This is a genomic window from Flavobacterium sp. SM15 (assembly GCF_022012335.1).
Classification (GTDB): Bacteria; Bacteroidota; Bacteroidia; order Flavobacteriales; family Flavobacteriaceae; genus Flavobacterium.
This window is the reverse complement of record NZ_JAKLTO010000005.1, coordinates 57672-115342: the sequence shown is the minus strand read 5'-3', so window position 1 is coordinate 115342 and position 57671 is coordinate 57672. Positions and strand designations below refer to the sequence as shown.

46 protein-coding genes (2 of these 46 cut by a window edge) are annotated in these 57671 nt (G+C 31.2%); 20 read left to right on the top strand and 26 right to left on the bottom strand.

Translation table 11 applies throughout. The features are described from left to right. Positions 1-112, bottom strand: partial view of a SusC/RagA family TonB-linked outer membrane protein gene (locus LZZ90_RS09960; RefSeq protein WP_237790546.1) — the beginning only. The gene continues 2846 nt to the left of window position 1, outside the view; only the first 112 of its 2958 coding nucleotides appear in the window; the start codon lies at positions 110-112; its stop codon lies beyond the left edge, outside the window. Between the two features lie 551 nt (positions 113-663). Here LZZ90_RS09960 and LZZ90_RS09955 point away from each other — a divergent pair. The 15 genes from LZZ90_RS09955 (at position 664) to LZZ90_RS09885 (ending at position 16632) form a co-directional block, all read left to right on the top strand. Then, positions 664-885: a helix-turn-helix transcriptional regulator gene (locus LZZ90_RS09955; protein WP_237790545.1), complete on the top strand. Its 222-nt coding sequence runs from the start codon at positions 664-666 to the stop codon at positions 883-885. 151 nt (positions 886-1036) lie between these two features. Beyond that, the gene (locus LZZ90_RS09950) at positions 1037-1813 is read left to right on the top strand and encodes a hypothetical protein (RefSeq protein WP_237790544.1); all 777 of its coding nucleotides are present in this window, start codon (positions 1037-1039) and stop codon (positions 1811-1813) included. 208 nt (positions 1814-2021) lie between these two features. After that, a complete protein-coding gene (locus LZZ90_RS09945; RefSeq protein ID WP_237790543.1) occupies positions 2022-2927 on the top strand; it encodes a hypothetical protein in 906 nt (301 codons plus the stop codon). A gap of 119 nt (positions 2928-3046) precedes the next feature. Next, complete coding sequence (locus LZZ90_RS09940; protein WP_237790542.1) at positions 3047-3406, top strand: hypothetical protein; 360 nt, start codon at positions 3047-3049, stop codon at positions 3404-3406. Between the two features lie 443 nt (positions 3407-3849). Further along, complete coding sequence (locus tag LZZ90_RS09935) at positions 3850-4566, top strand: CPBP family intramembrane glutamic endopeptidase (RefSeq protein ID WP_237790541.1); 717 nt, start codon at positions 3850-3852, stop codon at positions 4564-4566. 181 nt (positions 4567-4747) lie between these two features. Then, positions 4748-5512 (top strand): hypothetical protein, encoded by a 765-nt coding sequence (locus tag LZZ90_RS09930; protein WP_237790540.1) that lies wholly within the window; start codon positions 4748-4750, stop codon positions 5510-5512. A gap of 467 nt (positions 5513-5979) precedes the next feature. Further along, entirely contained in the window at positions 5980-8193 is a 2214-nt protein-coding gene (locus tag LZZ90_RS09925) for a VCBS repeat-containing protein (RefSeq protein WP_237790539.1), read from the top strand. Between the two features lie 419 nt (positions 8194-8612). Next, the gene (locus LZZ90_RS09920) at positions 8613-9860 is read left to right on the top strand and encodes a hypothetical protein (RefSeq protein ID WP_237790538.1); all 1248 of its coding nucleotides are present in this window, start codon (positions 8613-8615) and stop codon (positions 9858-9860) included. 414 nt (positions 9861-10274) lie between these two features. Next, the gene (locus LZZ90_RS09915) at positions 10275-10568 is read left to right on the top strand and encodes a hypothetical protein (protein ID WP_237790537.1); all 294 of its coding nucleotides are present in this window, start codon (positions 10275-10277) and stop codon (positions 10566-10568) included. A gap of 91 nt (positions 10569-10659) precedes the next feature. Beyond that, complete coding sequence (locus LZZ90_RS09910; RefSeq protein WP_237790536.1) at positions 10660-11286, top strand: hypothetical protein; 627 nt, start codon at positions 10660-10662, stop codon at positions 11284-11286. 158 nt (positions 11287-11444) lie between these two features. Further along, on the top strand, positions 11445-12203 hold the full coding sequence (locus tag LZZ90_RS09905) for a hypothetical protein (protein WP_237790535.1): 759 nt from the start codon (positions 11445-11447) through the stop codon (positions 12201-12203). A 188-nt stretch (positions 12204-12391) separates the two neighbouring features. Then, positions 12392-12763, top strand: a complete 372-nt coding sequence (locus LZZ90_RS09900; RefSeq protein WP_237790534.1) for a hypothetical protein — start codon at positions 12392-12394, stop codon at positions 12761-12763. Between the two features lie 200 nt (positions 12764-12963). Next, complete coding sequence (locus LZZ90_RS09895; protein ID WP_237790533.1) at positions 12964-14088, top strand: DUF4236 domain-containing protein; 1125 nt, start codon at positions 12964-12966, stop codon at positions 14086-14088. A 211-nt stretch (positions 14089-14299) separates the two neighbouring features. Continuing rightward, positions 14300-16075 (top strand): DUF6119 family protein, encoded by a 1776-nt coding sequence (locus LZZ90_RS09890; RefSeq protein WP_237790532.1) that lies wholly within the window; start codon positions 14300-14302, stop codon positions 16073-16075. A gap of 74 nt (positions 16076-16149) precedes the next feature. Then, positions 16150-16632 carry a dual specificity protein phosphatase gene (locus tag LZZ90_RS09885; RefSeq protein WP_237790531.1) on the top strand — a complete coding sequence of 161 codons (483 nt, stop codon included), beginning with the start codon at positions 16150-16152 and terminating at the stop codon, positions 16630-16632. A gap of 27 nt (positions 16633-16659) precedes the next feature. Here LZZ90_RS09885 and LZZ90_RS09880 read toward each other — a convergent pair whose 3' ends face one another. The 13 genes from LZZ90_RS09880 to LZZ90_RS09820 all read right to left on the bottom strand — a co-directional run bounded on the left by LZZ90_RS09880 (position 16660) and on the right by LZZ90_RS09820 (position 25567). Beyond that, on the bottom strand, positions 16660-17622 hold the full coding sequence (locus LZZ90_RS09880; protein WP_237790530.1) for a hypothetical protein: 963 nt from the start codon (positions 17620-17622) through the stop codon (positions 16660-16662). A 241-nt stretch (positions 17623-17863) separates the two neighbouring features. After that, positions 17864-18280: a hypothetical protein gene (locus tag LZZ90_RS09875; RefSeq protein WP_237790529.1), complete on the bottom strand. Its 417-nt coding sequence runs from the start codon at positions 18278-18280 to the stop codon at positions 17864-17866. Positions 18281-18283: 3 nt separating this feature from the next. Next, complete coding sequence (locus LZZ90_RS09870; RefSeq protein WP_237790528.1) at positions 18284-19087, bottom strand: endonuclease/exonuclease/phosphatase family protein; 804 nt, start codon at positions 19085-19087, stop codon at positions 18284-18286. Positions 19088-19126: 39 nt separating this feature from the next. Beyond that, positions 19127-19702 carry a hypothetical protein gene (locus tag LZZ90_RS09865; RefSeq protein ID WP_237790527.1) on the bottom strand — a complete coding sequence of 192 codons (576 nt, stop codon included), beginning with the start codon at positions 19700-19702 and terminating at the stop codon, positions 19127-19129. Between the two features lie 37 nt (positions 19703-19739). Further along, a complete protein-coding gene (locus LZZ90_RS09860) occupies positions 19740-19949 on the bottom strand; it encodes a hypothetical protein (protein WP_237790526.1) in 210 nt (69 codons plus the stop codon). Between the two features lie 61 nt (positions 19950-20010). Further along, positions 20011-20373, bottom strand: coding sequence for a DUF4359 domain-containing protein (locus tag LZZ90_RS09855; RefSeq protein WP_237790525.1), 363 nt, complete (start codon positions 20371-20373; stop codon positions 20011-20013). Positions 20374-20380: 7 nt separating this feature from the next. Then, entirely contained in the window at positions 20381-21436 is a 1056-nt protein-coding gene (locus LZZ90_RS09850) for a type I restriction endonuclease (RefSeq protein WP_237790524.1), read from the bottom strand. A gap of 6 nt (positions 21437-21442) precedes the next feature. Beyond that, entirely contained in the window at positions 21443-21766 is a 324-nt protein-coding gene (locus LZZ90_RS09845) for an HNH endonuclease (RefSeq protein ID WP_237790523.1), read from the bottom strand. Positions 21767-21782: 16 nt separating this feature from the next. After that, a complete protein-coding gene (locus tag LZZ90_RS09840) occupies positions 21783-22355 on the bottom strand; it encodes a hypothetical protein (protein ID WP_237790522.1) in 573 nt (190 codons plus the stop codon). 8 nt (positions 22356-22363) lie between these two features. Further along, the gene (locus LZZ90_RS09835) at positions 22364-22795 is read right to left on the bottom strand and encodes a hypothetical protein (protein ID WP_237790521.1); all 432 of its coding nucleotides are present in this window, start codon (positions 22793-22795) and stop codon (positions 22364-22366) included. Positions 22796-22933: 138 nt separating this feature from the next. Continuing rightward, complete coding sequence (locus LZZ90_RS09830) at positions 22934-23599, bottom strand: response regulator transcription factor (RefSeq protein ID WP_237790520.1); 666 nt, start codon at positions 23597-23599, stop codon at positions 22934-22936. A gap of 6 nt (positions 23600-23605) precedes the next feature. Next, positions 23606-25309, bottom strand: coding sequence for a tetratricopeptide repeat protein (locus LZZ90_RS09825; RefSeq protein ID WP_237790519.1), 1704 nt, complete (start codon positions 25307-25309; stop codon positions 23606-23608). A gap of 51 nt (positions 25310-25360) precedes the next feature. Next, on the bottom strand, positions 25361-25567 hold the full coding sequence (locus LZZ90_RS09820; RefSeq protein WP_237790518.1) for a hypothetical protein: 207 nt from the start codon (positions 25565-25567) through the stop codon (positions 25361-25363). A gap of 333 nt (positions 25568-25900) precedes the next feature. Here LZZ90_RS09820 and LZZ90_RS09815 point away from each other — a divergent pair, with 333 nt between their 5' ends. After that, positions 25901-26737 carry a hypothetical protein gene (locus LZZ90_RS09815; RefSeq protein WP_237790517.1) on the top strand — a complete coding sequence of 279 codons (837 nt, stop codon included), beginning with the start codon at positions 25901-25903 and terminating at the stop codon, positions 26735-26737. 65 nt (positions 26738-26802) lie between these two features. Here the strand turns inward: LZZ90_RS09815 and LZZ90_RS09810 are convergent, their stop codons facing one another. After that, on the bottom strand, positions 26803-27501 hold the full coding sequence (locus LZZ90_RS09810; protein WP_237790516.1) for an IS1 family transposase: 699 nt from the start codon (positions 27499-27501) through the stop codon (positions 26803-26805). A gap of 373 nt (positions 27502-27874) precedes the next feature. Here LZZ90_RS09810 and LZZ90_RS09805 point away from each other — a divergent pair, with 373 nt between their 5' ends. Continuing rightward, a complete protein-coding gene (locus LZZ90_RS09805) occupies positions 27875-28693 on the top strand; it encodes a hypothetical protein (RefSeq protein ID WP_237790515.1) in 819 nt (272 codons plus the stop codon). A 70-nt stretch (positions 28694-28763) separates the two neighbouring features. Here LZZ90_RS09805 and LZZ90_RS09800 read toward each other — a convergent pair whose 3' ends face one another. Together LZZ90_RS09800 and LZZ90_RS09795 are read right to left on the bottom strand one after the other, a co-directional pair. After that, positions 28764-29609, bottom strand: a complete 846-nt coding sequence (locus LZZ90_RS09800; protein WP_237790514.1) for a reverse transcriptase family protein — start codon at positions 29607-29609, stop codon at positions 28764-28766. Further along, entirely contained in the window at positions 29590-29880 is a 291-nt protein-coding gene (locus LZZ90_RS09795; RefSeq protein WP_237790513.1) for a helix-turn-helix domain-containing protein, read from the bottom strand. Before LZZ90_RS09795 ends, LZZ90_RS09800 begins: the two co-directional genes overlap by 20 nt. 937 nt (positions 29881-30817) lie before the next feature. Between LZZ90_RS09795 and LZZ90_RS09790 the strand changes: the two genes are divergently transcribed. Further along, entirely contained in the window at positions 30818-31564 is a 747-nt protein-coding gene (locus LZZ90_RS09790) for a DUF4184 family protein (RefSeq protein ID WP_237790512.1), read from the top strand. Positions 31565-31618: 54 nt separating this feature from the next. Here the strand turns inward: LZZ90_RS09790 and LZZ90_RS09785 are convergent, their stop codons facing one another. From LZZ90_RS09785 to LZZ90_RS14090, 9 genes are all read right to left on the bottom strand, one after another. Then, the gene (locus LZZ90_RS09785; protein ID WP_237790511.1) at positions 31619-32077 is read right to left on the bottom strand and encodes a hypothetical protein; all 459 of its coding nucleotides are present in this window, start codon (positions 32075-32077) and stop codon (positions 31619-31621) included. Positions 32078-32080: 3 nt separating this feature from the next. Continuing rightward, on the bottom strand, positions 32081-35602 hold the full coding sequence (locus tag LZZ90_RS09780) for a DUF6443 domain-containing protein (protein ID WP_237790510.1): 3522 nt from the start codon (positions 35600-35602) through the stop codon (positions 32081-32083). 12 nt (positions 35603-35614) lie between these two features. Beyond that, complete coding sequence (locus LZZ90_RS09775) at positions 35615-39148, bottom strand: RHS repeat domain-containing protein (RefSeq protein WP_237790509.1); 3534 nt, start codon at positions 39146-39148, stop codon at positions 35615-35617. Positions 39149-39156: 8 nt separating this feature from the next. Continuing rightward, positions 39157-40794: a T9SS type A sorting domain-containing protein gene (locus LZZ90_RS09770; protein ID WP_237790508.1), complete on the bottom strand. Its 1638-nt coding sequence runs from the start codon at positions 40792-40794 to the stop codon at positions 39157-39159. Positions 40795-41305: 511 nt separating this feature from the next. Further along, a complete protein-coding gene (locus tag LZZ90_RS09765; RefSeq protein WP_237790507.1) occupies positions 41306-41872 on the bottom strand; it encodes a hypothetical protein in 567 nt (188 codons plus the stop codon). Next, positions 41841-52481: a SpvB/TcaC N-terminal domain-containing protein gene (locus LZZ90_RS14080; protein ID WP_305039221.1), complete on the bottom strand. Its 10641-nt coding sequence runs from the start codon at positions 52479-52481 to the stop codon at positions 41841-41843. Before LZZ90_RS14080 ends, LZZ90_RS09765 begins: the two co-directional genes overlap by 32 nt. 14 nt (positions 52482-52495) lie before the next feature. Further along, positions 52496-54445, bottom strand: coding sequence for a T9SS type A sorting domain-containing protein (locus LZZ90_RS09750; RefSeq protein WP_237790506.1), 1950 nt, complete (start codon positions 54443-54445; stop codon positions 52496-52498). A gap of 367 nt (positions 54446-54812) precedes the next feature. Then, positions 54813-55130 (bottom strand): IS1 family transposase, encoded by a 318-nt coding sequence (locus tag LZZ90_RS14095; RefSeq protein WP_370640675.1) that lies wholly within the window; start codon positions 55128-55130, stop codon positions 54813-54815. A gap of 16 nt (positions 55131-55146) precedes the next feature. Beyond that, positions 55147-55512, bottom strand: coding sequence for a hypothetical protein (locus tag LZZ90_RS14090; protein ID WP_370640666.1), 366 nt, complete (start codon positions 55510-55512; stop codon positions 55147-55149). A 244-nt stretch (positions 55513-55756) separates the two neighbouring features. On the opposite strand from LZZ90_RS14090, the gene LZZ90_RS09740 reads away from it, so the two are divergent. Continuing rightward, positions 55757-56335, top strand: a complete 579-nt coding sequence (locus LZZ90_RS09740) for a non-canonical purine NTP diphosphatase (RefSeq protein WP_237790505.1) — start codon at positions 55757-55759, stop codon at positions 56333-56335. A 176-nt stretch (positions 56336-56511) separates the two neighbouring features. Continuing rightward, a protein-coding gene (locus LZZ90_RS09735) for a DEAD/DEAH box helicase (RefSeq protein ID WP_237790504.1) crosses the window boundary here: on the top strand, positions 56512-57671 show its 5' portion. 724 nt of this gene lie beyond the right edge of the window; the window shows 1160 of its 1884 coding nt (coding positions 1-1160); the start codon lies at positions 56512-56514; its stop codon lies beyond the right edge, outside the window.

Genomic DNA, 57671 nt, shown 5'->3' with positions numbered 1-57671 from the left:
CCGTGCCGGTTACTTTATGCGGCTGGGATTGTGCGTGAATTGTGAGTGGCAAGGCAGAAAAAATAAGGCAAAATAGTTCCAGCCTATGCCTACTGAATGAAAAATTTTTCATAGTATTGGATTGGTTAAATGAAACGAATGTTTTATTGGCTAAGACCTTCTGCCTGATGCGCCAACACTGGGACAGGAGGTTTTTTATTCTGAAGAAAGTTTACACCATAGGCACAACCATTTAGTTTAACATTGTAAAACAATGCCACTATTCGCTTAATGCAGCTAAGCCATAGTGGCATATAACGGCAAGGAAAACCAAGCCAGTTTTATTGTGATTTTGCGAGCCTGTGAAAAAGAAGTTTTGCTTTGAAAAAAAGAGAGTTTAGTGCATAAAAAAAGCGTGGAACTCAGCTTATCCGCTATCAAGGCACTGGTATACCCTACGCACGAATAAGTGAGCCCACGCCAAGGACGTGAGCATCTTAACTTATCATCTCGTGCGTTAAAAATTACCAGTTTTTGATAACGAGATTCAAAGCGAATGCTTCAAATGTTTTCTATATGAAGAATCGCAAAAATATGTATTTCATTACAAATATAAGAAAATATTTTGAAATGCGGATTTCGCTCCGAATTATTTTTCCTATTTAAGAGTTCATTTGCAATACAATGATAGAGGTTAATCGTAAAATAGTTGATTATATAGCAAATGAATGGATTAGCCACGCTAAGTCCCAAAGGTCTTTTGCTTTAGATCACGGGATTGACGAAAAGACTGTTCGAAGCATTAAGAATGATGAGAACTATAAAATTAGTCTAGAGACAATTATAAAAATTTGTGAAGCGAGGAATATTAAACTTTCGGAGTTTTTTAAAATTGTTGAATTATAAAAAAAGGATGCTGATTAGTATCCTTTTTTTATTTACGGGAAACCGTAATTGTTTATTTAAGATTATTCTTATTTTTGATATCAACTTTGTACCTTTTTCAAGTTATATTAATTCTTAAAAAATAATAGTAAAACTAATATAGATATTCAAAATGCTTCATAATTACGAACCTTCATTAAAACGATTTATAATTGCAACTATACTATGTATAGGAATAACAATTTTAGGAGTAGTTGCAATCACTTTTCAATTAGTTGCAATAGATAAACTTCCCTCTAATTTTGGCGTGTTTGGTGATGCTATGGGAGGTATACTTAATCCAATTATTGCAATCGGTGCCGCTCTATTAACTTTCCTTGCTTTTTATATGCAAATCATTGCAAATGAAGAAATAAAAAAGCAATTCAATAAAACTCAAGAAGACCAGCACATAGATTTTATCTTTGGAAATTACAGAACACGTCTTAATCTGTTTATCAATGAATTCAACAACTTTAATATTTCTTATCATAATAACAAATTGATAACTAATATCAATGAGTTAGATGATAAAAATGCAAAAAAATACAACTTTGTTGGATTACAAGCTATTCAACTTTTTTTGATAGAATTTTTCAGAGATAAAAAGGAAAAAGAAAAAAATGGAACAAAAAACCCAAGATTACAAGATAGTTATATGGGAATCTACTTAACATTAACCAGCATGATAATTGACTATCACTACATTTTTATATCAATTAATAATAATAGTAAGCTTAAAGATGAATACAAAAAAGATTTGGAAAGTTTGATGACTTATATATACTACTCAAAACTCATTTATATTTTTGAAATACTACTTAACGAATCTATAACAAAACCATTGCAAGACAGGATTCAAAACCTTAAAAATTATTATGAAAGTTTGAATACCGCAGAGAATAGTTAATTTGAATGCAATATTATGGAAAAGAGTTTCAAATGATTAAAAACTATTTATAACAGTGGTTTTATGAAACAGCGAGGTTAATGCATAATCGGATGAGCATTTTGTAATTTACCTAAGTGCTAAAATAAATTAAAGGAATAAAATCCTTACCAAACACCAAGGAACGTTAGTACCAAGTACATAAAAAAACACTTTCAAATATTAATGTATGAAAATTAGTTATATAGTAGAACAGGCTGAATTTTATGAGACTTATGAAATTCAAACTTCAATATTAAACTATACAACTCCCGAAAAAGAATTTCGTGTTTGTCGTTATTGTAATTCACCAAATTCAACTTTTAAATCAAGAGCACATTTAATACCTGAATTTACGGGGAACAAAGACTCTTTTTGCTTCAATGAATGCGATGCATGTAATAATAAATTTGGTATTTATGAAACACATCTTAGTGCTTTTAGTGGTATCAAAAACACCTTCATTCCTATAAAAGGCAAAAAAAACTTTCCAAAGTTTAAAGACAAAAATATTACAACACAGTTTGTCGGTGAGAATAGAGTTGTTGCGAAAGTTGAAACTGATGCAAATAATATGAGCCTTGAAAATGGTGTTCTAACTGTAAAAGCTAGTACTCAGTCATTTATCCCATTGTATGTTTATAAAGCACTAACAAAATTTGGTTTATCAATGTTGAGCTCCGATGACATTTGGAAGTTTGAAAAAGCAATTGATTGGTTAAGTGTCCCTGATAAAAAATTTGATGATAATAACCTACCATTGTTATTAATTCACAATGAAGGTAGACCACCAATTTTAAAACCGTTAGCTTTTCTTGCCAAAAGAAAACAGGATGTAAACTCCCCTGAATTTACATTTATATTGGCTTATGGGTTTCATAGACTTCAAATATTCTTACCTTTTAATTCAAACGATCAAAATTTGAATTCAGAAGTATTTCTACCTTTAAACTTTGATTTTGTTACCCAAAAAATGAAGAATAAACCTCAATGGGGTTTTGGTCATTTTGAAATGAACTGGTTAGAAAAAGTTAGACTAGATGATAATTTTAAAATAAACTTTAAACCATCAGAAAACAATGCTTTGTTCAAATAGTACCAGTTGCTAATAGCCGTTTTGTGCAATTTGATTATTAAGTGGTTTACTTTTAACACTAATTAAAAAAAGTATAATCTTCTCAATAAAACTATAAGAAATTCTATTAAAAAATAAATATGAAAGAAAGAATACAAAATGTCAAAGTTCTTTTTGATTTAGGAATCGATAGAGAATTGTTTTTAGCAATGGTTTTACACTGCACAGATCACTACGAAGAAAAGCCTCCCGCGTATTCAAACTACTTAAAGATTGAAAAATGGAAAGATTTGTATGCAAAAAAACCACATCCTGCCTTAGAGTTAAACTTTGAACAATTAAATTGTTTTTTTAATTATATGTCCAAATATCATTCCTTATATGTAGGTAAAAATCATGACATATTTTATGTAAACAAAAATTTCACTAACGATTTACGTCATGAAATCAATTTTGAATTTGAATCTATTGTATATTATACTTTGGAATTAGAAAAATAACTTTATATGAAATAGTATTGAGAATATAGAACTAATTACAAGATGCAAAACTCAATTATATATACTTTATTGAAGACCTCTTTTTAAAGTTGTCAATTCGGGATAAATAGTTATCCAAAACGGAGCATTTACTTTTAGCATAACCACCACTGTCCTACTTACTGTATTTTTGGGTTATGGAATGGTATGAAATTTTAGGGTTAATTGTATTTGTACTTGCCGGGGTTTGGTTGCGGGGAAAGGTTTATGATGGCAGGAAGTATCGTGGGTATAATGGTAGTTGGAGGAAAAGGAAATGAAAGGCGCTTTTGAAGCGTCTTTTTTTGTAGGTAAAAGTTTAAACACTTATATTCGTGTTTGGATATATTTAGTCAATTGAATATACTTATAAATTAACTATCATTGTAAGAAAACCAATATCACAAATATTAGTAACTAAAAAAATGAAACTATCAGAACAAATTAGAGTAATAAATTGGTTAAGAATTTTGTTGTTTTATGGAATTATACTTTTAGGAACTTACTTTGCTCGAAAGCTACCCAATTTATTAAAATTACTTTTAGAACAAATTTCAGATGTTTCATTTTCATTCAATTATAATCATGGATTTGTAACTTTAATAGTTTCTCTATTATTCTATCACTTTAGCAAAGTTGAACAGAAAATCACATTGTTTGGAAATAACAAAATGAAAAGTATTTTATTTCCTGTTATTTTGTTTTCCTGTTATTCGATTTATGGGATGAACAATGGAGAAGACATAAATAAACACTCTTGGGCTTTCATTATTTGTTCTTTCGCTTTAGTATATAATATAATGGAGGAATATGCTTGGAGAGGCTATTTGATTGAGAGTTTAGGAAAAACAAATTACGTAATTAAAAGTTTAGTTTCTGGTGTTTTCTGGTGTGCTTGGCATCTTTTAGTTTTTAGCAATTTTGATCAATATGGAGGTTTTTGGATTTTCTTTGCATTCTGCATAATCTTCGCTTTCATTCTTACGTTTGCAGTTTCACAAACAAGATCTATATTAGTTACCGCAACAATTCATGCGTTTATTATCCAAATAAACATTATCGCTTTGATTTGTTTTATAGTATTCATTTTGTTATTACTAACATGGAATAAACAGCTGTTTAAAAGTAACAACGGCAGCTAACAACGGTTTTGGGCAATTGTGGGTTTTAGTATTTATTGGTAAGCTTTTGCAAATTTTCTTCTTTTGAATAACATTTTTTCTTTCACCTTTTTTAGGTATATCTATAAACGTCAGTAATAAAAAACTGACGGAAAACTGGCAGGACGTTAGCTAAAACCCCATTACAACAAAACAGCAAAATATGACAACTAACAAAACAATTGAACAACTGAACAAGGTCGCTAAAATCAATCTAATTTTTTGGCTCATGAAAATTGTCGCTACCACTCTTGGTGAAACATTAGGCGATTTCATTTCCATGACACTTAATTTAGGTTACACTGTTGGCATTGCAGTGACCTTAGCTTTTTTCCTTGTTGTATTACTCGCGCAACTTGCAGTCAAAAAATATACCCCAGTCATTTATTGGCTTGTTATCATTGGTACGACAACTTTGGGAACGGAAATATCAGATTACATTGACAGAACTTTGCATTTGGGATACACAGTAGGAAGTACTTTGCTTATGAACTGCTTACTGTTAACATTGTTTCTCTGGTTTGAAAAATACAAAAACCTTGAAGTTTATCCAATTAAAAACAAGCAAAAGGAAATTTATTACTGGACAGCTATTCTTTTCTCTAATAGTTTGGGAACAGCCTTCGGAGATTTTCTTAGCGACTATTTCGGATTAAGTTATCTGCAAGGTGCTTTAGTAACTGGCGGAGTAATCCTTATTGTTGTGCTTCTTCACAACCTTACTAAAATAAATCATATCCTTCTGTTTTGGGTTGCATTTGTTTTCACCCGACCATTTGGCGCAACGTTTGGTGATTTTTTAACTAAACCGCTTGACAAAGGTGGGTTGTATCTTGGAACTTTAAATTCTTCTCTTGTTTCAGCAAGTATTATGACTGTTCTGCTTTTCATTGCACACAAGCAACATAAATTGAAGGCTAATAGTTAATAAAAGGAGAAGGCAGCAGCTAACAGTGGTTTTGTAAAAACGGAGCTTTAAAGCAAAATTAAAACTTGTTTACTGTCTATGCAATATATGATTTAGGGCATCTTTTTGTTTTTTTAGCGATATAAAATGGTTATCAATTTGGGATAAATAGTTATCTAAAACAGAGTATTTTGCCTTCATCATAACCACTACCCTACTCGCTGTATTTTTGGGGTATGTAATGGTATGAAATTTTAGGGTTAATTGTGTTTGTACTTGCCGGGGTTTGGTTGCGTGGGAAGGTTTATGATGGTAGGAAGTATCGTGGGTATAATGGTAGTTGGAGGGATAGGAAATGAAAGACGTTTTTGAGGCGTCTTTTTTGATTTCTAAAGATTAAAACTATAAGAATCATAAAACAGACATAGAACCAAATTGTTATATTTGATTTCAGTTATAAATAGAATTATAATAAAAACTAAATAAAAATGAAAAATTTGAATAGAATAATTTATCATTTATACACTTTTCTTTTTTTCTTAATATATGGAGTTTGTTCTGCCCAAGATTTAGGGCAAATAGAAACAATCAACGGCTCTGGCTTAAGCTACAAAGGCATCAAAACTTTTGACGCTGATGGTGATGGTGATTTAGATATAATATCTTTTCCTTATTTATATCTTAACGATGGAGCCGGTAGAAAACAAAAAACGATAATAATTGGTAATTCTAAGAAAGAATATGAAGACTACAATATAGAGGATATGGATGGTGATAAAGACATTGATATTGTAGTTCTTTACAAAAATGGTGATATTGATATTTTGATAAATGAGAAGAATGGTTTTAATAAAAAACCACAAAAAAACAAAATAACCTATTTACCTGCTGAATATGCCAAATTGTATTTATATGATGCCAATTCTGACGGAATACGCGATATTATCATTTCCGGTCTTAAAGGAGTTCCAGTTGCTTATATAGGAGATAAAAAAACTCAATACACCTATTTTAATGCATTTAACAATTCCTTCAATGATTTTAATACAATTTTCGGACTAGATCTTAATAAAGATCGGATACAAGAATTATTGGTCTATCAAAATTCCTATGACCAAAATAACAAGGCTATTTTAAATGCATATTCATTCAAAGAAAATAAATATGTAAAAATTAATTCGTTTGTTCTTCCCAGCAAAAGTATATCAAACATCCGATTAATTGATATGGACAAAGATGGCGACCATGATTTAGTGTACTCCTCTGGATACTCAGATGTTGGAATCTATTGGATAGAACGTACAAACAACGGAGGGTTAGGAAAAGTTAATACTTTGATTACTCAACTAGAAATGGAAGATTACCAGATTGGAGATTTTGATTATGATGGAGATTTTGATATTGCATATTTCTCTCTAAGAAGTAATAATCCCTTTATTAATTGGGCAAAAAACAATGGAAATAATACTTTTATTAAGAACCACAAAAGTTTAATTCCAAACATCAAGGAATCGAAGTCATTTATTTTTGAAGATTTTGACGGTGATAAAATTAAAGATGCAATATATTTTTACGATAATCAAGGAACAATTAGGCCTAGATATAATATGGCTTTACAAACTAAAGATGGACAATTAAAAGAATTAAGCACTTGGATAATGAGTGCCCAATGTGCAGGTTTTATAATGGCTGATATAGACACCAATGGTACTAAGGATATTGTCGGACACTTAAACAATGAATTGTTCTATATTCTTGTAGACACCAAAGGAAATTACTCTGAAGCAAAAGAATTAGCTATTAGCCCATTTATAATTAACACATTAAAATATTCGGATATTAACAATGATGGAAAAAATGATCTAATAGTAAGTACTGACGATAGGGACAATGGTAAATTAGGCTGGTTTAAAAATGAAGGTAATTTAAAATTTAATTCCTTTACAAGTATACATGATGATAAAGATAGACTAATAAGTTTTGAGGTTATTGATTATGACAATAACGGAACTAAAGATATAGCAGTCAATTACTGGGATAATGCTACAAGAGGCTTTTACTTTTATAATAATTTGGGGAATGGAATATTTAGCAAAGATCGGATAGAAGTAATGGTGGATAAAAAATCATTCCCAAAATTAGCAATTTGGGATGTTAATGAAGATGGCATCTTGGATATTATCGATAACAAATCTTCAATCTGGTTTAAGTATCTTGGTCTTGAAAAATGGGAAAAACAAACAAGTCCATTTTATGGAAATTTCATTAAGAGTATTTTCAATGCTAAATTAGACCATGATAATAAAACCGATTGTATACAATTATCCACTAATAATCTTAAATGGTTAGAAAATGACAATAATCAATGGACAGGTATTGATATTCCAACTGAAAATTTTGAAATTGAAGATTTAAGAGTTGGTGATATGAATAAGGATGGCTATGACGATATTGTATGCTATGTTTCAAGATATGGTTTATCCGAAGGATTTCAAGAAGAAATTACATTTAGTTATAAATATTCTATTATTATATTAGAAAACGATAAATCAGGAAAATTTAGACCTAAACCTCTTTTCCCGATTTCAAACATATCTGGAATCGAATTACATGACATTGACAATGATGGTGATTTAGATATAATCTATTCTGTTCGACATTTCCCAACAGCAGGAATCAATGTGTGGAAGAATTTAAATTAAAACAATAAGATTATAATGTTAAAATTAACCACAAAGAAATATATAAAAATTTATTGATCCCATATTTACATTAAAACAAAAATTGATTTTGTTTTGAATAAGTAGTTTTCAAAACGGAGCATTTACCTTTACCATAACTACCACTACCCTGCTTATTGTATTTTTGGGTTATGGAATGGTATGAAATTTTAGGGTTGATTGTATTTGTACTTGCCGGGGTTTGGTTGCAGGGGAAGGTTTATGATGGTAGGAAGTATCGTGGGTATAATGATAGTTGGAAGAACAGAAATAAAAGATAGAGAAACGCCAGAAGGCGTTTTTTTTTTAAAATAATGCAGAATATTATCTCGAAACAATTACCAGAAAAATTGTATATATTTGAGAGTTGACAGAAATATTAAGACAACCATTGAATTATTATGTACTCTTCAAGAAATAGAATTTTTAGTGGAAAAGGATCTATTCGAGAATATCTTGTTCCAATCGTAAAAAGTATTGATTCAGAAATAGAATCTACATCTGAAAATTATATCTTGACAGTCAGTGAAGAACAGTATTCTGAATATTTGATTGATAAATATTCTGTTGAACTTCCAGAAATTCATTTTTCAGAAGTTTATGCTGATAGTTACGAAAAAGAAATATCTTCAGAAGACTACCCAAGTCGATTTGATGCTTATCGTGGAGAGAAATACAAAAGACCTGTCATTCAATTTTTTGTTCCCGTTTCAGGAAATTCTGAAGTCTTAAAATATTTTCCTGGAATAAATAGCATAACTATTGGCGGAAGAAGTACGGATTTTGAAGTTGAAAATAGCAACTTAAAACTTGAAGTAATTGATTTTTATAATGACCCTATTAAAGTGAAACAAATTTTCGATGAAAATGTTAACAATAGCCATAGAAAGTTTAATGACTTACTTTCAGATATAAAAATGTTTAATAGTTCTTTAAATAGCCATATAACTGAAAAAATCCGTGAAAGAAAAGCTAAGTTTCTACAGAAAAATGAGTTCATGTCTTCTTTGGGTGTACCTCTAAAAAAGAAATTCGACACATCACAAACATTTTCTGTTCCAAAACCAAACCTAAGAACTAAAATTAGCATTGTTAAACCTTCTGTCTCTAACGAAGCTTTTAAACCTGAACCAACTTTAAATAATGAAATATACAATCAGATTCTTAAGTTAATCAATGATATAGGTAAAAACTTTGAACGATTACCAAGCATATATAAAGATAAAGGAGAAGAAGACTTGAGAGATCATATTATTATGACCTTAGATCCTAACTTTGAATATGGTAGTGTTACTGGAGAAACCTTCAATAAAACTGGAAAAACTGATATTCAGTTACGATATGATAGTTCTGTTATATTTATTGCAGAATGCAAATTTTGGACTGGAGAAAAAGGATATTTAAAAACTATTTCTCAACTCTTAAATTATTTAACTTGGAGAGACACAAAAGCATCGGTAATTATTTTTGTTAGGCAAAAAGAGTTCTCCTCAATTCTTGAAAAAGTAAAAGAAGTTACTAGTTTACATGATAATTATTTAGGATTTGTATCAAAAAGTGATGAAAACTGGTTTAACTACAGATTCCATTTGAATGGTGATAAAAACAGAGAAGTGAAATTGGCAATTCAATTATTTCATCTTCCATAAAAATGCTTCTGCCAATGGCGGCTTTGTGTAAGTTAGGTTTTAAGGCTAAAGTGAAACTTGTACCCCTTATACAAAAGATGCTTAATGCATCTTTTTTCTTTTATAGTAACACGATGTGGTTGTTAATTTAGGATAAACTGCTATCCAAAAAGGAGTATTTACTTTTACCATACCCCCCTACTTATTATATTTTTGAGATATGGAATGGTATGAAATTTTATGGATGGTTGTATTTGTGCTTGCCGGTGTTTGGTTGCGGGGAAAACTTATGATGACAGGAAGTATCGTAGTTATAATGATAGTTGGAGGAATTAGAAATGAGAGACGCTTTTTTAGCGTCTTTTTGTATACGGGAAACCGTAAAACCCTGCTCGATATTTAATTTATTTTTGATAAACTTTAAAACAATTTATCATGGTAAACTTTGGCGAAAATGACTTAATTAATAATGACTATGTAGATACTACTACAGGAGGAGACAATCCTAATTATACGGCTATTCGTGATCAAGAAAGGGTTAACAAAAAGGAACTTTATGAAGTTGTATGGTTTTGCGATGCTTTCGTTAAAAACTACACAGTACCCAAAACCAAAGAAAGCTTTCAAAAGGTTGAAAAACTAATAAGACTCCCACAAGTAAGCGGTGTTGTAATGAGAAAGGAACTTAACGATTTTGTTGCCAAAAATTGGAATTCAAAATTAGTTTAATAAAATTTTTAGACATTAAAAAGTAGAAGCATTCATTTGATGTATGCTTCTACTTTTTACTACTACAATGTCTAATATAATAGTATAATTTATGAGAAATTTGCTTTACATTCTAATAGGAATCTCAATTCTAAGTTGTAAAAACTCATCAATTCCTGAAAATATTGAGTGGACAATAGTTAAAGAGGAACCAAATAAAAACTTAAGTAAGAATAATATCGAAATTCAACTAAATAAAAAAGTAGATGAAAAAATACTTAAGGAAATTGCTCAAGAAATCCGGGAAGAAAGGAAAGATTTTAATAACCTTTGGATATTTTACCATATTCCAGAAATGGAACCTAATGCAACTTGGGCTACAACACATTTTACCCCAGAACTCGAAGTAAAAATTTTGGGTTCAACAGAACATCAAGATAAAACAACTTCTAAAGTCAACAACATTGAAGGCACAATTTTAGGAAAATGGAGAAGTGAAAAAAGTCTTATGGGTGCTTCCTTAATCCTTTTCAAGAACAAAGAAAGTAAATTAATAATGAGGATTAATTTTAAAGATGGAGGAAATATGGATAGTGAAATTAATGAAACTAAAAAAAATGACAAATTACGTCTATATGATAACAATGGGAATAATGAATATTATATTTTAGAAGATAATGGTAATCTAGGAATGTATAGCCGAGACGGCAAATTTGATGAGGCTATTAAAATAGAATAATTAATAATCACTAAAACAAAGACACCTTTAAAGGTGTCTTTGTTGTGTTTACGGAAAACCGTAATTACTAATCTATGGTTATACATATTTTTGATATAGCCTACACATATTTGGTCCTTGAGCATAATTTACATGAACATCAAATAAATCAAACTTCAATGAAAAAAATAATACTCATTTTAATTTTTGCCTATTTAAATTCATTCGCTCAAGATTGCCCAACTAGAATTGGGGATTTTGAAATCAATTCAACAAACTTAGACGACTTGAAATTGATATTGCCTCTATATACAATTTCCAGCATGAGCAATATAAAAAATGCTGATGATTATCAAGTTTATAAAGTTGAACATGAAGAATTAGATGATGAATATTCTGGAGGATATTTCGCATATGAAGTAAAACCTGATTTAGAAAATATTAAAAGTTGGTACAATGTTGAAATTGCGAACCCAAATGATTCAACAAGAGTTTTTTTTATCCCAAGTTATAAAGTAGATGATGTAGTAATCAAAAATGTACTCTTGAAATTTTATAATAATCAATTATATTTTATAAGAGCTAGTCTAACAAAAAGCTATGCAGATATAATTTTGGAAAAATACAAAGGAAAAGGTCACAAATCAGAAGAAAAGAAAACGCCAAACGCATGTAAAAATGTTAAATTCAAAAGGTATCCAAATATTTTTTCACAATACTTTTTTTCTTCAACTGAAAATAAAATTCGAGCAATGCTAACTTTTGATTTCAAAATAAATAAATATTGCGAAACGGTGATTAATGATAGAATAGAAATATTTGATTTCGATATTTATATAAGAGAAGGTGATAAAATTATTGCGAACCTAGAAAAATTGAAAAAAGAACAAGAAGAGAAAAAGAAATTCGAAAAAGAAGAGAAACTAAAAAAATTCTAAACAACAGCTAACGGTAGTTTTGAGCAATCGAGGGTTCTGTATATAATGGAAAAAGTTAAATCCAAAAGCCATTCTTTTTTTAAAATTTTCTTCCAACCTTTTCTGTATATTTATAAACATCAGTAATAAATCAAATACCACAACATAAAACCGGCGTGACTCTATAAACAATTTTAAACAAACTCAGAATGAAGAAAAAAATTCAATTTGTAATCCTATTCCTTTTAATTACTCTAAACACTTTTGCTAAATATACTCAAACTTGTACAGTAAAGTATATGACACAAGATGGCTGGTCAAAAAAATATGTTGTTGATGTAAACTTTTTAACTGGTTCTGAATTGAATGACGCAACAAACAGCTATAAGTATTCATCTTATTCAACTTATGCAGTAATATTTTGGGGAGAAGGTCAAGCCAGTGTAATTAAATTAACGTCTTATACTGGATGTGGTTACGAAGTCGACAAAAGTTGTATTACGAACACTTATACTGACTTAAAAGGAAAAGATCAAGAAGATACAGAATGGAAAATATGTGTTAGTGATTATTGCTACTGATATTAAAAAGCTGCTTATAATAATGAAATTAAATAAGTTTAGACCATGTAAAACCTATTATCAATTTACAAAAAAACACCAAAAATATCTTTATTTATTAACAGAAAACTATAATCATATATTTAAGATTAATCTTTATAAATATTAAGTATTTTAAAATTGTCTATTATACTTCAACAAAACAACCTAAAAGAGAAAATATGGCTTGGAATTATCGTCGTAGAATTAAAGTAATCCCTGGAGTTTACATGAATTTAAGTAAAAGTGGTGTAAGTACATCAATCGGAGTTCGTGGAGCCAGTTTAACCTTTGGAAAATCAGGTACGTATGCTAACACATCTATTCCCGGAATTGGTCTTTATAACAGACAAAAAATATCTAATAATCTAAACTCGAATAACTATAACCCACAAAATATTGAAACTGACATTTTGGAGGACAATATTTTTAGCGCAGATGTTCAAGAGATTACAAGTCAAAACATGCAAGGTGTTAAGGAAGCAATAATTACTGCTCACGAACAAAGAAGAGATTTAAAAAATGACTTACTAAAAGTAAAAGCAACACTTGGAAGTTCAAAATTAAAGTTAACAGCAAGTTATGTATTACTATACGGCTTAATAAAAAAAGAAATATCTAATAATATTAAAACTGACATTGCCTCTAAAAAAGAGGCAATTAAACAAATTGAAGAACAAATTGATAATTGCTATGTTGGGTTAGAAATCGAATTTGACAATGAAATTAAAGTTCAATATGACAAAATTGTTGCTACTTTTAGAAATCTTATAACTTCACACAAAATATGGGATGTTACAAGTGCTCATGCTCATGACAGAAAAACAACTCGTTCAGCTGCTTCGACTGTTGTAAATAAACGAGATGTGAAATTTGGAATGAAATCAATTCCGGATATTAGAAGTCGCTTTGAAGCGTTATATTTCAACAATGCTAATGGAGCTGATTTGTATATATATCCAAATTTTATTGTAATGTATTCATCAAGATCTAAATTTGCGGTGATTGGGTTTGACGAGATTGATTTTAGTCATAGTTATTGTAGATTTATTGAAAGTGGACCCATCCCAAGAGATACCAAAGTAATAGACAAAACTTGGTTCAAGGTTAATAAGAATGGTTCGCCAGATAAGAGATTTAAAGGCAATTATCAAATTCCCGTTGTAAAGTATGGTGTAATAACTTTAAGAACCAAAACTGGACTTAATGAAGAATACCAATTCAGCAATTATGAATTTACGGAAGAGTTTGGAAGAGCTTTTAATGAATATCAAGAGACAATTAAAGGACTATCTTCATTGAACTAATAAATTACTAACATCATTAGCTAGAAGTAAATTTTGCTTTAGTTAAGACATCAAACATATTTTCTATTGATACAAAAGATGCTTAAAAGCATCTTTTTTGTTTACGGGAAACCGTAATGACGCATCTAAGATTATTCTTATTTTTGACAGAACTTCATCTATTAGAAATTAACGAACATTTTTAGAGAAGACATCATTAAAAACAACAGTTATGTCAGATAAAATTCAAAGCAACTTTTACCTTTTGAAAGACACCATAAAAGTTTTAAGAAAATCAAAAGTATTAGTCGAAACAATTGACTTTAAATTTCTTCATACTCATCTAAAAAAACATGATTTCAAAGAACAAAAAGTTATTCCAAACCTAAGTTCAACTTACGAAATCAAAGTCTATTTCAAAAAGACTATCAATCCAATAAAGTGGAAAGGTTTTATGAATACAATTGTTCAGAAAGATGAGGAAATTTTAAAAAACAACAAATCAATTTCCGAAAGCTATGTTATACTTTTTCATAACACAAAATCTAAAAAATATTTTGCTTCAACTGGAGGCTTTGCCCATGTTGCAATTCAAGATGTTGCAACAAACGATTTTGGGCTTGAAATTCTATCTCGAGTTTTAAAGGCTGAAGACAAAAATCTTCGATCCAGTAAAGAAAGGAACTTAACTGGCGGCATACAAGGTGCTATAAAGTTTTTTAGAAACGATTACAACCTTTATGAAAATGAATCTTTTGGGAATATTTATAATGAACTTAATGCTTCAATAAATAAAGACCAATTGAACAAAATATTTGGCTTTTCGAAAGCAGATCTTAAATCTGACAGTCTTTGTATTGCTAAAAATTCATTTTCAATTAAAAAATCGATTTCTTTCATTGAACTTTTAAATTTGATTGAAAAATGTGAAAAATTAATAAACCTTCCACCTGTCGTCGAAATTAATAGTGTTGAAAAAGTTAACAAGTCAAACTCAATATTAATAAATGACTTATGGGAAGAACTACTAAAAAAAACATACTCTAATTATCAAGACCCTACCAACTTCTTTAGCGTAGAAATAGCACATAAAGATTTTGAAAAATATTATTATGCTAATTCAGCTTCACTAACATTTAGTATAAAGCAAAAAAAGAGAATATCTCCTTTTGAAGAAGCTATTAAACAAATTCAAACTATTCTTGATGAAATCAGAAACATAGATTCCTCATTACCATATGATAAATTTAAAACGGTTTTAACAAACGGTTTAATTGAAACATTTGATGCTAACGGAGATACATTAACACGTGACACATTGACAAACCATTTTTGCTCCGAAATTACATACGACGGTAAAAGCTACTTTTTAATTGAACGCGATTGGTACGTAATAGGTAAAACATTTATTGATAATATTAATGAACAGTCAGAACATTTTATTACTATTAACAAATATACTGGGCCTACAATGGATAAATGGACTTCTGGCAGTGAGAATGATTATAATAAATCTTATTTCACTAAGCCTGAATCACTTGTATTTGACAAATTCACCCCATTAAACATTGAAGCTTGTGATATTTTTAGATGGGACCAAACAAATGCATATTTTTTTCATATAAAAAAAGGTTTTGACAATTCAATGAGGGATTTGTGTAGTCAAGTTTTAATTGCTGCTAGAAAAGTAAAAGAAGATTCTAAAAATAATTTTATTTATCTAGAAAATTTATATGATACCGTTATTAACAATAATGGAACATCAGCTTATTCAATAGATGCCAAAAAACACTTAAAAAAGATTTCTAAAAAAGATTTTATAAATATTGTAAGAAATAGAAATATCGTTTTTGTGTTGGCTGTACTAGATACAGCTTCAAATGCTAGAAAACTAGAAACTGACATCGTAAATTTTGATTCTAATATTGCTAAATTTTCATTAAATGAGCTCTCTAAAAACTTGAGAAATTTAGAAGTAGATTTTAAAATACTACAATTAGAAAAATAAAAACTATCAAAATCAATTTTGAGCAAGTAGATTTATTTGTTAAAAAAAACTTTTTTAAAAATTTACAAAAAAAAATGAAAGAAATTGATGAAAATTTATTCGTTGGTAATTTGACTGATTATGAAAATAACCAATTTAATAATGATTATTATTTCGTACAAGCCTGTAAAGAACCTTGCCATAGAAAAGCACTTGGATATACAGGGAGAACAGCAGATGTAAATCACCCTGAATATTTAATTGCACATAGGGAAAGAAAAATCATTTTGAATATGATTGACCCTCCAACAGGAAAATATTTTGAAAATATAATGTTTGAGAGTTCGTTAGCTTTTATAAACGAAAACTTAGAAAAGGGAAATAAAGTTTTAATTCATTGCAATCAAGGAATTTCACGTTCCCCGAGTATTGGGTTATTATATCTCGCTACTAAAGGAAAAATTAGAAATGAAAATTTTATTGTTGCAGAAGAAGATTTCAAAAAAATATACCCGGATTACTCGCCTAGTGGGATTAAGGAGTTTTTGTCTTTAAACTGGCATAATTATTTTAAATAAAAAATTATCCCGTTACAATAAATGTGGTTATCTCAACTCCATTTCCATTAATTCCTTAATACTTTTTGCACTTGAAAAATTGGGGTTTTTCATGATTTCTCTATCCAAATCTTTAATTAATTCAGTAAAAATGTATTTAGGGTTTTGTTGCTTTTTTATAAAAGTTATTGCAATAACATAGGTTTCCATGGCTTCATCTTCATTATTAAGCATAAGTTGTGCTAGCCCCTTGTTTGCATATACCCAGCCCAATTCATAATAGCTATTTGCCTTATCTGAATACTCTACACATTTTTGATAATTACCATTTTCGAATTGTTTCCAACCTAAGTTCGCATACAATTCTGCTTTTTTTATTTTCTCAGAATTATCAACTATTTCTTCTTTCTTTACCAATGCTACAACTTCAATAGTAATATTAATACCATCAATACCACTTGGGTTTCTTAAACCTAAAAAAACTGTACCTTTAGTTACATCATTAATCTGAACTACAGCTTGTTTAGTATTTTGAACGGTTCCTTCCATTGAATATCTAAAAGATCCCCCTAAAAGACTTTGATCTTCTTTGGCTAAAAATTTATCAATATTCGTTCTATCACATAAAAAAATATCTGCTGAATTTGACCCTTGAGGAATTTCAACTGTCTTCAAAACCTCTTTTGTTAAACCTGACGCCATCAAAGAAACTCCAGTCGGATTCGCGTTTAGTGCCAAAGCAGCAGAAATTTGAGTTATTAAATTGAGATTTTTTGTACCACTTTGTCCAGGAGTTGTCGTAAAACTGTAATACCATTCCACTGTATTAGGAGGCAAATCAACTTTAATATACTCTCTAGACTTGCCGCCAAAAGCAGCTCTCGTTCCTCCATTTAAATAAATTTGCCTTTCCTTGATTATTTGAACGGCCTCTATTTTATTAATAACCTCTTGAGACATGGCAATAGCAGAAATCACTAAAGCAATAAATAAAAGTAATTGTTTCTTCATTGTTAAAATTTTGAATTATTTAAACCTTTAAAATATTAATGAAAGATGAAAATTTTTTATTCCTTTAACAATCACCATTTCTAATGATTTTTCTCTAACTATATTTAGTGAGTAAGTCTTCATTTATTGACAAATTAAATTGAATGTATTTAAATTTCATTATGGAAAACCGTAACTCAAAATTTATTACATAAAAAAAGATGAGTTAAACCTCATCTTCATAATTAACCAAATATTTTACTTACTCCGCCTCCAACTCATACTCATTCCCATTTTCATCTGTAGCCTTTAGTTTCCCATAATCAACCCATTCCGCATCAACATCAACCTCATCGCCATCTGGTGTTGTAATGGTTCCAGTACCGTATTTACCATTCATTGAGACATTTCCTGAAACGTCATCGCCATTACTATCATGGCCGACTACATCGTAATTGTATTCGTAATCTCCTGATGTACCCGTACGGTATTCGTATTTATGCTCTTCATCTACATGATACGTTGGGTCGTCCTGTGGTTCTTCGTATTCTACTTGCTTAGTTGATACGAAACCTTGAACCTTAGAATCATTATTATCGTTATAATTCGTTTTGTTTTCTTTACAACTGACTAAGCCAGTTAAAACAAATAAAAATGCTAAAAGTATAGTTTTATTCATAAGCTATTTTATTTCAATTGTTGCCCAAATTGGGATATGATCTGAAATTTCTCTTGTGCTTTGTAAGCTCTCAAAATCTTCATAAAAGTGAATGACACCTGAGTTTACTACCTCAACTTTTGAAGTATCTATAAAGATATTATCGTATTCTGATGCTAAACAATCTGAGCCATTGCATTGCTTTTTCAAAGATGTTTTTTGGTTTTGTAATACTGGTTTATATCCCATACTTTTTAAGGGGCCGAAAACAGAATGGGATTGCGGGCAATTGAAATCGCCCAGGAAAATAAGGTTATGCCCAGGATATTGTTTTGGTAGAAACTTAAAATACTTGATTTCAGTTTCCGGCTGCAGCTTTTTGGTAATGGCGTGAAAATTGGAAAGGGTGAAGTTCTTGCCTTTATACTGGAAAGTACAATAGTAAGGTTCCCGGTCTATTTCAAGTTGATACTTTTCTTCAAGCCAGGCCTCTCCTATTTTCTTGAGCTGTGAGGTTTTCCAGAGATAGGCATAACGCTCGGTTTTGTATTTGCTACCTGTAGTAGGATTACTCACTATATAATCCCACTTTGCTCCTTTACGGTTTAGAATCTCTGCGAGTTTGGCTATGGTTTGCGCGCCACCATAGTTAGGAACGACTTCTTGTATAGCTACGACATCAAATTTTTTGATTGTATTAGCAATGTATTCTAAGTTCTCATCAGATTTTGAGGAGCCAATGTTTTCAATATTCCATGTACATAATTTGATTTGTGCATAAAACAAATTCGAACAAAGAAGGAGAAGGATTATTAAACTCTTTTTCAAAATACTTTCAATATTTCACTTAAACGCTGCTAACAATTGTTACTTTATTTGTTTCAATACTGCTAATAGTTCCGGAATTTTATTTACTTGTGATTCTGTCCAGAAATAATGTTCATTATCTGTAATTCCACTATCCTTCAAATAAATTGAAATTCGGCGAGAATTTCTCTCTATATGAAAACTAAAAGTTATCTCTTTAGAATTAAATATATAAGTAATAGATTGTTTTTTTTCTGTCTTGTCTTTAAGATTTGGAATTACATATTGCTCTATAAAATAGATAAATTCTTCAACTTCATTTAAATCAATCCATGATGACTTAAAATAATTGTAACTTTTTCCTGCAAATTGGTATTGAACATTCATATCCATTTGCAATGATTTTACTTTCTGATTTGATTTCAAATTAGTAGCCTCTACAGGAAAAAAAGAAACCACTTCCCCAAGTCCGGATTTAAATTCAGCAGTTAGACTCCAATCTTTATTTATCTGAGTGATTTCTGCATTCTCTATAAATTTTCTTGTTTCTGAATTCGTTTTATCATTTTGAGCATTTGTTATGAAGACAATGAAAATAAATAAAACTGTGAATGTTTTTTTTATAAGAGATTTCATTTTTTAAATTTTGATTTGTAATTATTCTTAAACATGTTTAATCTTCCCAACCACAAAGGGTTAAACCATATCCTTGTGCTTCTTTAAGAGTTACTTTTTTAACACCGTGATTACAAGAACTTAGCCCTCGACAATTTTCTTTGTAATGGTATTTTTTTGCTCCTGTTGGACCACAGATATAAACGTCTGAACCAGTTGTATAGGATGATGTAACAACAAAAATTAATGATAATGCAAGTAGTTTCATATTTTTGGTTTTTGGTTTTTAAAGATAGTTTTTTTCTTAAAAAATATATTATCAGAAATAGTTATTCTTTTTCATTTTGAAAAGCTTCTTCAACCCTATCAGATAAAAAAACGTTACCAAAAGCACCAAAACCAATGGAATTTTCTTCTCCTTTATATGCGACTTTTGTTATTGAAAAGACTAAATAGTTATCTCTACTTACACCGTTTTCGACTAAAGTGTTAATTAACGAAGTTCCTAATAAACTTCCTAATGCTGAGAAACCATTTTTAGGGATTGTTTCATCTTCTTCAATTGACTTTTGATAATATGCCGTTATTTTAGATTTCACAATTTCTTTGTGCATCTCTTGACTAGGGTTTGTAAAAATTGCAATTACTAAAATTACTCCTAAACCTATTAAAGCTATTTGTTTTGTTTTCATACACTAATTAATTTTCGATTTCATACAAACTAACTGTGTCTAACAATTCATTTTCAAAATTGTAGATATCATCAATGGTTTCAATCAATTGGCGATTTTCATTCTTATTTTCATTGAAGAGACCAATGTATTTTTTACCGCCGTTAAGATGTAATCTGCAAAGTGGTTTACGATTGTTATCGTCAAGAAGAACTCCAAAATAAGATTGTGTATCACGATGTACTATGCGATGTGTTGGTATTTTTCTTCTAAGAATCGCAACAACAATACGGTAAGCTTCAAGCTCCTCATCAGTAGTAGTAACTCTTGATATTTCAGACTCTTCAATTTGATCCTTCTCCTGAATTATTACTTCTTTGTTTAAAGCCAAATGTAATCGTTCGTTAATTTTTTCACCAACAAGTTGACCAAAGGCTTTTTGAACAAGTTCTGAGAATTCATCCATAACTTTTTCAGTCAATCTGCCGTTATATACTTTATTAGCAAACAATCGAACAAATTCCGGTGAAGGCTTTTCTATTTCAGCATCAATTTGCTTACGTATCTCTTTGATGAATTTAAGAGAACTTGCATTATCCAGAATCTTATTAATATCAAAATTTGATTTATGGAACTTCGCAACTTCATTTATGGCACTGTCCTTCAAATTGGTAATATCAAATTCAAAGAAGGGTTTTTCATCCATCTTATTTTTCTCATCCAAATCTGTAAAAAACTGATACTGAATTCCGTTTGTTAACAATGCAAAACGCGTTTTACTTACATGAAAATATCGGAATAATTGCGAACCGTGAATGGTTAAGTTTTCTTTCCAGTTTTTACATTCGATAATCATGATTGGTTCACCGTTTTGAACAATAGCATAATCTACTTTTTCACCTTTCTTGATACCGATATCAGCCACATATTCCGGCACTACCTCCAATGGATTAAATGTGTCGTAGCCAAGTGAATTGATGAATGGCAATACAAACGCGTGTTTTGTAGATTCTTCAGTTTCAATTTTATCTTTTAGCTGATAAATTTTATCGGCTAAGGATTTGAGTTGAGTTTGTAATTCCATATCTTTCTATTTACCTGCAGCTACAATACAGAAATTATTAGCGGGGTAATTATCTCCTTTTTCCCTGTTATTTTGCCATTGTAAAGGTTGTAGGTTTGATATGTCATCACTCCCTCCTTTTGAAACAGGCTTAATATGATCGATTTCCCAACCTGTCCCATTTTCAGTTGTATTACCATAATTTCCCCAATCGATCCATGCTCCGCAAAGATCTTTTCGTCTAATATTTTGATTTACATCTGGAACAATAATTGATTTATTCCAAACTGCTCTTTTGATCTCTTCTGACCAATTCCCTCCATTTCTGTCAGTATTATGCTTTCTTACCATCTTTTTTGTTTTTAAATTATTTATTCCATTTTAATCCTTCAGTCTCAAATTCCAAAACTTTTCTCCCTGCATCAAAAAAACCTACTTCTAACATTACTTTCTTGGCTTTTTTTAATTTTGAAATGAACTTCGCAGCATTGTTTATAAAAATTACATCGCTACTTCCGTCTGCTGATGAGCTATAAGTAAAACTCATGGGTTTTTCGTCATCAAATTTTGCTTTAAGACTTTCGCTATCTCCAATACTTGTCATAAACTGACCTTTAGAAACGGTTATCAGCGCTTCGTTTCCGTGTCCTAAATTTCGAATATGAATATCTAAGGTTGAACCTCCATCATATGGAAATTCAAAGTCTGCAGTGTTAATTGAGGTGCAGGTAGCAAAAAATTGTTTTGTCCCTTCCATCTTATCTTGATCTTCATTATATACCCAATTAGGCTTGTTTTCTAATTCAGTCTCCTGTCCTACTGAAGGTATTTCTTCTTGAACCGTTTCTGCTTTAGCAGCATCCTCACCGCTCCCATAAGCCATAAATAAAAACCCTGTAATCACTATTACAGAAAATAAATGCCGTACTGTTTTTTTCATATTTATATTTAATTATTGGTTTTATTTTTTCTACAAATCATTAATGGAAATACTGTTCCCAACAAATACATTACTACATCCATCCAATCGAATGTTCCTGGGAATATTTTGAAAAATTGTCCAACTTCTGACAAAACTGCCATTATCGGCATGCTGAATATCCACACTGCATTCTCCTTATTGATTATGTTTTTCCAAATCATTAACATTAAACAGACATAAGATGACAACCAAAGCCCATCAGGTAGTGCGTATAACATCCAATTTGGCATTACATTAGTAATTTTCAATGTGCGGTCTCGTGTACTTTTTATGATTTCTAAACAGTTGATTTTATCAAGCCAAACAAATAGTTTTAAGGATTCACTTCTAAACAAGACATAAATTACCCCTCCAATAGTTAATGTTATTCCTGAGCAAAAAAACAACTGCTTCTTCATCTGTCTTAATCAATAATCAAACTTAAAATGAACCGGGATCTAATCCTTACGGGAAACCGTAAAGAGGAAGTATTTTATTTAGCATAAAAAAAGCACCCTAAAAAGAGTGCTTTTAAATATGAAAATTTAAGATAAGTGCTATACTATTCCGAGATCTTTGGCTATTGCTACCAGATGTACTGTATTATTGGCTTTAAAATAATCTTTTAATTTGGCTATTCTTTTTTCGACCGTACTTTTACTGTTTGGGGTAATGCCAGCTTCTTTTAGAGTTACTTCCATGTTTTCCTGTTGAATTCCTACTGAGAGGTATTGCAATACTTTAACATCGAAATCATCTATTTCATTAACGGTTTTCTCCTTGCGAACATGACTTAATTCCTGGGATATAAATTCTTGATTGTTGAATGCGTTCTTGATTGCCATTTTAAGTTCTTCGATACTACGTCTTCCTTTAAGAACAAAACCATCAACAGTATACTTATCAAACAATGCTTTGACACGATAGGGCTTATCCTCTATTGAAAAAGCTATAGTTTTAATATTGACATCCAATTTTTTGACCGCTTCGATAAGTTCTTCACCTGAATTTAAAGTCACTGTTTTATAATCTGTTTTAAATGATAAATCAGTAATTAACAGTTCAAATGGTTGCTTATCCTGAATCGCTCTTTTTATCTTCAATAAAGCATCATCACAATATTTGGCATATTCAATTGTTGACACATTGAGTTCATTTAAAACCTGTACCACAGCAATATCATTTAAATCTACATCGTCTACTATAAGAACTTTTTTGAACATAAATAATTATTTAGGGATTGAAAAACTTAATCTGAATCCGTTATTAGAATCTGTTTCAAAAGTAATGGTTCCTTTAATCGAAAGAATACGGTTTTCCGCATTTATAAGACCATTCTTTAAATTCAACTTCTCCGACATTCCTATACCGTTATCTGAATACTTAATTTGAATGGCATTACCGATATCTTCAAACCCCACAACAACAAAACTAGCCTGACTGTGTTTTTTCATGTTTACCATTAACTCCTGAAGAACCCTATAAACTACAACTTTATTTTCTGATTGCACTTTATCCCATTTGATATTATGATTGTCTTTGATAATTATCTTGACATCTTCACTTTCAAAACCTACAATCATCTGTTTAAGATTAGTTTCAAAATGATCTCCAGTAATAACTTCACTGTTTTCTCTTGAAATATCTCTCGTTCTGGAATATATATTGTCCAAAGCATTTAAGAAAGTCTCTTTTCGTTGCGGAATTTCAAGGTCTTGCGTTCTAGCAAATGACATAGCTTGAAAAACATCGTTAGCTAATTCATCATGCAATTGTTTCGATATTCTTGCTTCTGTATCGTGAACGGCTTTCTGTTTTTCTTTTCGATTTTTCTTTTTAAAGAACCTTACTACCCAAAAAATTAAAATTACCAATAACCCAAATCCAATAATTAATAAAAGCCGTTGAGTTTTTGTCTTTTCAAGCTTTAATAAATTATCGGCTCTTTCCAGTTTCAGTTTTTGGTTTTCTTCTTTCTCTATTTGAGAATCATACTTAATCTTAGCAAATTGGTTTTTGGCATTATTTCGAACTTTTGTTATACTATCGTTCAAACTTAAAAACTGACTTGAATATAGATTTTTCCCTGATTTAATGTTGTTGGTCATTAAGAAAGAAAGTGCTTCTAACCTTTCATCTATACTTTTATGAATTGTAGCGTTTTGATATGCTTTTAAAGCATATTGATTTGATTTTTGAAGGCTTTGGTTTTGATAAAATTCAGCTAAATGAAGGTAACTTTCTATGGCTCCATAACTTAGATCCTTATTGGTTCTTATTGCTAAACTTTTTCCCATATAATCTAATGCTTCTTGATTTCGGTTCTGTTTAAAATAAGAAAAACCTAGATTATCTAACACTCTAGCTTTTTTATCTTGAAGCGAATCGACATCTAATATTCTCGATTTTAAAATAGGTTCTAAAATTGCTATACTTCTTGCAGACTCTCCATTCTCGGTATAGATTGCAGCTATATTATTAAGTGGAGAAATACTATCTACTTTACTTTTTACTGTCTTTAATGAAAGTGAATAATATTTTTCTGCATCATCATAATTTTTTTGCTCTTTAGATATTATTCCTAATTGATTGTATATTAAGCCATCGTATTTCTTTAATTTATACTTTAACAACTCTGCAAGCGTTTCTTCACTTCCATTATAATCTCCATAAGTTTGTTGAACTACTGCCTTTTGATATAAACAGTAATATATATATGCAGTATCTTTCTCCTTAACATATATCCTCAGAGACTTATTATAAAATAAAAAAGCACTATCAAATTTTTCTTCCTTTAAATACTTTCCTGCCTCTTGTAAATAATTATAAGCCTGGATTTGCTTATTGCTAGATTTGGGAAGCTCGACATTATCCCTACAAGAAGAGAATAAAACGAAAGAAAACATTAAAACTAAAAACGGGGAACGTATCATAAAGTTACTTTCCCCGAAATTAGTAATTATAAACAAACTGTAATAATTTATTTATGGTTTTGGTGGTGGTGGCGGAGGCATAATAATTGGATCATCACCTGGGCCATCAGGAATGCTGTCTCTTGAATATAATTGATCATTCCCTTTTACTTGGTTAAACTTACTTTGGTAAATTTCTCTTTCATTATCATCTAATGAACAAGAAACTACTACTAAACCCCATACTGCAAAAGCAGCCAATAAAAATATTCTTTTCATTTTTTTAGAATTAAAATTGGACATAGGCATTGCACTCCTGTGGTAAACAAGATTTATTGTAGTGGCAATGCTAAATTGAATTGGGAAGTGTAGTGTTGTCTAAACCGCCTTGAAAGAATTATACTTCCCGGACAATTATCCAAAGTGATTTTTGACAACACTATGTAGAAGTAGTTTTGTACATTTGTTCGTATCGCGAAATAGAACAAGAACTAATTCTGAGGCAAAGTAAAAGCCTTTTGTTTCGGGCATTTATACGGAATTCCTACAATTCCTGCAATTCCGCAGGAATCCTTAGAATTCCTAAAAAATCCTAAAAAATCCGAAGTAATTATGACGAGAAATACTCAAGAAGAATACAAAAAAAGAATACGAGAGAAATTTGAGACTGAGAAAAATGGAGTTTATACAGATGTTTTTTTTAATCCTTCAAGAGCAAAACTGAGAAAGCTATGCTTTGAACTTTTTAAAGACAACACCAATGCTGATGACTTAAAAAGTTTCGAATCGTTTTTCAAATATAAGTTCAGCTTAGATTGCGGGAAAAAATTAAAAGATGATACCGACAAGTTTAGACCTATTGAAAATTTTTTAAAAGGGGAAACAGAACCTGCAGATTTTGAAACTATAAATATGGCAGCTATTCTGGTAGATTTTCAGCCAAGACCTTTTTCAAAATTTTTCAAAAAAAAAATTATTAGCGAGGCTATACCAGTTGTTACTAAAACTGAGATCAATAAACCCTCCGTCCCTCTGCCTGATATAAACCCTCCACTAAACATTGTCAATACTACTAACAAGAAAAGAATAAACAAAAAAAATGGAATTCTTCTAGCAGCCATCGTAGTTTTAGGAATGGGATTTTCAGTCAAACACATCTTTTTTGCGAATAAGCAATGTATGGAATGGCAAAAAGACCATTATGTAGTTGTTGATTGCTCTTCGGAAACACAAGGTTTTGTTAGAATACCTTTTGATGAATCTTTAACCGATTTCAGAAGAATATGGCCATGCGATACAACTACTTTTTTTAAGGACGGTAAAGCTGTTTTGTGGTATTGTAAATCTGGTGATGAAATTGAATTGTATAATAAACCGGGGTTTGATCCTGTTTATGAGAAGCCTTTACGGCCTATTACTGAGTATATGATTAATAAGTATTTTAAATAATCTAATTAATATAATGTACTTTATGTTCAAATACAGAATAATTTAAAACAGATTTATTTGAATAATTAAAACCAAAAATAAATTTTAAGCACAGCAAATGTGATAATAAGACTTCTACCAAAACAAATTGTCTTTCTATTTAATCTCTTCAAATGAGTTCTTAAAGTTAAATTCTTGCGTTCAATATGGTTAGTACCGTAACGTTTAACTGAATGAATGTGATTTTCAATTAAACTTCGATAATTCTGCAACCTGTCTGTAAAAATCTTTTTGGCATTAGAAAGCTTTAAAAAGTCTATTACTTTACTTATTGTTTTATTAGTTCGCTTTCCGATATTAAAACTAACTACTTTTTTAGAACATTTATGTAAAGCATAGACTATCCAAATTCTATTGTTTTTATTACCTAAATAAGTACACAACTCATCTACTTCATATTTACCACCAATTGAAATTTGTGGGGTTTTAATTAATGAAGCAATTGAGACTATTCTTTTAAGTAATGTAGTTGTGGAAATTTTTAATATTCTGGCTATGCTCCTAACACCAAGTCCTTCTTTAATGAAAGTAACAATCTGACTATTGATTTCTAAAGCATACGCTTTATAACTGTAAAATTCTATAAACCTCTTACCACAACTTTTACAATAATATTGCTGCTTTTGGTTTTTAGTTTTACCGTTTTTAATGACTGAAAAACTAGAACATTTAATACATTTAATTTTATCACTAACTCTGATACACAAAGGTTCGCTCGACTTCATTAGCTTCGATTTAAGACAATAACAAATAAAAAAGATGGGCTTGTATTTGCCCATCTTTTTGCTTTAACCTTTTGATAATTACTGATTATTAAATTGTTAGGTCGTGATAATTTTGCATCACTAAGTTTGAAACATTACCATCTTCCCTCAAAATGAGGGTGCTTCACATCAATATCATAAATTAAATCTATCAATTACATTAAATAATAGAAAAATAATATAGATAGATTTCATTTACTTAGTCACTCCAATACACTATATACTATTAAACCGCAGAAATACTGCGTACTCGGTTCCTTGTTGGTCGCACCTTCAAGGTTTCCTTCCGAGTATAAGCCAAAAAGGAAATTACAAAAAGGAAATAAAAAATGTTATGGAAAGAAAAACTATCAATAGCACCGCTATTATTGGGTTAGACAAAGGATTCATCCAAACCCCAAAGAATGTAATTACTGATGCGAATTTAACGGATTCGGCTGTTAGGTTATTTCAGTTGATACTTGACACTCCAAGTGATAAAAGAGTTAGCTTGGAGTATTATCGTAAAATGCTAGACTGGTCAAAAAACAAACTGGCTAATGCAACTAAAAGCCTTCAGGATAACGGGTATTTAAGGATAATCAAAGAAGAAAGGGGCAAAGGGAATGGATTCAGTTATAAATATTTAATCTCAAGCTTCGGGAATTTGAAAAGTGAAGCCGATGTAAAAACCATCGAAGAACTGGAAGAAATAATCGAATCGCCAGAAACAAATCTTGTTGAGGAAACACCAGCCGTGGTTGATGAACAAATAGAAACTCCAATGAATGATGAGGATTATGCAAATTACGTTGGCTCATTGGGTAGTTTACTTGATTATTACGGTGAAGATTATGTCATGGAAATTAAACCGCTATACGACAAAAGGGACGTTAAAGGGATGGAGAAAGTTTCAACGAAGTATCTCAAACGTTTTTATAATGAGGAAATTGCCAAGGTGAAAAACCCAGAATCAAATGGCAAAGCATTTAAAGCATTACAGGATTGGTTAAAAGATGAGGTATTTAATAAGAAAAATATAACGGAACTATATTCGATTCATACCTCGAACATCAACGCAAAGTTTTTAATGTATAAGGATAAATATCGAATTAACAGACCAGTAGATTTTGAAACCGAAATGGGTGATTTTTTGGAAAACCCAATAGATTAATTAGTTTTGAAGAATTTGCAATCGCAAATGAAACAGAAAACCTATTCCAAATACTGGAGTAGGTTTTTTGTTATTTGCTATTGGTTTTTCTTATATTCTTTAGATAATTAAGAATTGGTTTTACTTTCGCTTCGGAGTTTTCTTCCTCTTTTGCCCTAGCTATAATTTTATCAGTACCGTCAATCTTATTAAGAAATACATTAATACCAGTGATATTCTGTTTGCCAGCGTAATCGGTCTTTCTAAAACTAATTTTTAAACCATCTTTTTGCACAGTTTCTAAAATTATTGGGATGAGGTGTTGAAAATCTTTTTGAGAGGAAAAAGTCAAATCATCAATGTATCTAGTATAAGTTATGCCGTTAGCTTTGCAGATTTCAATTAATTTATAATCAGTATCTAAAAAAACCAAATTTGATATATGTGTACTTGTTGGTGTGCCTTGAGGTAATTCTCCTTTCCAAGTAGTTAACCTAGTAGCGTAAAAAGCAAATTGTTTATTAAACCCAAGATTAATAAATGTTTTATGAACTTTTTTTGCGCTTATTGATGGGTAAAAGTCCTTTAAATCAGTTACAAAAACGTATTTTTTCCCTTGGTGTGGTTTTGCGTTTGTTATATTGCTTTTACCTTTTACGCCACCATGAATATTGCTAGGTAATTCAATCCCTGAAAGGATTCTGTCTTTAATTTTTTTTTGAATCCGTTTTAATTGAGGTTTAGAAGGTCTAATGACTCGTTGCTTTACAGTTCCATCCAAATAGGTTTTAGGTAGCTCAGTCTTTTTGTCTATTTTTGTTTCAATCCATTCACTATAATGACTATCGATATCCTCAATAATTTTATCAAGTTCCTTTTTTGATTCTCCGATGATTGAAGGTAAAAATAATTTATTCCTAGACTCTAAAGAACTCATTCACAAGAGATTTTACGGATGGGTTTATAATCTCAAATGCTTTTCTTTTTTCAGGTGAAATATCATCTTCGTTTAATGATAAAAAAAATAAAATTGGTAACGGAATATCAAGGCGAGAGCTTATTTCTTTTAAAGTCGATAAGTTTGGCTCTTTGCTATTGTTTTCAATTTGGGATAAATAAGTTTGTGTAATACCACAAAGAGAGGCAAACTCTGTTTGAGTTTGACCCTTTTGTTTTCTGATATCTTTTATTACTGTACCTAAGTTCATGATTAATTAATTTGGAAAAATTTAAAGGGTGTCGGGGTAACTGAATAACGTAATACTTCTCTCATGGCTCATAGCATTAAATTAAAAACTTAATAATGAGGTCAACAATATCTGACACTTCAGATTTGAAATGCTTGTCGGTCAACCCTTTTTTAGTCCTTAATCTATTTAACTTTGCTATTGCATCATTTAATAAATTAACGTCATTCTCCGATAGAGAACACTGGTTCGTTGCGATAGTTACTAATACGTTTAGCAATCCATCGATGTTTTGAAGTCTAATTTTTCTCGACATAATTAAAGAGATTTAGTGATAGCTTAGTTGCTACCTGCTTCTTTTTAACAATAGTTAATCACTAAATGCGTAGACAATGTTCTCTATGCACCGCTTTAAAATCCCTGCTTCTTTTAAAATAGAAGCTTTCATTAAACAATTCATTCTAATCTGACTTAATCATCTTTGACTGGGGTGCAATTTTACTTACAATCATATCTACGGATGTACTGTTGAGGCGTTACCGCTACATCAGTTGGTTCATCAGGTTAGAGGGCGAATTGTGCCTGAAACCCCAATGAAGGGTTGTTTATAAATAAACAAAAATTTAAAATCTCCATTTAGTAATTAACTTTCAAAACAAATTTCAAAGAACTATGAGGCAAATATATAAAATATTACTGATAGTTAATAAAAAATACATAAATATTTTTAAAATATTTTTTCAGCAGTAAACAAAATGCCATACAATACGTATTTATACTGAATTTTATTGGTTATCATAAACAAAAAAACCTAACACCAGATTCTCATCCAGATGTTAGGTTTAATTCTTGAATTCAATAACTAACTATGCGTTTGTGGTTCGTTTCAGATGTCGGAACGATTTTGATTAAATTATTATTTCATACTTTTAAACATTATCATAAATCATAATCAAAAATGCCATTTACATTTTCACATCCTGCAATAGTTTTGCCATTGACATATTTACCTAAACGATGGTTTTCATTGACTGGACTTGTAATTGGCAGTTTGACTCCTGATTTTGAATATTTTATAAGAATGAAAGTACAAAGTAACTATAGTCATACTTTGAGTGGGTTGTTTTGGTTTGATATTCCATTGGGGCTTCTACTCGCTTTTATCTTTCATAATTTTGTTCGTGAAAGCTTAATTGATAATCTGCCGACAATTTTAAAATCAAGACTTTCTTCCTTTAGACAATTCAATTGGAACAATCATTTTAAAAAGAATTGGTTCGTAATAATAATTTCAGTTTTAATTGGTGCAATCTCACATTTATTTTGGGACAGTTTTACTCACGTACACGGTTATTTTGTTGAGATAATTCCAATGCTAATAAATAAAATTGATATTCTCGGAATGCAAATACCAATTTTTAAAATACTACAACATTCAAGTACTTTACTGGGTGGGACTGTGATTTGTTTTGCTTTGTTCAAGCTACCAGCAGACAAAAAAGTAAAGGGAGAATTCAAGTTAAAATATTGGAGCGTATTAGCTGGATTAACTTTGACAATAATTCTAATACGATTTTCAATGGGACTTAATTATAAAGCGTACGGGCAAATTATTGTTACTGGTATTTCGGCAATGCTAATTTCATTAATTCTTACACCATGGATAATAAAAACAATAACGAGCGAGAATAATGGTTTGAATTAATCGGTATAAAAAAACCTAATATCAGACTTTCATCCAATATTAGGTTTCATTATTCTATTTTTCTAAAGGTGTTAGTTCATAATATTTTAAATTGTCATTTTCTTTTATTGCACTTTTAAAAATAGCTTCTTTAGGTGTAAACACTCGTACTTTAGTAGTGTCAATTATGTCTCCAATTACAATCTGTTCATCAACTAAACTTTCTACTGATGATACGTTGTTTTCAGAATAAACGATTTTCCCTTTGTTCAAAAAAATAATTGGTCTAGTAAATTCAACATAATTGGGATAATCAATACCGATGCATTTATTTACATATTCTTTATCAGTAGGTATTTCAAAAAAATAAACTTTATCCCATTCAAAATCTGTAACTTTTTTTAATTCTATTCTACAGTCTGGGGTATTACAATTTTCTATTTCTTTTGTTAAAGCCAACTCTATTTTTCCTTTTCGATGGCTACAACTAAATAACAATAGGACTATAACAATTAATGATATTAACTTTTTCATATTTTAAAATTTTGACCCTGAATCATGAGCTCTATTTTGTTTTTCTTGTTCTGCTTTAACTTCTGCATTTCGTGCTGTCTGTTGAGAAGGAGTATAACCATTCTGATTGGTTGAATTAAGCGTATTCAATGCATCTGAATATTGCTCTGATGTCAATTTTGTTTGCGAAATACTGTAAGTCCCATCTTTTTGTTTATTAGCTGTATATAATCCATTATCATTAAAATAATTTAATGTTTCTATTGATAATTCTTTCATCGTTGCATCAGGATTATCATTTCCTATTTGTCTTCCTATTTGGTTATTCAACAAATCTACAGTTTGGTCAGCTTCTGAAAGTGACTTAAAACTAGTTTGTTTTAAATTTGCAAAAGGATTATCTTCATGAGTGTTTCCAGCTTGTTTAGCAGTACTTTCTCCAAACTCTTTAGTTATTGTTGCTTGCCACAATGTATGTCTAAAAGCATTTATATGTGAACCTTCCATTGCTTTATTTTCAGGTAATCCTGTATTAATGGCAAATCTAGCTGAATTGGTAGAGATATTTGTTGAACCATGAGCAACGCTTCCTATTGCCGAAGCTGCTATTGGATGTCTCACCGCAAAACCCACCATTCTGTCTAATCCACCCGCTTTTATATAACCTGGACCAACTGGGTCTCCACCACCTACTGGTAACATTCCATCTGGGTCAACAAAATAAATCGGATTATTATATGCGTAATTATAAGGTGACCATCTTCTCGATTTCTCCGCTAACGGGTCAATGTTCATCCATCTACCAATAGCAGGGTCATAATTCCTAGCCCCATAATCGTAAACATTCAGTCCCAACTCGTCCTGCAACTCTTTTCCATTATACTTATACTTATAAGGAGTTGCCATAGGTTTTAATTCAATTAAAATTTCTCCAGAAGCAACTGCATCATAATAAAGTTTTGTCCAATTGTAATTGTTATGCTTCAAACCAAATGGATAATAATTATTTTCCTCAATTATCTTTAATGAACTACTGGCTGTATCGTAAGTGTAACTTAAACGATTGTTTCCTAAATGATCTGAATAATTATAAATGTATTTAAAAACATTATTCCCGTTAACTACAATATTACTTACATAACCTTCTGCATGAGGAAAAAAATCTAACTTAACAGGATTACTATTTACTTTATTATACTGAAAACCTGATAGATAATCCGTGATAGTTATATTTGTAGCAATTGTCACTTTCTTTTGAAGCTTTACTCCAGCTGCATCATAAAGATAATTTATTTTTTTTGTGGTTGTCCCACTAAAAGTAATCTCTATTGGTAAATTCAAATGGTTATACTTAATACTGGTAATTCCTTTATTTAAATCAGATTTCATGTTACCGTTTGAATCATACCCAAAATCATCCCCTGTATTTGTTCCATCATAAAACCCACTTGTGCTATTTGATGAATCAGCAACTTTTTTTAGCTGATTTTTATTATTAGTATCATAGGTATATACTAATTGATCTATTGGTAATTGATAATTTTCATCATCATAATCTCCTGATCTATATAAACTTGTAATATTTCCATTCTTATCATATGATATATTTTCGTCATACGAATGTCTAAACGGATTTACTGTTGCATCTGGTTTCGAATAATAAGCTCCTAATAATCTGTTTAAGCCATCATACTCATAAGAATATTTTCGGCGTTGGTTATCACTGGAGGTTCTCCAAAATGTCTCAGAAATATTACCGTTAAACAATGGAGTAATATCCGTTGCATCATTATAATTTATTTTAAAAGCAAACAGATCATTTTCATTTGCATTATTGTTTAAATCTAAGATATTATTAATTCCCGTTAACCATCCTCTAATATTATATTGATAATTTACTTTTTGAAGACTTGATTCTCCGCTTGTTCCTCCTACATTCTTTACAACTAACTGGCCTAATTCGTCATAAGTATTAGTTGCCAAAACTTCGGTTGTACCATTTTGACCAATTTTATGAGTATGTGTCAGTAATTTATCCTGAGCGCTGTATGTGAAATCTTCACGAACTACAATTTCTGTATCTCCATTTAATCGTTTATGCTTGGTAATTGTATAAAGCGCTTTACCAGTAAAGTCAAGTTTACTATCAACTTGTGTATAACCACCTAGATAATTTTTCTTATAAGTCCTGATAGGACGGTATTTATCATCGTAAAGTGTATAGGTTATCTCTCCGTTAGTATTTCCAGAAGCATCTAAAATACGAACCCAAGTTCCTGTTTGCATTCCTTTTAAATTGGTTGCAACATGATCTCCTTCTACATCTGTAGCAATTGTTAAAGAAGCATTAGTGGCAAATGCATAATTATCATAATAAGTTTTTGTAAGAACATCATTAGCAGTTAACGAAAATGGATTACTACTACCTGTGTTAATTGTATTCTGATTATTACTTCGAGTTGCTTCTGAAACCGTCATGGCTTTCCAGCCTGTTTGAATCACTCTTCCAAAAACATCATATTCTGTTATAAGCCAACCAGCATCTGTCTCAATTGTTGCTCCCCAAGGATTATAAGTAGGTCCGGTAGCAACTACTCTGTCTAATCTGTCATAAACCATATACTCCCATTGTTTCCCTGGTAGTTTTTTCGCAGCCAATCGGTTTCTGTTATCATATCTGTATTGATAGCACAAACCATCCAAACTATTTTGAGAAATATCTCCATTTGCTAAAGGAGAAATCACATAAGTTAAATTTCCATATTCATCGTAAACATAATAGGTATCATAAATATCAGTAGCCTTACCTTTCTTACAATAAGTTCTCTTTAAAACCACATGGCCTTCTTTATCTTTAAACTCTTCTGTTGTAAATATCTTACCAGAAGAACTCGTCCAGTTTTCATCCTTTGTAATGGTTTTGTACAATTTATTAATAGGGTTACTTTCCGTATAATTACCGTTTTGGACGAATGATGAGATATCATAAAACCCTTTACTATCTGACCAAACAGTAGTTGCTTTAAATAACTTCACATTATCAGCAGCTGAATTTGCTTGATAATCAAATTTTATTTCATGTCCTGAATTCAGTTTCCAAGCATCACCTGGAGCAGCTTGTTTTAAAACACGGTTTAGTGGAGAGGCTTCAAATAATTTTTGACTAAACGGAGTAGCATCTGTATAATTTGTTTGATACTGTTGTAATGTAGCCTGACGCGCAGCCGTACTATCTACATATAACATATTATTTTGCGAACTGTAATAAGGAAGATATTCTCTAGGCTGTCTTCCATAAACATCGTACTCAATATGAGTAATTATATCCTTCCCAGTGTTAGATTGCTTGTTTGCTACTTTTTGGATTGGCCTTCCCAATCCATCAAAATAATCGACATTGATAACGGCTTGTGCTGGATCACTAACATCTACACTTCCTGCCGTAGTTGGTTTTTTATAGGTTGTTGTTTTTACCCAATTCTGAGCATTGCTTTGACCCAAAACAAGTAAAGGGAATAACAATAGTAAATAAATTATCTTCTTCATTTGTTTGGGGTATTATGGTCTATAGTTATATGCGTTCTCACTTAAAATATTTCCTTGATGGTCTTTAACTTGTTTTAACCTGTTAAATTCATCGTAAATGTAGGTTGTAATTTGACCCTTAGGATCGGTGACGGTACTTATACCTACTAATGCTCTGTGTGTATAAGTGGTAACCATTGCATTTGCAAGTGCGCTATCGTTACGCAAATCTTTCAATTTATCCAAAATTTGCTGTTCCGTTCCAGTTAATGAATCAGTTGCATCTTGTATAGCTGTAATTAAATTAATAGGTATTGTCGAATAAGCAATATTTTCAATCTTAGCAACCGGTAAGGTTTTATTATAACCCCAGATGTAACATATTTTCATACCGTTTTCTTGTTGCACTTCTTCCGGATTACCGAACTCATCGTATCGGTTATATCTTAAGCGAACTTCCGACGTTCTACCCCCTTTTTTAACCTCAATAGTTTCAGGTAAAAACGATTGATTACTTGTCCATGAATTACCATAATTAATTTTATTCTCAGAGATTATATCACTTCCTTTTTTGATTTCTATTCGTTCTATCTCTGAAATCCTGTTTTGTGAATACGAGGAATTACCCGTGTGATAGAAATAATTTGTAGTTAAAACCTCTCCAAGACTATTATCAACAGTATGTGATGCAATTTGTTTGTTTAATGGGTTGTAGGTGAAGGTTTCATTCGTCTCAACAATATTTTGAGTTGCTCCGTTGTAGAAATAGTTTTTAGTTTGTTTACTTCTAAGCTGAGTCCAACCGAATGCTTCATAACTATACTTAAAATGTATAAAACTTGGTACATCACAAATACAATGACAAGGAGCTATTGGTTCGTCCGGAAGCTGTGTAGGATTAATAGCGGTATTTAAATAAAATGCATCCACTGGAGGGAGAGATTCACATAAATCGAAATAATCTCTATACTGTGTATAATTTTTGAATTTTGAATTTGTTGTACATGGCTCACTTATATAATGAACCTTAATACCTGATGTCTCAATATATTCATTTTCTTCAAAATTATATGTTGAATTTACTTCAACAAGAACTTTATTATCTTCAGAAACTGTTTTTTCGTTAAGTAAAAGCCCCCTTCTATAATCAAAATTTTCAGTTGGATAAAATGGTGGACCATACAAATTATAATTAGTTTCAGGATAATCAATTGGTGAAGTATATACATATTGATTTTTCCCGTTATCAGTTTCTTTAACGGTCACATTTTTATATCCTACATCTGCCCCTTGAGTTCTTAAAGCTGCTAGATTATTAAAATCAGTATAAACATCATATCCAATAGAATACACAACACCACCAGCACATTCAAAGCATGGATTCTCTGAAATTGAATAGTTAAATAATGGTTTTGCAAAAACCAGGGATCCACTACTTTTATTTGCATTGTCAAAAAATGAATAATTATAAATTTTCTCTTTTGAAGGTTGATAAAGTGACGCATAATTATCTGGATATTTATAATATTCCTTACTTGCATCTTCTTTAAAATAACCTATTCGTTTTATTCTATTTCCACCTCCATATAAATATTCTTTAATGGTTGAATTTTTCTCAAAATATTGAATGGAAATTTCATCTGTTGGATTAATGTCAGGGTTAGTATTATCTCTTCTAATACTATATTGTACACCTGCCTCAAGAGTAAAATCAACACAACATCCCCCCTGTGTACTTGGACATGATAAATTAACAACCCATTGAGGTGTTCCATTAACAATTTTAAGTAAAGAAAAGTTTCTATAATTCTGTAAAGGATCTTCATTTAAAGTTATTGAAGGGTAAAATCTTACTGTCCTTGTAACTGATGAAATTGGTAATAATTGTTGGACGGAATTATTAAACACTAATGTTTCATAGCCTGTTTCATGGTAATTATCTGGATTTTTATCAAAATTTTGAACTGGTTGATCTCCAATATAAGAATATTGGTTTGCCTCAAAATCAAATATCGCAGAACCTCCAGTTGGGTATTTTATTTTTTGAAGTATGTCAGTTGTTGAAAAACTAGATGATGGTTCTCTATCATTAATATTCATCAATTCACATGTTCGTCTTAAATTAAAATACCCCCAATAATCTTTCCCTACAGAATAATTCGACCAATCATTAGTTTGATACTCAAATTCAAATGATTTTTCTGCTGTTTCAAGTGAATCCTGTTCTTTTATCTTAACAAGTTGCAATCTCATATCGATAACTTGAGAATAGGCATGTTCAAAACTATATTTCTTAATAAACTTATTACTCCAATCTTTTATAGTTAATCCTTTTAAAACGCTTGCCGTTTCATTTAATGAGATATTGGAATCCGATCTACCCAGCACAAAATTAAATTCCAATTTAGCAATACCTTCAACTTTTATTTCTTTAATTTTTTTGACTTTTGTAATCACTAAATTGTTGCTTGTTATATCCTTAGCCCTTATTTTTTTATAACTTGCAACGCCTCCTTCAAAACAACCTACACCAGGTGGGACGAGTAGCAAGTCACCTATTCTAACAAATCCAGTATTTACATTATTAGTATAGCTAATATTCATCACAGATTCCTTATAATCTTGATAATAAGACATACTGGCTATTAATTGCCCATTATTGTCAAATACTTTTGAAAGATGAAAGGCACTATTATAATTTGTTTGATTCGTTGCATAGCTACTATCTGTTAAAATCCCCATCCCCGCATTATATACACTCTGAGTAGATACTGCAGTATTTGTAATTTCAATTTCATCGAAAACATATTTATACCCTTTATCATCATAAATTGTAAAACCCGTAGGAACATATGATAATGTCGGATAAACTGTATCAATACTATAATTATTGATAATTTTAACCTTATAATCGTCAAGTGGTTTTACTTCCAACTGCCCCGTTTGCAAATTTTTCTTTATATAAAAACGACCTGACTGTCCCATGAAATTAAACTGCCAAAGATCATGTTCAGTATCAAACTTCCCTTTCTCAATTGTTTCCCATAAAAATTCATCAACCGCATTTTGCTGCTCTTGAGTACTTATTCCATTTTGAATAGTGTTCATAAAATCATAATAGCCAAAATTGTCTCCATTATAATTGTTGATTACATGATATATTCCCACTTTCCCATTCCCATAGATTTGTCCAGAGGTTTTGAACATTTCATCAGGTAGTCCTCGTACTGTTCTTGAGATTGTACCTCCAGCAAACAAACTCCATCCTAACCCTACATCACTAGCTCTTTCATTTGCTGCAATACCTGATATATGATATTTTAAAGAAACATCAATATTTAAGTCTTTAGAATGAGTTGGAGAGTTAAAAAGGGGAATAGAAATGTCCGGAACTCCTGTGTAATTACTAACTGGTACCTCTTCAAATTTCATCAAAGCAGCAACTGTCGGCGACGGTGGAATTATACTTGGTAAATCGCTTTTAATTTCAGAATTTGACTGGGCTTGAATACTTCCATTTATTACTATAAATAAAAATCCTAATATTATTGACTTTGCTATATTCATTGTATTCTTTATTTACTTTTAATCACTTTAACTGAATTCGTTTCCGTATTCGTCCTAACTTCAACAATATAAACTCCCTCAGGGTATGGGCTTAAATCAAACGGAATTGTTTTTTCCTTTATCTCAACTTTTTGCAATTGTCTTCCGCTTAAATCGTATAGAGTTGCGGTTCCAAAATTGAAATCAAATCCAACAATTACATTTGTGAAAGATTGAGCAGGGTTAGGTATTGCTTCAATTGGAGCTTTTGGTTTTTCAGGTTTTTGTTTGTCTTTAAGTTTTACCACCCAAAAATCACCACCACCAATAGAGCTGTAACGATCTCTGGAAATTGAACCATTTGATGTACCTGCAAGTAAGTATCCTCCGTCTCTGGTTTCTAAGAGCTTTTTAAGAATATCGTCTCCTTTGCTTCCTACTGTTTGCGACCATTTATTCTCACCATTACTATCAATTCTCATGGCGATATAGTCGTTAATCCCTTCAGAATCTTCTTTTTGTTTTTTGGAGTCTGTAGTCTGCTTTTTTTCAGTCGCTGCATAACCACCTACAAGCATACTCCCATCAGGGTTCTCAACGATTGAAGTTAAAATATCATATTTGCCGAAATTGTAGGTTTGCTGCCAAAGTGTACTTCCTTTGCTATCTAACTTTACAATCCAAAAATCTGAACCGTTTTTACTGCTTTTACTTTTGGAATCTGTCGCTCCAGAATTAGAACTACCACCTACAATATAGTTTCCGTCTTGACTTTGTAAAACAACCGCTAGATTGTCATCTTTATCTCCCCCTAAAGTTCTTTGCCATTGTTGTTTTCCTTCTCCATCGAGTTTTAAAATCCAAAAATCACCTTGCCCATTGTTCTTTTCAGCCTTTTCTCCTGATTCTGGTGAATTGGAATAACCTCCCAAAAGGTATCCTTCGTCATTGGTTTGAATAATACTCTTTAATTCATCATCATATAGCCCTCCAAAGGTTTTCTGCCAAACAATTTCACCAGTGGGTTTTAGCTTAATTATCCAGTAATCAAGACCACCTCTACAATCATCTTTTTTACCGTAACTATCTACTTGCTGATTTGGCATTAACTCGGATTTATTTGAAGAAGAAGATCCTCCCAGCAAATATCCCCCATCTTTACATTGAATGATGCTAACATTTTTCTCCAATGAATTACCTCCAATGGTTTTTTGCCATAGTTCATTACCTTTGGCATCAAGCTTTATGATCCAGAAATCATCATAACCTTTGCTATCGTCTTTTTTGAATTCACCTTTATTTGAAGAGGAAGTACCTGCTAAAATAAAACCTCCATCGGAAGTTAATTTCACACTTTGCAGCATATCCATATCGCTACCTCCAAAGCTTTTTTGCCATTTAGCTTCTCCATTGTCGTCCATTTTCCAAATCCAGTAATCTAAATCACCTTGAGAAGCTTCTGTCTTGTTTCCTGACTTTCCGGAAATGGAACTTCCAGCCAAAATGAAACCATAATCTGGCGTTGGAATTGCATCGAAAAGAAGTTCTGCATGTTTTCCTCCAAAAGATTTTTCCCAAAGTATATCTTGAGAATATCCTATTGAAAAAAAAGAAAAAGAAGCCAATAGCACAAGAAAGCTATTAGCCCTAAGAGTAGAGTTTTGCATTTATATAAATTTAGTTTATGTAATTTGAGGCTCAAAAGTAACCCCTCACTCCAAATTTTTTAAAAGAGAAAGATTACTAAAATGTTATTTTTAGGCAAAAATACAATCTAGAAATAAATTATTCCCTCACTAAATTTAGTGATTTTTCATTTTTTTTAATTGTAAATTCCTGATTTTAAGTAAGAAAAAACTTAAAATTACAAATTTAGAACTTAAAACAAAAATTATAATTTTGCAACAAATTAAAAAACCGAATGAACTTTTAGTTCTTAGTTAACTCAATTTTAATCACTGAAAAAATACTATTTTAACACTCTTAATTTTATAACTAACTCTGATGCACAAAGGTCTGCTCGGCTTCATTAGCTTCGTTTTAAGACAATAACAAATAAAAAAGATGGACTTGTATTAGCCCATCTTTTTGCTTTAACCTTTTGATAATTACTGATTATTAAATTGTTAGGTATTGATAATTGTGGTATCACTAAGTTTGATACATTACAAATCAAAATTAGTCCTGATAACCAAATTCAAATTCTATTAATTTAGACTGATCAAATGTAAATTTCGACTGATATATATCGTCAACATCTTTAAAAATATATGTAGATATATTTCCTTTAACCTCTTTTATAAATTTTCTCAAATCATATTTTTCTTTGAATTCAATTTCAGACATACCTAAATAAGCACCATTGTTTGACTTAAAATTCAAATCTTTTATTTTTTTTATTTTTTTAGAAGAATTTGTCTTAGTAACAAAAAAATAATCATATTGATTTTTATAACCTCCATATTCTCTTCTCATTTTAAAAAATTCATTTCCAGATTCATTAACTAATGTTACACATTCACCCATATTGATGTCATCAGAAATTAAATCACTAACATCTCCTAAATTCTTCAACAAAGATGTTGTGTCTCTTAACACAATTCCATTAATAATACTGTCTTTTCCTTTCGTAACAAAAAAAACCAACCCATCATTTTTTTTTGAATAATTAAAATTATTGCAAGAAATCAAAAAAAATAAACAAATAAATAATTTACTGACGAATATTAAGATTTGCTTTTCCATTATTTCCATAATTTGGGTTACCTGGTATGTTAAAATTGACTTTAATTGTTTTATTATCCTTAATGTATTTTTCTAAAAAATTTCCAAGATCTTTTAATTGTTGAGCTGCCCCATTGATACCTATACATCCTTTTGTGCCTCTACCATTTGTGTCAGGATGGATTCTAAGTCCATCTCTACCATTATAATCCTCCATATACACTTTCCACCCCATTTCTCCGTAAATTTGCATTCCTCCTTCATTTGTTCTAGCAAAAGCAGATCCCGTATAGTTTTTATTTGGAGTTGGACCGTTCCCATAAGGGCCACTCGTAAAATCATATGTTTCTGTTGTAAAAGTACCTCCATCAGAAAAAACAGCATTCAAATACATCTTTCCAGTAATACCATCATCTGCATGTTTAGCATTGTTTAATTCTTTTCCAGTTATATCATTATCTGAAACAATATCCCCACTAAAATCTAACTGAAATTTACCATTATGCTTTTCATATTGCAAAACTTTATTTGATTTATAATGCTCTTGAACTAATCCCTTAGCCTTATTATTATTCCATTCTTTATACCTTACATAATCTGTCCCTCTGTATATTTCACCTTCTTTCAATACATCTTTATGATTCTTACTATTAACATCATTTCTCCATGTTATGTTCCCGTCTTTCCCTTCAACCCAATCTCTGCCATCCGGATCAATTAAATTTATTGGGTTTTGCGCACAATAAACATAGGCTCCGATATTTGGATATTTCTCAGCTAAAGGATCCACACTCAACCAAAAACTCCATTTCGGGTTATAATAACGTGCCCCATAATAATACAACCCAGTTTCCTCATCCAGTTCTTTACCGTTAAACTTATAAATATTGTTATAAGAGCTATTGGTTTGTGATATCATTTCTTCTCCAAAAGGTAAATAATCATAATAATGACTAGGTTTACCAAACCAATCACTAAGATACGAAGAACTTCCTAAATGATCTGGATGATACCACCAAATTGGTTCGCTCTTAGTATTTAAATCTATATAACAGTTAGTCTTCTCTTTTAAAGAAAGAATTGAATTACATGCCTGATTTGGAAATGTATTAATTAAATACCCTATGTACTGTGCACATTTTTTATTTTCTGGAAAATCGCCCTGCATAGAAATGTTTAAATGATAATTAAACAATGTTACTAATTCCTGATAACAAGCATCGTTGGCCGAGTCTCTTGAAACACTATCATTATCATCAAAATTAGGCGCTCCTAATTTTGCTTTATTATAAATATCCCTTATCTGTTTCTGTTGCGCTTTCTTAATATTCATTAAAACTGTCGCAGCATCCATTTTACCTTTACCTTTACCTTTACCTTCACCCTGGGGTGCTTGAAGTGGCATACTTTCAGTTTCAATAAAACCATTGACACTATCATTATTACCTAATTGTGAAGCAATTCGCTGTGAACCTGCATAATAATGTTTAGTATATTGAGTTTGCCCTAAAACTAAATAACCACTAGGATAAAGTGTATAGGTACCTGGGTTGGTCATTCCTACAACCACGTCTCCATTAATATTTAAATTAGCTGAGCTACCAGAACTTTTCAAAATTCTTCCCCCTGCAGCATCATAGATATAATGATGTGCAATTTCATTTTCTACAATTGCTTGTAGACGATTTTGTTCATCCCAATACAATTGTCGCTCAATAGTACTTCCGACATTTTCAACTTCTTTTTCAATTTGTTTTAGATTACCATTAAGATCGTATGTATTTAAAATCTGTTCGGACACATAACCAGTAGCATCGGCAACCTCAATAGTTGCTGGTGCGTGAGGCTGTTGCGAAGCATTGTAAGTGTAATTATTTGTAAAAGTGTTATCAGTTTCAGCCCATGCACCACTACCTAAAGGTGCTTTTTGGTGTATCTGTGTTTTACTTACAATATTGTGCAATGCATTATATCCTACAACCAATGAAAACTCATGATCCTCTGAATGCCCCGACCACATTCCACTTGCTGAAATTAATCTATTGTAAGGATCGTAAGCAAATTCTTTGTGTGATGTACCACCCAATTGAAAAGAAGCCGCTCCAGAGTTTATGTTATTGATATTGGTCACATTACTGTTTTTATCGTATTGATAATTACTGTTCATAAAAACCTCACCTGTAGACGCCTTGACTTTTAATTGTTGTAAACGACGTTGTGGTTCATATTCATAGTTAGTAAACGTATCATTACCATACTGAACTTCTTTACGTTGTTCGAACTGGTCATAACAAATATTTTTAAGATAAACGATATCATTACTATTAAAAATTTTTTTCAGAAGCCCGCCATTATCATATTCATATTGCACAATCTCTCCATCAGGATAAACCAATTTTCTGATTCTACCCCAGGTATCATAACCGAAATAAGTTGTAAATGTTCTGGGCGCAGTTATTGGGTCGACAACTATTCTTTTATTTTCAGTTATTTCCCCTAATCTTCCGTACTTAAAATATTGCATTCCAGTTAAATCTGATTGATAAACAATCCTGCCTGCGCTATTGTCTGGAGCTCCGGGTGCACCATATTCATAAACAACCGTATGAGAAGGATAAACAACTGAAGTTATTTGATTAATATTATAGTTATACATTACTTTCTGTCCTAAAGCAGCTAAATTTGCGTTTGTTGATTCTTTCAAACGACTAGCCAAATCATATTTAAAAGTAGCTAAACCTGCATCAGGGTGATTTACACTTAATTTTCTTCCGAAATTGTCATAGGCATAATAAGTAATGTGTTCATTAGCATCTTTAACACGAATCAATTCACTTAACTTATTGTATTCAAAACTAGTCCACAGGTCTTCAGAACCCATTTGTTTAGAAGATGTTGTTCGACCTTTACTATCAATATAGTTAATAGTTCTATTCCCTTCTGGTAAAATCGTTTCTTGTGTAAATTGAGTAGCACCTTCTCGATCTGAATCAAAAGAATACTTATTTAAAGTAACAGCATTACCTGCTGGTATTCCAAAGAGCGTCGTTTTCACAGCTCTATCTAAGTAATCATACTCAACTGTTGTTTTTTCTGTTGGAACATCTAAAAGAGAAGTAAAAGATCTAAGTTTTTGCATGAAGTTACCCTGACAATTTTTCTCATCATAATTAAGATAAGACTCGTTAGCTCTTCCAAACTCATCATACTTAACTTTTCCAGATACCGAAAAACGGTAACTTTCCGTCTGACTTGAATTAGGACAATCACAAAGCTGCATTTCTTTTTTGGTCTGAACAACTCTTTGCAAACCATCAACAAATGTACTTGTGAAGATCGTACCAGTACCATCTTTATGTCCTGTATAAGCATAATTTGTTCCTGTACTTGTCACAACCCCATAGGCATTCTTTATTGTCCAGTCACTGTCATAAGGCCCCTTAATCATAATTGGCCTTCCAAAAGTGTCGTATGCAAACTCCATTAAATTAGCATTTGTATCAATTGTTTTTATTGGTAAACCAAAATCATAGCGATAATCAGTATGGCTGGTATAACCATAAGCATCATAAACATCAGTGATATAGGTTGCTGTAATTGCATCAAAAACATAATCATATGACATTCTTGTTACATCGCTATCTGAGAGTGCTCCTTTCGGATGCATTATTTTCCCTAAATTTCCAAAAATATCATATTTAAGATTATATAATGCATAATTATTTGTGAGTGAATTTGTAAGGTATTTTCTAATTTCAATAATTTGTCCTTTGCTATCCACAAAAGTTCTACTTTTTCTATACTGAACCCCTTGATTAGTAATTTTATGTTCTTGCGGAACTGTAATATTATAATTCGAGAAATTATAATGATATAAAATTTCTACTTTGATATCGTCGGCTAAGTCGCTTTGATTCTCTCCTTTATCCTGATATACTTTAACATTCCCAAATTTATCATACGCATCAACTGTGGTATAGACTTGCTTTAGATGTGATGAGGCTGATGGAGAGTCACTGCTAAAAGCCCATGTTCTTAAAATAGTCGAATATAATAATGGTAATACTCTTGATTTATCTGTATAGGTAAGACTTGGAGTAGTTAAAGTACTATAATCATTTACCGATGTATTTAAACTTGGAATATTAGGTGTAAAATATTTATAAATATTTTCTGTCTCATTGTGTTTTCTTCCAACTCCATCTAACATGTAGGTTTTACTAACAATCCCTTTTTTGTAGAAATATTGTCTTATTTCTGAGTCTGTACCAGGTCTATACAAATTTGCATCTGGTATATTGGCTGTTACATATTCCGTTACCGCTGTTCTATAGACCGTATTATCAGCTTTCATATTATGTGTTTTAACTACACCGAAACCGATAAACTGACGTTCCCTCCTGTCTTGATATCCATCTAAGTATTCAAACTTATTAACTATATTATCCTGACCATCACCTACAAAACCATCGTTTACGATAACACTGGTCATTACCCATTTAGAAAAAGGCATTTTATATGTATTTCCTACACGTGTTCCACTTATTGGATTAGTTATTGCATAATCCATTGTTATGATAGCCCCTAATGGACGTTTAACCGATTTAAGCATATTGGTACGTCCAATTTTAGAGTAACGGACTTTCAATTCAGTCTCACTATCTGACACTAGTATATCTGAATATCCATCTCCATTGATATCAGACAATTGCAATCTCTCACTGTTAAGTCCTTTTCCTCCATTTCCATCACCGCAACCACAAAATTTAGGGCCGGTAAATACTATCGGTACAAGGAAATAATAACAATAAGTAAAACCTGCATTGATTCCACCCGAATATGAAACACTTTCCCTTGTAGAATTAAAATTGTTTATCGAAACTGCAGATGAAGAGAACGTAGTTCCAAAATTATAAAGTACTTGTGACTGATTTACAATTTTATCCGGCAAACCATCACCATTAATATCTGTAAATGTTTCTTTATCGTATGAAGTGGCACCAGCTAAACTCAATCCTGCAGAAACACTATTGTTAAACAAACTGATTCCTCCTCCTAATGATAAAGAGGTACTTTTTCCTTTGTTTACATCACCAAAGCCCCATGAAGTATTCCCTTCAAAACCAGATATTGTCCCTAAATTCAGTTTTACATTTCCACCGTCTTCAACTTTATCCACTAATCCATCACCATTAATATCCATTAAGGATTCTTTGGATTCATCTTCGGTCTGTCCGAAAGTACCACTTACAGGGAGACCAATACCGTCTTTACTTGATCCTGAACTTGAATCTTTAGTTTTGGTATTACCTGTACTATTTCCGGCACTAAAGTTAAATTTTGGCAATGAACCCGGTGTTGATGCACCGTATCCGGTTCCTTTTGAAAGCTGCTCGTAACCAGCAGTTGTATAAGTAGAAAAACCTCCTTTGTTATTTGTAAAACGGATAGCATTTCCATCTACAAGATCTGGGTAACGATCCCCATTAACATCTCTATGGTCGTTATAAACATGATTATTTCCAGAATTATAATAAGCCCCTACATAATAACTTGCTGATCCAGAAGTAGAGGTACTTTTAGTTTTCTTAACAATTCCCCAAGCTCCAGTACTAGTTGGTGCAGTTATAACTGGGGAAGTACCTGCAACAGCCTCTTCCCTTTGTTTTTTAGGACTTGTTAAAAGTTCTTCAACATACATTTCCTTCTGAGTACCAACCCATCGTTTCTTATAAATATTATTTTCAAGAACGTTACTTGGACTTAATGAAAATATTCTTTTTTGAGGGTTTAAAGCCTCGATGCAAGCCTGATACTGATTATCCGGAAGGCTCGCACAGTTACTTATTTCAGCATCTGTTGGCTGATGAAAAGTTGTATTAGGGATTAACTCCGATTCTTTTAACGGAAGGACTATACCAGAGACATCTTTTTCAGTTTTATAAGCAAACTGACCCCATCCATTATATCTTGCACCGAAATCGTTATTGCCTTTCTTGACATAAATGTTTGGCTGTACATTATTAGTAATAACATTTATCGCTGGCCAATTTTGAGTAGTCAGTTTTATTCTTGCAGCTCCTCCTGGCACATTAGCAATACTCGTAGCAACTATTTCATCATCTGTAAAATATTCAAAATAGACTCTGGCATTTAAAGGGGAGGAATTACTGTTGTTAGCTTCAAAAATAATGTTAACACCGCGATTTGGCAGAGGTGTGGCTGGACCAGTAAAACTAACATTTTGATCATACAATCCCGTTACAACATTGAATTTTCTAATGCCCGTAACTAATGCTGATCCTGATCCAGTATTGGCAAGCACATTACCATTATTATCAATCTTGATTTCATATTTAGCCAAGGAAATAAGTGGATTAGCAGGTAGATTATTTGAAACCCCTGTTCCATTATCATATAACAAATTCTTGGTTGCTCCTTTTACACTTAAATACAATTTTCTAACATATCCCGTTGGACAGGATGTACAAGCACCAAAATTAATAACTTGACTTGTGCCTGTCCCTGTTGTAGGAAATACAGGCTGCATATTATATCTTTTACGAGTTGTGTTATTCCCAGTATTCATTGCAGGTGGAACAACAAATGTATTTGTAGTTTTGATGCTATTGTAGACTGACAAGTTTGGAGTTGGGTAAACAATTGAATTGTCTCCTGCCCCAGAACTACTTTCCGGAATACTTAATGAAGGGTTCCACTTATTATGAAGCTTTTTCCAATCAACATTTGAATATGCATTAATTTTAAACGAGAATGAGACTTCTTTAGTAATATTGTCTGAATTGTCATTATCTATCTCTGAAGAAGGTATCGAAATAGATGAAAGAGCAGGTAGAGGATTAATTGTATTTACTAAAGTGTTTATCAAAGCTCTAGTACGTTGTAATACAGTTTGTGTTTCAGTAATTGTTCCGTTATTGTTTGTTTTAATATGTTTTGTAACTACAAATTCTACCTCATCTGACATCTCAACATTCATGACATTGGCTGGTGTTGGCACTGGATTATTTATTGTAAAACTTGGCCAAGTAATACTGTAAGTACCCCTGTGAGGGGCCATTACCCTTTGATCTGCTGAAAGAATAAAACTATTAGTAGCTGAGGAATTAAAGTAATTAAAACCATTAGCATCAATTTGATTAGCATTTGTTATTGCTGGATTAAATTGATTCGTATAAGTAATGGTTGGATTGATGTTCAGATGATCATTTACATCATTACTCACTGAATTTGCTCTGAAAAATATTCTTTGTCCTTTATTAATTGCAACATTGGTTATATTTATCGCAGTATTAGTATTTGAGGACGTTAAAATTACTGGGTAACTAGGAAAAACGTAGTTAGGTGCATTTGTTACTGGTGTTGATGAAGTTGGTGGGTTTGTAAAGTCAATATTACCTTTTTCAATTGAAAAACGAACACCATCTGTACTATTTCCGCTTGGTAAATTAAGTAACGTTGCATTTCCTGCAATGGAAATTGTACCCGAATATGGTGCTTCCCATACTCTTACCACATCATATAAATAATTCTCGATTGAAGCATCTGTAGTTGTAGGATCTGTTGGCACAGTGCTCAGATCTTGGTAAATAACATTAGGTGTTGCAGCACTTTGATCATTAAATGTTGGCAAGATATCTGCCCCATTTGGTCGCATTGTATTAAAAAACACTTTTTTATCATTAACTACATCCATTAATCCGTCACCATTAACATCTTCCATATATGAATATGTGGAAGATGTTGTCCATGACCTTTCAACACCTGCAAATATTCCAAAGAAATTTGCTCTTGTTCCTAAAGATTTGGTTGAAGAACTTGATCGTGAGAACTCAGAAACTCCAAATATACTTTTAGGGCTACTTAATGAACCGTTTCCTAAATTTTTTCTGTAGGACAAACCATTGCTATCACTTTTAATTACCTTATCTGGTAATCCATCTCCATCAATATCTAAAAATGCAATTTTTCCTTTTGAATCTGAACCAGATAATCCTCCAAAAATACCTCCCGTTCCATATTGTGATACTGGATTTAAAGTCAAAGGATCGGCAAGAGAAGCATATCCGCCTGTAAAGCCTAATCCTCCTCCATAATTATTTGAATGGCTAGCTCCTAATGTAGACGAATTAATACTATAAATTCCCCCAACATCATTTCCTAAACCTGATATTTGCTCTTCATTTCCAAAAATAGTTTGACCGTTATTGGTATCATCATAATACTCTAGAATGTGCTCATTAAATAAAACATCATCGGCATCCAATTGCTGAATCTTTTCTAATAATGTTTTACCAAATTGCCCCTTCCTGTATTTAAAACTGTACTTTCTAACAATCTGGTTTCCAAATTTAACCACTACATTATCCAATACATCATACGTTATTTCTTTAAATCCAAGTCGAGCATTAATTGACTTATCATCTCTTAAACCAGAGCCTCCGGGAAGGCTTGTATTTCTGTTAAAAACAACTGAATAAGCTGGGGCTAAACTACTGTGTCCTGTATATTGGATTTCACTAAGGTAAAGTTGTTTACCACCAGACATGGTTCCTTCAGTAAAAGTTTTAAGAATATAATTATATTCAACATAATTCCCATTGATATCTACTACTTTTTTAAGCATCCAACGCACAATATTCCCAGTAGTCCCGTTGCCATTTGTTAATTTAGAATCATTGGTACTTCCGTAAAAATACTTTGTACCTGATTTATCGGTTACTATCCAAGAATAATTAGAAGGTGAGTTTCCAACCCTTTGAATTTGATTAAATCCAGCTTCAACTCTTGGGTAAAACATTGCGTCCGAAATCCTGTTAATTGGATTATCTCTATTAGGCAAATAAAAATTGGAGTTATTTTTCAACATTAATTGTTCTCCAGATAAAGTATAAATTTCTGTTTCTTGAGTAGCACTAAATAAAGGGGAACCCCATTGTGTATCCAATTCTATAGACGGTATACTTATATTCCATCCTAATCCCATCCATCCATTACCACCTCCACTATTATATTGTACTGTTAAATTAGGTTGCATTCCTTTTCTTCCCGCAGGAATTTCTATTGGATAAGATAAATTAGCGTCTCCTTGTTGATTAGCTGTAGGTGGGTCGATCAAATTCACTTTTGCTCCTGGATTAGCAATCTTAATATCACTAATAGATGTTGGAGCATATGCATTGGTTTCAGGGCTTTCAGGCACTTGAATTATACCATTGATATAATCTGTAAAATGAGTCGTTAATGATGTTATTGTATGATTTACTTCATCAACGGAAACAGTTGGCACTGCTAACCATCGTTTAGTTTTTGTGTCGAAAAAATATGTTTTTAAATCCTTAGCTGTATATCCTTTAGGCATTAATTTGGGGTCGTATGCAATCGTTATTTTGACCGGCTTTTCGAATGTTGTACCATCTGGTAAAAAACGATATGCTTTTCCGTTTTGTGTTGTATTAATCAGGTCTGAACCAAGTGGAGCAATATCAATATGTCTTAACTCTGTAATTGAAAGCTCTCTATTGTATAAGAGCGCACTGTCAGCAACTTCAATTGAGACTCCCGGTAGTGACAAACTATTTTTCTCTAGAGCTTTAAAATTTAATTTATTAAACGATTTTAAGCCTTCTATTTCATAAATTGTTTTAGCTTGTTTTAAATTATTTTCTATTGATAAAATTTCCTGTCCTAAAAAACCATTATCATCATATGCTCTAACAACAACAAACTTATTATTTTTTGCTTTTTCTGTTAATTCTACAAAACCTTCAAATTCTTCTGATTGAACATGTAAAGGTTTATTTTCTACCTCAACTATCAATTTTCCTTGTGGAATAGCTTTTACAAAACCTTTAATATAAATTTTATTATTCTTAACTGATTTGATATCAAAATCCTGTAAAACTACTTTTGAATTTACTCTATTTGTTTTATTTCGTTCAACTTGAATTTTCAGATTCTTAATTTTATAGAAATAATTTGCACCCTCAGGTGTTGTGAATAAAATTTTATTCTCTCCTACTTTTAACCACTTAAAATCAATTTCTTCAGTTTGAGAACTCCATGACTGATTAGGTGATACTTCATAGCCTCCTACAGACAAGCGATCATTAATACTTCTTGCCACTGCATTTTTATCACTAACACCATACAATTCATATTTAAGAAAAACCTTATCGCCTTGCTTTGGCAATGAACTAATATTGATTTTAAATAAGTTATCTGAAGGATCATCAACCGGTAAAACTGTTGAATAGCCTATAACCCCTTCATTTATATCAGAAACAAAAACCGATTCATCCTTATATACTTGTTTAACTTTACTATCTAAGACTGAATTATTAACTGGGACTGTACTTGAAAAGGCATTATTATTGTTTGAACCCTCCCCTCGAGTATCTATATTAGCTTTTGATGGAGTATTCAAATCATATTTTTTCTCATTTTTTGTTTTCTCAATCGAATTATAGGCTAAAACAAGTTCTTGAGCAGGTAACACAACAGAACTATGAAGAATGGAAAAAAGCATTATCTGATTTACCGCTTTAACCAAAGTTTTATTTAATCCTAAATAATTATTATTGTTAAAATCTTTTTTTATGTTAGACATAAGTTCTTATTAAATTATTCTACAATTAATTTTACCGACTCCGTTTTTTCTCCTATTGATAATAGAATCATATAAGTACCACTAATATTGATTGAATCCTTATATAAATATTCTGTAACCTTTCCAAGACTTGTGGTTTTAATTTTTTTACCATTCATATCGAAAAAAGTAATCGAAATCGGAGTTTCATTTTTCAGATTAAAAGCGATAGTAAATTCTCCTTCTTTATTTACAGGATTTGGATAGAGCACCCAATTGTCTTTTTCAGATGAGTCACCAACATTAAATTTGATTTCCTTTTCACAACCTCTATTGTTAAATACTTTTAAAACATAATCACCAACTTCAACAGCTGTGAATTGATTTTCTTTTGAAAGTATTTTATTCTCTTTTATCCATTCAAATCTGGTTTGATCTGAACTATTTAAAATTGGTTTGATCAAAACTTGGTTTTCCTGATTCAAATACCATTGCGAAGCAAGTTCACAAGTAATAGCATCGAATGAATTTATGATTAAAGGTTTTAAATAAATCTGTCCATTCTTATCTCTAACAATAATATTGTAATTTATACTACTTAAAACATTATCAATTGTTATTTCACTATTATTATAATAAGATGAAAAAAGAGTTTTACCTTCTTTCTCAAGGCTAACTTTATACGGGGCAACACCTCCATGGATATTCAAATTAATCTTACCATTAGCCAATGAATTACAATCTTTGGCTTCAGTTTCATAATTAAAAAATAGTTCAGGTGCTTTAACAAAGGTGAACGCAACATTTTTATCTTGAAGGTTGCTCCAGATTATATTTTTAAAAAGTAACTCTTTTCCAGAGATACTATCTCCTTTAATGTATTCGGAATTTAAATAATCAAATTCATTTTCAAAATCACGGTCAATTACAAGCCAAAATCGTTCTTTAACTTTATTTTTCTCATTGTTAGTAACTTTTGAATACTTGTCTTGCAATTGGTTTTTAAATTCTTCTGTATTTAAAAGTAATGTCGTTTTTAAACTATCTTTTTGAGATATCTTTTGAATTTTCCATAACCTCTCCATTTTTGAAACCGGTTCAGAAGTGTCTTTATTATTTTGAAATTTAATACTCTTACCATTATCCCCCCACATTAAATAAGTATAATTACCTACAAATGTTTGGTTTAAAACATTTAGAGTATCAATCTTTTCTCCAAAACTGATATAAATACCATCTTTCTTAGAATTACCTGATTGCTTATGATTCAAGCCTGCTAAATCATTTCTTCCAATTCCTGTTACTCTGTTATTGAACTCTTTATTGGCTTTAAAATCCCATATCTTTTCTCCTTTATGGTTTAAATAATCTTTTTCACCGTCTAAAGAAACTCCGTACTTAATAGATAAATAAGTTTCTATTTTTTGCCTTTCAATAAAATTTAACACTCTGGGATAATATATAAACTCTAAAATTGAAGTTTTTACATCTTTAGAAATTGAATCTTTTTCAACTCCTAAATACATAAATTTTAAATTTGAGTTGGAGACATTTGCACTAGAATAATAACTTAGGATAACTCCATTATCTGGGATACTTTTTTGATAATCTATCTTTCCTGAGTTAGAAATTTTTTTTGTGGTTATACTCAAATTATCATTACCTGCTTTTGCTGACAAAATAGATTTTTCTTTTTGATCATTTGATTTATAAACCATGAATATGGTAAATCTATTTTTAAGGATCCCTTTTTCTAAAATGATTTGATTTTCTTTTGAAAAATCAATAGCGCTGTTGAAATTCAAATCATTCAATAAAACATGACTTTTCTTTTTATTATTTTTCTCTCTTCCAGAAACAACATCTTCAATTGTAGATATATTTTTAATCCACACTCCACATCCTTTAACATTTCCAGGTGACTGAGAATACAAAACATGCTGTAAAAACAGCACTAAAAATAATAGTTTAGCTTTTTTTTCCATATGTATTTTAAGGGAAAAATTAATATTCTATGTAAAAAACAAGTGCAATATTAACTCTTTTTTACAAAAAAAAACTTACTAATTTTTATTTTTTTTTAAAAATTATCACAAAAAAATAAAATCAAATCACTTTATAATCCTATAAAAATCAAAAGGCTACAAAAAAAATGATGCAATGCATAAAAAAAATAGATTAATCCTATTTAAGAAAATACAATTATAAGAAACTTAAAATGTTAAAAAATTAATCATATCTATAATAATAAAAACATTAATGTAAAAAAATTGAATATCTAAACTTTAATTAACCACAAAACACAAAGAACTTTTAAAATAATGCAAAATGATTAAAAAAAAAGACTTCAGACTACCCCAAAAAATAAATTTTAAGCACAGCAGCAGTAACACTAAGACTTCTGTCAAAACAAATTGTTTTTCTGTTTAAACGCTTTAAATGAGTTCTTAAAGTTAAGTTCTTACGTTCAATATAGTTAGTACCATAACGTTTAACCGAATGTATCTTGCTTTCAATCAAACTTCGATAATTTTGTAACCTGTCTGTAAAGATTTTTTTAGCACTAGAAAGCTTTAAAACATCTATAACTTTACTTATTGTTTTATTAGTTCGTTTTCCAATATTAAAACTTACTACTTTTTTTGATTTCCTTTCTAAAGCATAGACTATCCAAATCTTGTTTGCTTTATTTCCTAAAGTAAGTACACAACTCGTCTACTTCATATTTGCAACCTTTTAAGATTGGTGGAGCCTTAATTGATGAAGCAATCAATAGTATTCTTTTAAATAATGTAGTTGTGGAAATTTTTAATATTTTAGCACAGCTCCTGATACCAAGTCCTTCCTTAATAAAAGTGGTAATCTGGCTATTGATTTCTTGAGTATACGCTTTATAACTGTAAAATTCTATAAACCGCTTACCACAGTTTTTACAATAATATTGTTGCTTTTGGTTTTTAGTTTTACCGTTTTTAATGACTGAAAAACTAGAACATTTAATACATTTAATTTTATCACTAATTCTGATACACAAAGGTTCGCTCAGCTTCATTAGCTTCGATTTAAGACAATAACAAATAAAAAAGATGGGCTTTGTATTTGCCCATATTTTTGCTTTAACCTTTTGATAATTACTGATTATTAAATTGTTAGGTGTTTATAATTGGCGTATCACTAAGTTTGATACATTACCATCGTAAATTCCTGATTTTAAGTAAGAAAAAAAACTTAAAATTATAAATTTAGAACTTAAAACTAAAAATTATAATTTTGCAACAAATCAAATAAAAGAGCACATGCTTCAACTCGTTTTCGCCTCCAACAACAAAAACAAAATCAAAGAAATCCAACAATTGGTTCCTACTGATATTCAAATTCTTAGCTTAGAAGATATTGGCTGTGATGTTGATATTCCAGAAACTGCTGATACCATTGAAGGAAATGCGATCCTAAAAGCCAATTACGTTACCGAACATTATGGTTATGCTTGTTTTGCCGATGACAGCGGCTTAGAAATTGACGCCTTAAACGGAGAGCCGGGGGTTTACTCTGCACGTTATGCCGGTTTGCAGCGCAATGATGAAGACAACATGAACAAAGTGTTGGAAAAACTTCTAAACGAATCCAATAGAAAAGCAAATTTCAAAACCGTTATCGCTCTGAATATGAATAGTGAACAGCATTTATTTACCGGAATCATCAACGGAAATATTATTAACGAAAAACGCGGAACCAATGGTTTTGGCTACGACCCCATTTTTGTTGCAGATAACTACACTACCACTTTCGCAGAACTTTCCATGGAAGAAAAATCATCCATCAGCCACCGCGGAAAAGCCGTAAAACAGCTAATTTCCTTCCTTCAAAACGCATAATTTCATTAACAAATCCTCAGCAAAACGACGTAAAAACCCTCAAATCCTCAAACTTTTATTCTTCGTTTTTTTCTAATTTACTGATTATCAAATACTAATAAATTCACAAATAAAGTTTTTTCATTAGTTAGTCTCGATAATTAACAGTACTTTTGCACCCAATTTAAAAATACATAATGAATAAATTTGAACAATTAGGATTGAATGAATCGCTACTGCTGGCGGTTAAAGATCTAGGATTTGAGAATCCGTCAGAAGTACAGGAAAAAGCGATTCCAATACTATTGGAGCAAAACACAGACATTGTAGCATTGGCACAAACTGGAACAGGTAAAACAGCCGCATTCGGCTTTCCGTTAATCCAGAAAATCGACGCCGATGACAGAAGCACTCAAGGCTTAATTTTATCGCCAACACGTGAACTTTGTTTACAGATCACAAACGAGATTAAACAATATTCAAAATACATTAAGGGCTTACACACCGTTGCGGTTTATGGTGGTGCAAGCATTACCGAGCAGGCGCGTGAAGTAAAAAGAGGTGCACAGATTATTGTGGCTACTCCAGGACGTATGCAAGACATGATTAATCGTGGGCTTGTAAACATTAAAAACATTAACTTTTGTGTGCTTGATGAAGCAGACGAAATGTTAAACATGGGATTTTATGATGATATCTGTTCGATATTATCAGACACTCCGGACGAAAAAAACACTTGGTTATTCTCGGCAACCATGCCACAGGAAGTAGCTCGAATTGCAAAACAATTCATGCACAATCCTCAAGAGATTACCGTTGGTGCTAAAAACTCCGGTTCTTCAACGGTATCACACGAATTTTACATGGTAAATGCCCGTGACCGTTACGAAGCTTTAAAACGTTTGGCTGATGCTAACCCTGATATTTTCTCTGTAGTTTTCTGCCGTACCAAACGTGATACACAATCTATTGCAGAGAAATTAATCGAAGACGGATACAACGCTGCAGCTTTACACGGAGACTTATCGCAAGCGCAACGTGATGGGGTAATGAAAGCGTTCCGTGGTCGTCAAATTCAGATGTTGGTTGCTACAGACGTTGCGGCTCGTGGAATTGACGTAGACAACGTAACACACGTAGTAAACTATCAGTTACCGGACGAAATTGAAACCTATAACCACCGTTCTGGCCGTACCGGTCGTGCAGGTAAATTAGGAACTTCAATTGTTATTGTAACGAAAAGCGAAATCCGTAAGATTCATTCGATTGAAAAAATCATCAAACAGAAGTTTGAAGAAAAAACAATCCCAAGCGGAATTGAAATCTGTGAAATCCAGCTATTACACTTGGCCAATAA

What these genes read in the sequence shown, in the direction of transcription:
- LZZ90_RS09835 (WP_237790521.1), bottom strand. Translation starts at nt 22,795, where the DNA reads ATGAAGAAGCAGTTGTTTTTTTGCTCAGGAATAACATTAACTATTGGA.
- LZZ90_RS09750 (WP_237790506.1), bottom strand. Translation starts at nt 54,445, where the DNA reads ATGGAAAAAAAAGCTAAACTATTATTTTTAGTGCTGTTTTTACAGCAT.
- LZZ90_RS09780 (WP_237790510.1), bottom strand. Translation starts at nt 35,602, where the DNA reads ATGAAGAAGATAATTTATTTACTATTGTTATTCCCTTTACTTGTTTTG.
- LZZ90_RS09805 (WP_237790515.1), top strand. Translation starts at nt 27,875, where the DNA reads ATGGAAAGAAAAACTATCAATAGCACCGCTATTATTGGGTTAGACAAA.
- LZZ90_RS09775 (WP_237790509.1), bottom strand. Translation starts at nt 39,148, where the DNA reads ATGAATATAGCAAAGTCAATAATATTAGGATTTTTATTTATAGTAATA.
- LZZ90_RS09925 (WP_237790539.1), top strand. Translation starts at nt 5,980, where the DNA reads ATGAAAAATTTGAATAGAATAATTTATCATTTATACACTTTTCTTTTT.
- LZZ90_RS09815 (WP_237790517.1), top strand. Translation starts at nt 25,901, where the DNA reads ATGACGAGAAATACTCAAGAAGAATACAAAAAAAGAATACGAGAGAAA.
- LZZ90_RS09740 (WP_237790505.1), top strand. Translation starts at nt 55,757, where the DNA reads ATGCTTCAACTCGTTTTCGCCTCCAACAACAAAAACAAAATCAAAGAA.
- LZZ90_RS09955 (WP_237790545.1), top strand. Translation starts at nt 664, where the DNA reads ATGATAGAGGTTAATCGTAAAATAGTTGATTATATAGCAAATGAATGG.
- LZZ90_RS09930 (WP_237790540.1), top strand. Translation starts at nt 4,748, where the DNA reads ATGACAACTAACAAAACAATTGAACAACTGAACAAGGTCGCTAAAATC.
- LZZ90_RS09860 (WP_237790526.1), bottom strand. Translation starts at nt 19,949, where the DNA reads ATGAAACTACTTGCATTATCATTAATTTTTGTTGTTACATCATCCTAT.
- LZZ90_RS09810 (WP_237790516.1), bottom strand. Translation starts at nt 27,501, where the DNA reads ATGAAGTCGAGCGAACCTTTGTGTATCAGAGTTAGTGATAAAATTAAA.
- LZZ90_RS09790 (WP_237790512.1), top strand. Translation starts at nt 30,818, where the DNA reads ATGCCATTTACATTTTCACATCCTGCAATAGTTTTGCCATTGACATAT.
- LZZ90_RS09900 (WP_237790534.1), top strand. Translation starts at nt 12,392, where the DNA reads ATGAAGAAAAAAATTCAATTTGTAATCCTATTCCTTTTAATTACTCTA.
- LZZ90_RS09845 (WP_237790523.1), bottom strand. Translation starts at nt 21,766, where the DNA reads ATGGTAAGAAAGCATAATACTGACAGAAATGGAGGGAATTGGTCAGAA.
- LZZ90_RS09795 (WP_237790513.1), bottom strand. Translation starts at nt 29,880, where the DNA reads ATGAACTTAGGTACAGTAATAAAAGATATCAGAAAACAAAAGGGTCAA.
- LZZ90_RS09895 (WP_237790533.1), top strand. Translation starts at nt 12,964, where the DNA reads ATGGCTTGGAATTATCGTCGTAGAATTAAAGTAATCCCTGGAGTTTAC.
- LZZ90_RS09915 (WP_237790537.1), top strand. Translation starts at nt 10,275, where the DNA reads ATGGTAAACTTTGGCGAAAATGACTTAATTAATAATGACTATGTAGAT.
- LZZ90_RS09940 (WP_237790542.1), top strand. Translation starts at nt 3,047, where the DNA reads ATGAAAGAAAGAATACAAAATGTCAAAGTTCTTTTTGATTTAGGAATC.
- LZZ90_RS09945 (WP_237790543.1), top strand. Translation starts at nt 2,022, where the DNA reads ATGAAAATTAGTTATATAGTAGAACAGGCTGAATTTTATGAGACTTAT.
- LZZ90_RS09785 (WP_237790511.1), bottom strand. Translation starts at nt 32,077, where the DNA reads ATGAAAAAGTTAATATCATTAATTGTTATAGTCCTATTGTTATTTAGT.
- LZZ90_RS09880 (WP_237790530.1), bottom strand. Translation starts at nt 17,622, where the DNA reads ATGAAGAAACAATTACTTTTATTTATTGCTTTAGTGATTTCTGCTATT.
- LZZ90_RS09855 (WP_237790525.1), bottom strand. Translation starts at nt 20,373, where the DNA reads ATGAAAACAAAACAAATAGCTTTAATAGGTTTAGGAGTAATTTTAGTA.
- LZZ90_RS09770 (WP_237790508.1), bottom strand. Translation starts at nt 40,794, where the DNA reads ATGCAAAACTCTACTCTTAGGGCTAATAGCTTTCTTGTGCTATTGGCT.
- LZZ90_RS09950 (WP_237790544.1), top strand. Translation starts at nt 1,037, where the DNA reads ATGCTTCATAATTACGAACCTTCATTAAAACGATTTATAATTGCAACT.
- LZZ90_RS09875 (WP_237790529.1), bottom strand. Translation starts at nt 18,280, where the DNA reads ATGAATAAAACTATACTTTTAGCATTTTTATTTGTTTTAACTGGCTTA.
- LZZ90_RS09830 (WP_237790520.1), bottom strand. Translation starts at nt 23,599, where the DNA reads ATGTTCAAAAAAGTTCTTATAGTAGACGATGTAGATTTAAATGATATT.
- LZZ90_RS09935 (WP_237790541.1), top strand. Translation starts at nt 3,850, where the DNA reads ATGAAACTATCAGAACAAATTAGAGTAATAAATTGGTTAAGAATTTTG.
- LZZ90_RS09840 (WP_237790522.1), bottom strand. Translation starts at nt 22,355, where the DNA reads ATGAAAAAAACAGTACGGCATTTATTTTCTGTAATAGTGATTACAGGG.
- LZZ90_RS14080 (WP_305039221.1), bottom strand. Translation starts at nt 52,481, where the DNA reads ATGTCTAACATAAAAAAAGATTTTAACAATAATAATTATTTAGGATTA.
- LZZ90_RS09890 (WP_237790532.1), top strand. Translation starts at nt 14,300, where the DNA reads ATGTCAGATAAAATTCAAAGCAACTTTTACCTTTTGAAAGACACCATA.
- LZZ90_RS09905 (WP_237790535.1), top strand. Translation starts at nt 11,445, where the DNA reads ATGAAAAAAATAATACTCATTTTAATTTTTGCCTATTTAAATTCATTC.
- LZZ90_RS09825 (WP_237790519.1), bottom strand. Translation starts at nt 25,309, where the DNA reads ATGATACGTTCCCCGTTTTTAGTTTTAATGTTTTCTTTCGTTTTATTC.
- LZZ90_RS14090 (WP_370640666.1), bottom strand. Translation starts at nt 55,512, where the DNA reads ATGAAGCTGAGCGAACCTTTGTGTATCAGAATTAGTGATAAAATTAAA.
- LZZ90_RS09850 (WP_237790524.1), bottom strand. Translation starts at nt 21,436, where the DNA reads ATGGAATTACAAACTCAACTCAAATCCTTAGCCGATAAAATTTATCAG.
- LZZ90_RS09885 (WP_237790531.1), top strand. Translation starts at nt 16,150, where the DNA reads ATGAAAGAAATTGATGAAAATTTATTCGTTGGTAATTTGACTGATTAT.
- LZZ90_RS09820 (WP_237790518.1), bottom strand. Translation starts at nt 25,567, where the DNA reads ATGAAAAGAATATTTTTATTGGCTGCTTTTGCAGTATGGGGTTTAGTA.
- LZZ90_RS09765 (WP_237790507.1), bottom strand. Translation starts at nt 41,872, where the DNA reads ATGGAAAAGCAAATCTTAATATTCGTCAGTAAATTATTTATTTGTTTA.
- LZZ90_RS09800 (WP_237790514.1), bottom strand. Translation starts at nt 29,609, where the DNA reads ATGAGTTCTTTAGAGTCTAGGAATAAATTATTTTTACCTTCAATCATC.
- LZZ90_RS09920 (WP_237790538.1), top strand. Translation starts at nt 8,613, where the DNA reads ATGTACTCTTCAAGAAATAGAATTTTTAGTGGAAAAGGATCTATTCGA.
- LZZ90_RS09910 (WP_237790536.1), top strand. Translation starts at nt 10,660, where the DNA reads ATGAGAAATTTGCTTTACATTCTAATAGGAATCTCAATTCTAAGTTGT.
- LZZ90_RS09865 (WP_237790527.1), bottom strand. Translation starts at nt 19,702, where the DNA reads ATGAAATCTCTTATAAAAAAAACATTCACAGTTTTATTTATTTTCATT.